Annotated in this window: 56 protein-coding genes and 2 pseudogenes (2 of these 58 running past the window's edge); 23 read left to right on the forward strand and 35 right to left on the reverse strand. The window is 69.2% G+C overall.

What is annotated here, in order from left to right; all coding sequences use genetic code 11:
* From QUE79_RS19540 to QUE79_RS19555, 4 genes are all read right to left on the reverse strand, one after another.
* Positions 1-449, reverse strand: partial view of an ABC transporter permease gene (locus QUE79_RS19540; protein WP_286344513.1) — the beginning only. 745 nt of this gene lie to the left of the window's left edge; the window shows 449 of its 1,194 coding nt (coding positions 1-449); its start codon is at positions 447-449; the stop codon falls past the left edge of the window.
* Complete coding sequence (locus tag QUE79_RS19545; RefSeq protein WP_286344514.1) at positions 446-1,135, reverse strand: ABC transporter ATP-binding protein; 690 nt, start codon at positions 1,133-1,135, stop codon at positions 446-448. The genes QUE79_RS19540 and QUE79_RS19545 overlap by 4 nt, the downstream gene beginning before the upstream one ends.
* Positions 1,136-1,205: 70 nt before the next feature.
* Positions 1,206-2,582 carry an efflux RND transporter periplasmic adaptor subunit gene (locus tag QUE79_RS19550; RefSeq protein ID WP_286344515.1) on the reverse strand — a complete coding sequence of 459 codons (1,377 nt, stop codon included), beginning with the start codon at positions 2,580-2,582 and terminating at the stop codon, positions 1,206-1,208.
* Positions 2,583-2,693: 111 nt separating this feature from the next.
* Complete coding sequence (locus QUE79_RS19555) at positions 2,694-4,094, reverse strand: glucose-6-phosphate dehydrogenase (protein WP_286344516.1); 1,401 nt, start codon at positions 4,092-4,094, stop codon at positions 2,694-2,696.
* A gap of 120 nt (positions 4,095-4,214) precedes the next feature.
* Here QUE79_RS19555 and QUE79_RS19560 point away from each other — a divergent pair, with 120 nt between their 5' ends.
* A complete protein-coding gene (locus QUE79_RS19560) occupies positions 4,215-5,654 on the forward strand; it encodes a purine-cytosine permease family protein (protein WP_286344517.1) in 1,440 nt (479 codons plus the stop codon).
* Positions 5,651-6,121: a nucleoside deaminase gene (locus QUE79_RS19565; RefSeq protein ID WP_286344518.1), complete on the forward strand. Its 471-nt coding sequence runs from the start codon at positions 5,651-5,653 to the stop codon at positions 6,119-6,121. The genes QUE79_RS19560 and QUE79_RS19565 overlap by 4 nt, the downstream gene beginning before the upstream one ends.
* On the opposite strand, the gene QUE79_RS19570 is transcribed toward QUE79_RS19565, so the two are convergent.
* The 10 genes and pseudogenes from QUE79_RS19570 to QUE79_RS19620 all read right to left on the reverse strand — a co-directional run bounded on the left by QUE79_RS19570 (position 6,118) and on the right by QUE79_RS19620 (position 16,607).
* The gene (locus tag QUE79_RS19570) at positions 6,118-6,843 is read right to left on the reverse strand and encodes a beta-galactosidase (protein WP_286344519.1); all 726 of its coding nucleotides are present in this window, start codon (positions 6,841-6,843) and stop codon (positions 6,118-6,120) included. The two genes, QUE79_RS19565 and QUE79_RS19570, sit on opposite strands and share 4 nt — an antisense overlap.
* Positions 6,840-8,053: pseudogene (locus QUE79_RS19575) on the reverse strand (beta-galactosidase). Before QUE79_RS19575 ends, QUE79_RS19570 begins: the two are co-directional and overlap by 4 nt.
* Before the next feature lie 89 nt (positions 8,054-8,142).
* On the reverse strand, positions 8,143-9,090 hold the full coding sequence (locus tag QUE79_RS19585; RefSeq protein WP_286344522.1) for a carbohydrate ABC transporter permease: 948 nt from the start codon (positions 9,088-9,090) through the stop codon (positions 8,143-8,145).
* Entirely contained in the window at positions 9,087-10,037 is a 951-nt protein-coding gene (locus QUE79_RS19590; protein ID WP_286344523.1) for a carbohydrate ABC transporter permease, read from the reverse strand. The genes QUE79_RS19585 and QUE79_RS19590 overlap by 4 nt, the downstream gene beginning before the upstream one ends.
* Positions 10,038-10,096: 59 nt before the next feature.
* A complete protein-coding gene (locus QUE79_RS19595) occupies positions 10,097-11,095 on the reverse strand; it encodes an ABC transporter substrate-binding protein (RefSeq protein WP_286344524.1) in 999 nt (332 codons plus the stop codon).
* A 61-nt stretch (positions 11,096-11,156) separates the two neighbouring features.
* Entirely contained in the window at positions 11,157-11,459 is a 303-nt protein-coding gene (locus QUE79_RS19600) for a hypothetical protein (protein ID WP_286344525.1), read from the reverse strand.
* Between the two features lie 49 nt (positions 11,460-11,508).
* Positions 11,509-13,728, reverse strand: coding sequence for a beta-galactosidase (locus tag QUE79_RS19605; protein ID WP_286344526.1), 2,220 nt, complete (start codon positions 13,726-13,728; stop codon positions 11,509-11,511).
* A gap of 128 nt (positions 13,729-13,856) precedes the next feature.
* The gene (locus QUE79_RS19610) at positions 13,857-14,945 is read right to left on the reverse strand and encodes a LacI family DNA-binding transcriptional regulator (RefSeq protein WP_286344527.1); all 1,089 of its coding nucleotides are present in this window, start codon (positions 14,943-14,945) and stop codon (positions 13,857-13,859) included.
* A 28-nt stretch (positions 14,946-14,973) separates the two neighbouring features.
* Entirely contained in the window at positions 14,974-16,377 is a 1,404-nt protein-coding gene (locus QUE79_RS19615) for a S53 family peptidase (protein ID WP_350271726.1), read from the reverse strand.
* Entirely contained in the window at positions 16,338-16,607 is a 270-nt protein-coding gene (locus QUE79_RS19620) for a hypothetical protein (RefSeq protein WP_286344528.1), read from the reverse strand. Before QUE79_RS19620 ends, QUE79_RS19615 begins: the two co-directional genes overlap by 40 nt.
* A gap of 126 nt (positions 16,608-16,733) precedes the next feature.
* On the opposite strand from QUE79_RS19620, the gene QUE79_RS19625 reads away from it, so the two are divergent.
* The 3 genes from QUE79_RS19625 (at position 16,734) to QUE79_RS19635 (ending at position 18,780) form a co-directional block, all read left to right on the forward strand.
* Positions 16,734-17,240 (forward strand): DUF805 domain-containing protein, encoded by a 507-nt coding sequence (locus QUE79_RS19625; protein ID WP_286344529.1) that lies wholly within the window; start codon positions 16,734-16,736, stop codon positions 17,238-17,240.
* Between the two features lie 413 nt (positions 17,241-17,653).
* Entirely contained in the window at positions 17,654-17,857 is a 204-nt protein-coding gene (locus QUE79_RS19630) for a hypothetical protein (protein WP_286344530.1), read from the forward strand.
* Positions 17,854-18,780: a hypothetical protein gene (locus QUE79_RS19635; RefSeq protein ID WP_286344531.1), complete on the forward strand. Its 927-nt coding sequence runs from the start codon at positions 17,854-17,856 to the stop codon at positions 18,778-18,780. The genes QUE79_RS19630 and QUE79_RS19635 overlap by 4 nt, the downstream gene beginning before the upstream one ends.
* Here QUE79_RS19635 and QUE79_RS19640 read toward each other — a convergent pair.
* Both QUE79_RS19640 and QUE79_RS19645 read right to left on the reverse strand, forming a co-directional pair.
* Positions 18,738-19,121, reverse strand: coding sequence for a hypothetical protein (locus tag QUE79_RS19640; protein WP_286344532.1), 384 nt, complete (start codon positions 19,119-19,121; stop codon positions 18,738-18,740). The two genes, QUE79_RS19635 and QUE79_RS19640, sit on opposite strands and share 43 nt — an antisense overlap.
* Positions 19,070-20,344, reverse strand: a complete 1,275-nt coding sequence (locus tag QUE79_RS19645; protein WP_286344533.1) for a hypothetical protein — start codon at positions 20,342-20,344, stop codon at positions 19,070-19,072. Before QUE79_RS19645 ends, QUE79_RS19640 begins: the two co-directional genes overlap by 52 nt.
* Positions 20,345-20,532: 188 nt before the next feature.
* Here QUE79_RS19645 and QUE79_RS19650 point away from each other — a divergent pair.
* The 3 genes and pseudogenes from QUE79_RS19650 (at position 20,533) to QUE79_RS19660 (ending at position 22,522) form a co-directional block, all read left to right on the forward strand.
* Positions 20,533-21,389, forward strand: a pseudogene (locus tag QUE79_RS19650) (HpcH/HpaI aldolase/citrate lyase family protein).
* 172 nt (positions 21,390-21,561) lie between these two features.
* The gene (locus tag QUE79_RS19655; protein WP_286344534.1) at positions 21,562-21,843 is read left to right on the forward strand and encodes a hypothetical protein; all 282 of its coding nucleotides are present in this window, start codon (positions 21,562-21,564) and stop codon (positions 21,841-21,843) included.
* 7 nt (positions 21,844-21,850) lie between these two features.
* On the forward strand, positions 21,851-22,522 hold the full coding sequence (locus tag QUE79_RS19660) for a hypothetical protein (protein WP_286344535.1): 672 nt from the start codon (positions 21,851-21,853) through the stop codon (positions 22,520-22,522).
* A gap of 175 nt (positions 22,523-22,697) precedes the next feature.
* Here the strand turns inward: QUE79_RS19660 and QUE79_RS19665 are convergent, their stop codons facing one another.
* Positions 22,698-23,678, reverse strand: a complete 981-nt coding sequence (locus QUE79_RS19665) for an alpha/beta fold hydrolase (protein WP_286344536.1) — start codon at positions 23,676-23,678, stop codon at positions 22,698-22,700.
* Positions 23,679-23,895: 217 nt separating this feature from the next.
* On the opposite strand from QUE79_RS19665, the gene QUE79_RS19670 reads away from it, so the two are divergent.
* Positions 23,896-24,564 (forward strand): PadR family transcriptional regulator, encoded by a 669-nt coding sequence (locus QUE79_RS19670; protein ID WP_286344537.1) that lies wholly within the window; start codon positions 23,896-23,898, stop codon positions 24,562-24,564.
* Between the two features lie 239 nt (positions 24,565-24,803).
* On the forward strand, positions 24,804-26,114 hold the full coding sequence (locus QUE79_RS19675; protein ID WP_350271593.1) for an MFS transporter: 1,311 nt from the start codon (positions 24,804-24,806) through the stop codon (positions 26,112-26,114).
* Between the two features lie 253 nt (positions 26,115-26,367).
* Here the strand turns inward: QUE79_RS19675 and QUE79_RS19680 are convergent, their stop codons facing one another.
* Complete coding sequence (locus QUE79_RS19680; protein ID WP_286344538.1) at positions 26,368-27,072, reverse strand: NAD(P)H-hydrate epimerase; 705 nt, start codon at positions 27,070-27,072, stop codon at positions 26,368-26,370.
* Between the two features lie 67 nt (positions 27,073-27,139).
* Between QUE79_RS19680 and QUE79_RS19685 the strand changes: the two genes are divergently transcribed.
* The 10 genes from QUE79_RS19685 (at position 27,140) to QUE79_RS19735 (ending at position 34,363) form a co-directional block, all read left to right on the forward strand.
* On the forward strand, positions 27,140-27,850 hold the full coding sequence (locus QUE79_RS19685) for an alpha/beta fold hydrolase (RefSeq protein ID WP_286344539.1): 711 nt from the start codon (positions 27,140-27,142) through the stop codon (positions 27,848-27,850).
* Positions 27,823-27,948, forward strand: coding sequence for a hypothetical protein (locus QUE79_RS19690; protein WP_286344540.1), 126 nt, complete (start codon positions 27,823-27,825; stop codon positions 27,946-27,948). Before QUE79_RS19685 ends, QUE79_RS19690 begins: the two co-directional genes overlap by 28 nt.
* A gap of 64 nt (positions 27,949-28,012) precedes the next feature.
* The gene (locus QUE79_RS19695; protein ID WP_286344541.1) at positions 28,013-28,312 is read left to right on the forward strand and encodes a hypothetical protein; all 300 of its coding nucleotides are present in this window, start codon (positions 28,013-28,015) and stop codon (positions 28,310-28,312) included.
* 29 nt (positions 28,313-28,341) lie between these two features.
* Positions 28,342-29,631: a M18 family aminopeptidase gene (locus QUE79_RS19700; protein ID WP_286344542.1), complete on the forward strand. Its 1,290-nt coding sequence runs from the start codon at positions 28,342-28,344 to the stop codon at positions 29,629-29,631.
* Positions 29,632-29,768: 137 nt separating this feature from the next.
* Positions 29,769-29,975 (forward strand): hypothetical protein, encoded by a 207-nt coding sequence (locus QUE79_RS19705; protein WP_286344543.1) that lies wholly within the window; start codon positions 29,769-29,771, stop codon positions 29,973-29,975.
* A gap of 129 nt (positions 29,976-30,104) precedes the next feature.
* A complete protein-coding gene (locus QUE79_RS19710) occupies positions 30,105-31,466 on the forward strand; it encodes a class I adenylate-forming enzyme family protein (RefSeq protein ID WP_350271594.1) in 1,362 nt (453 codons plus the stop codon).
* A complete protein-coding gene (locus QUE79_RS19720; protein ID WP_286346784.1) occupies positions 31,463-31,819 on the forward strand; it encodes an AMP-binding enzyme in 357 nt (118 codons plus the stop codon). Before QUE79_RS19710 ends, QUE79_RS19720 begins: the two co-directional genes overlap by 4 nt.
* A gap of 148 nt (positions 31,820-31,967) precedes the next feature.
* Complete coding sequence (locus tag QUE79_RS19725; protein ID WP_286344544.1) at positions 31,968-32,903, forward strand: ABC transporter ATP-binding protein; 936 nt, start codon at positions 31,968-31,970, stop codon at positions 32,901-32,903.
* A gap of 228 nt (positions 32,904-33,131) precedes the next feature.
* Positions 33,132-33,710, forward strand: coding sequence for an ABC-2 transporter permease (locus QUE79_RS19730; protein ID WP_286344545.1), 579 nt, complete (start codon positions 33,132-33,134; stop codon positions 33,708-33,710).
* A 155-nt stretch (positions 33,711-33,865) separates the two neighbouring features.
* Positions 33,866-34,363, forward strand: coding sequence for a glutathione peroxidase (locus QUE79_RS19735; protein WP_286344546.1), 498 nt, complete (start codon positions 33,866-33,868; stop codon positions 34,361-34,363).
* Positions 34,364-34,425: 62 nt separating this feature from the next.
* On the opposite strand, the gene QUE79_RS19740 is transcribed toward QUE79_RS19735, so the two are convergent.
* Positions 34,426-35,304 (reverse strand): helix-turn-helix transcriptional regulator, encoded by an 879-nt coding sequence (locus tag QUE79_RS19740; RefSeq protein WP_286344547.1) that lies wholly within the window; start codon positions 35,302-35,304, stop codon positions 34,426-34,428.
* A gap of 101 nt (positions 35,305-35,405) precedes the next feature.
* Between QUE79_RS19740 and QUE79_RS19745 the strand changes: the two genes are divergently transcribed.
* Both QUE79_RS19745 and QUE79_RS19750 read left to right on the forward strand, forming a co-directional pair.
* A complete protein-coding gene (locus QUE79_RS19745; RefSeq protein ID WP_286344548.1) occupies positions 35,406-36,098 on the forward strand; it encodes an SDR family NAD(P)-dependent oxidoreductase in 693 nt (230 codons plus the stop codon).
* 32 nt (positions 36,099-36,130) lie between these two features.
* The gene (locus QUE79_RS19750) at positions 36,131-36,754 is read left to right on the forward strand and encodes a Pr6Pr family membrane protein (RefSeq protein WP_286344549.1); all 624 of its coding nucleotides are present in this window, start codon (positions 36,131-36,133) and stop codon (positions 36,752-36,754) included.
* 6 nt (positions 36,755-36,760) lie between these two features.
* Here QUE79_RS19750 and QUE79_RS19755 read toward each other — a convergent pair whose 3' ends face one another.
* Genes QUE79_RS19755 through QUE79_RS19790 form a run of 8 tightly spaced genes read right to left on the reverse strand, consistent with a single transcriptional unit; the run spans position 36,761 to position 44,825 of the window.
* The gene (locus QUE79_RS19755; protein ID WP_286344550.1) at positions 36,761-37,411 is read right to left on the reverse strand and encodes an HAD family hydrolase; all 651 of its coding nucleotides are present in this window, start codon (positions 37,409-37,411) and stop codon (positions 36,761-36,763) included.
* A 5-nt stretch (positions 37,412-37,416) separates the two neighbouring features.
* The gene (locus QUE79_RS19760; protein ID WP_286344551.1) at positions 37,417-38,526 is read right to left on the reverse strand and encodes an ABC transporter ATP-binding protein; all 1,110 of its coding nucleotides are present in this window, start codon (positions 38,524-38,526) and stop codon (positions 37,417-37,419) included.
* Positions 38,527-38,530: 4 nt separating this feature from the next.
* Positions 38,531-39,259: a type 2 periplasmic-binding domain-containing protein gene (locus tag QUE79_RS19765; protein WP_286344552.1), complete on the reverse strand. Its 729-nt coding sequence runs from the start codon at positions 39,257-39,259 to the stop codon at positions 38,531-38,533.
* A complete protein-coding gene (locus tag QUE79_RS19770; RefSeq protein WP_286344553.1) occupies positions 39,256-39,846 on the reverse strand; it encodes an extracellular solute-binding protein in 591 nt (196 codons plus the stop codon). Before QUE79_RS19770 ends, QUE79_RS19765 begins: the two co-directional genes overlap by 4 nt.
* Positions 39,847-39,905: 59 nt before the next feature.
* The gene (locus QUE79_RS19775; protein ID WP_286344554.1) at positions 39,906-40,724 is read right to left on the reverse strand and encodes a carbohydrate ABC transporter permease; all 819 of its coding nucleotides are present in this window, start codon (positions 40,722-40,724) and stop codon (positions 39,906-39,908) included.
* A complete protein-coding gene (locus QUE79_RS19780) occupies positions 40,721-41,677 on the reverse strand; it encodes a carbohydrate ABC transporter permease (RefSeq protein WP_286344555.1) in 957 nt (318 codons plus the stop codon). Before QUE79_RS19780 ends, QUE79_RS19775 begins: the two co-directional genes overlap by 4 nt.
* The gene (locus tag QUE79_RS19785) at positions 41,674-43,890 is read right to left on the reverse strand and encodes an outer membrane protein assembly factor BamB family protein (RefSeq protein WP_286344556.1); all 2,217 of its coding nucleotides are present in this window, start codon (positions 43,888-43,890) and stop codon (positions 41,674-41,676) included. Before QUE79_RS19785 ends, QUE79_RS19780 begins: the two co-directional genes overlap by 4 nt.
* A 29-nt stretch (positions 43,891-43,919) precedes the next feature.
* The gene (locus QUE79_RS19790; RefSeq protein ID WP_286346785.1) at positions 43,920-44,825 is read right to left on the reverse strand and encodes a MurR/RpiR family transcriptional regulator; all 906 of its coding nucleotides are present in this window, start codon (positions 44,823-44,825) and stop codon (positions 43,920-43,922) included.
* Between the two features lie 159 nt (positions 44,826-44,984).
* On the opposite strand from QUE79_RS19790, the gene QUE79_RS19795 reads away from it, so the two are divergent.
* Complete coding sequence (locus QUE79_RS19795) at positions 44,985-45,284, forward strand: hypothetical protein (protein ID WP_286344557.1); 300 nt, start codon at positions 44,985-44,987, stop codon at positions 45,282-45,284.
* Positions 45,285-45,294: 10 nt separating this feature from the next.
* Here QUE79_RS19795 and QUE79_RS19800 read toward each other — a convergent pair whose 3' ends face one another.
* The 8 genes from QUE79_RS19800 to QUE79_RS19835 all read right to left on the reverse strand — a co-directional run.
* Positions 45,295-45,657 (reverse strand): hypothetical protein, encoded by a 363-nt coding sequence (locus tag QUE79_RS19800; RefSeq protein WP_286344558.1) that lies wholly within the window; start codon positions 45,655-45,657, stop codon positions 45,295-45,297.
* 73 nt (positions 45,658-45,730) lie between these two features.
* Positions 45,731-47,755, reverse strand: a complete 2,025-nt coding sequence (locus QUE79_RS19805; protein WP_350271727.1) for a S53 family peptidase — start codon at positions 47,753-47,755, stop codon at positions 45,731-45,733.
* Between the two features lie 838 nt (positions 47,756-48,593).
* Positions 48,594-49,868 carry an LAVTG motif-containing sortase-dependent surface protein gene (locus QUE79_RS19810; RefSeq protein WP_286344559.1) on the reverse strand — a complete coding sequence of 425 codons (1,275 nt, stop codon included), beginning with the start codon at positions 49,866-49,868 and terminating at the stop codon, positions 48,594-48,596.
* A 5-nt stretch (positions 49,869-49,873) separates the two neighbouring features.
* Positions 49,874-50,869: a carbohydrate ABC transporter permease gene (locus QUE79_RS19815; protein WP_286344560.1), complete on the reverse strand. Its 996-nt coding sequence runs from the start codon at positions 50,867-50,869 to the stop codon at positions 49,874-49,876.
* On the reverse strand, positions 50,869-51,819 hold the full coding sequence (locus QUE79_RS19820; protein WP_286344561.1) for a carbohydrate ABC transporter permease: 951 nt from the start codon (positions 51,817-51,819) through the stop codon (positions 50,869-50,871). Before QUE79_RS19820 ends, QUE79_RS19815 begins: the two co-directional genes overlap by 1 nt.
* A 4-nt stretch (positions 51,820-51,823) precedes the next feature.
* Positions 51,824-53,191, reverse strand: a complete 1,368-nt coding sequence (locus QUE79_RS19825) for an ABC transporter substrate-binding protein (protein WP_286344562.1) — start codon at positions 53,189-53,191, stop codon at positions 51,824-51,826.
* Between the two features lie 51 nt (positions 53,192-53,242).
* On the reverse strand, positions 53,243-54,889 hold the full coding sequence (locus QUE79_RS19830; protein WP_286346787.1) for a glycoside hydrolase family 13 protein: 1,647 nt from the start codon (positions 54,887-54,889) through the stop codon (positions 53,243-53,245).
* A 164-nt stretch (positions 54,890-55,053) separates the two neighbouring features.
* Positions 55,054-55,810, reverse strand: partial view of a LacI family DNA-binding transcriptional regulator gene (locus QUE79_RS19835; RefSeq protein ID WP_286344563.1) — the 3' portion only. It continues 260 nt past the right edge of the window; the window shows 757 of its 1,017 coding nt (coding positions 261-1,017); its start codon lies beyond the right edge, outside the window — the gene reads right to left on this strand; its stop codon occupies positions 55,054-55,056.

Genomic DNA, 55,810 nt, shown 5'->3' on the forward strand with positions numbered 1-55,810 from the left:
TCGCGCGCGCCGCTGGTCACGTCGCTCGTGGTGAATGCCGTCCCCTCGGCGACGGTGGCGGTGGTCACGGTGAAGTAGTCGGGCGTCGTGCCGATGATGCTGATGTCCGTCTCCGAGGCGTTCGTCGACGACACCGTCTGAGTCGTGGTCGCCTCGGGCACGACGCTCGAGACGTGCCCGAGGCCCGCGTTCGCGAGCTGAGAGCTCGTCTCGGTCGTGATCTGCTGCGACGTGCCGGAGCCCTGGCCTCCGGTCGCCCGGACCGTCAGCGTGTTCGTCCCGAGCGAGTCGATCGAGGCCGCGACCTGCTGAGCGGAGCCGTTGCCGACGGCGAGCAGCAGGATCACGGCGCCGACACCGATCAGGACCCCGAGCAGGGTCAGGATCGAGCGGAGTTTGTTCGACAGAACGCCCTGCAGCCCCGAGAGCAGCACCTCGCCGAACCTCACGAGCGCGCCCCCGCCGCCAGGCGACGGTCCGAGAGCGGCCGGTCGTGGATGATCCTGCCGTCGGCGATCGTCAGCACCCGGTGGCTGCGCTCGGCGACGTGCTCCTCGTGAGTGATGATGACGATGGTGCGGCCGTCTGCCGCGAGCGAGTCGAAGATGTCGAGGATCTCCCCGGTCGAGACGCTGTCGAGGTTGCCCGTCGGTTCATCGGCCAGGATCAGCGTCGGTGAGGTCACCAGGGCCCGCGCGATCGCGACCCGCTGCTGCTGCCCACCGGACAGGGCCTGCGGACGGTGGTCGGCGCGATCCGCCAGCCCCACTCCCGCGAGGGCGTCCAGGGCTCGTTCGCGTCGTTCGCGCCGGGACACGCCCGCGTAGACGAGCGGAAGCTCGACGTTCTGCTGCGCCGTCATGCGCGGCACGAGGTTGAACGACTGGAAGACGAACCCGAGCGCCCGGTTGCGCACCCGGGCCAGCTCGTTCTCGCCGAGGGTGCCGACGTCCGTCCCGTCGAGGAGGTAGCGCCCGGCCGAGGGGACGTCGAGGCAGCCGAGCACGTTCATCAGGGTCGATTTGCCGGATCCCGAGGGGCCCATGATCGCGACGTACTCTCCGACTCCCACGGCGAGGTCGACGCCGCGGAGGGCGAAGACCGCGCCCTCCCCGGCGCCGTAGACCTGGTGCACGTCGAGGAGTTCGATGGCCGGGGCCGCCGCGATGCCCGGGAGCGGGGGAGAGCCACCGTGGGGTCGGACATCAGCGGGTGCCTCCGCCGGTGCCGGTTCCGCCGCCGAGGCCGCCCGTCCCCGTGCCCGTCCCCGTACCGGTTCCGCCGCCGAAGCCGCCCGTCCCGGTGCCGGTGCCTGCGCCGCCCCCGAAGCCGCGGCGCCCCGTCCCCGTCGTGGTGCCGGTGCCGGTGCCGGTCCCCGTCGAGGCGCTGACGGTCCCGAGCACGATCGTTTCACCGGCCTTCAGCCCGGACGTGATCTCGGTGCCCTGGGTGCCGACGACCCCGGTCTTCACCGCGACCGCCGAGGTCTTCCCGTCGGCCACCACCTTCACAGTGGAGGTTCCGTTACTGGTCGTGATCGCCGCCGCCGGAATGTAGAGAGCGTCCGAGCCGGACGTCTTGGTCGTGATCGACACGTCGGCCGTCTGCCCGATGCGGAGACCCGTCGGTACGGTGTCGAGGGTGATCGTGGTCGAGTAGGTCACGATCGAGTTGCTCGTGGTGCCGGTGGGAGCGATGGCGGTCACCTTTGCCGCGGCGGTCGTGCCCGACAGCGCGGGGAACGTGACGGCGGCTGCCTGGCCGACGGCGACGTCGGCGATGTCGGCCTCGGCCACGGCCGTCGTGACGGTCATCTTCGAGGTGTTCGCGATGGTGACGAACCCGGTACCGGAGGTCGACGAAGACGAGGCGGCCGAGCTGCTCGTGCCGGTGCTCGTGCTCGCGGATCCTGCCGTCGAATCGTTCGAGCTCGACGATCCTCCGGACGAGCTGCCCGACCCGCTCGACTGGCCGACCGTACCGCCGATCGCAACGACGAGGCCTGCGGCCGGCGACGTCAGGGTGGTGTCGTCGACGTTCTGCTGGTCGGTGCTGACGGCGGCCTGGTCGGCGGCGACCTTCTGCTGGTCGCTCAGGACGGTCTGCTCGGCGCTGTCGACGGACTGCGCGCCCGAGGACGACGAGCCGGACTGCCCGGAGCCGCCGCCGGTCGCGGTCGTCGCCGTGCCATCCTGCGCCGTCGTCAACGCGGTCTCGGCATTCGCCAGGATCGTCTGGTCGTCGGCGAGCGCGGTCTGGGCCGTGGCGAGAGTCGCCTGGAGGGCGGCGGGATCGAGGGTTCCGAGCTTCTGGCCGACCTTGACCGTCTGCCCGAGCCTGACGTCGATCGTCTTGACCGTGCCGGACACGGCGAACGCCGGGTTCGACTCGCTGACCGGTGCGATGTTGCCGGTGGCGGTGACGGCGCTCGAGACGACGCCCTGCTGGACGGTGGAGGTGAGCTGGGTTCCGGAGGAGGCCGAGGTCGACTTCGGAGCGATGAGATACCAGGCACCGACTGCGAGCAGGACGATGACGACGGCCAGGGCGACGACGGCCCACGTCGTTCGGGAGCGTGACATGGTTCGACAGTCGAACCAGGCCCTGTGCGTCGCCTTGCCGCACCATATGAATCGGATAAGACTGTCGGTCTCCGCCGGCGTCGTCTCGTGCGCAGCGTGCCGGACTTCCTCTCAGCGCTTGGCGGGAGTCGCCTCCGCGGCGCCGGTCGGCCACGACTTCGGGCCGTTCGAGCCGGCGGGGTATTCGTCGAGGGGCACCGTGCCGCTCTTCCACGCCTTGAGCACCGGCGCGACGATCCGCCAGCCCTCGACCGCCGCGTCGCCGCGCACGGAGAGGGTCGCATCGCCGTCGAGGATGCCCTGGAGGACCTCGCCGTACGCGGGCAGGTCTCCCGGGTTGAAGTCGGCCTTGAGGGTTGCCCGATCGATCACGTAGGGATCGCCCGGACCGTTCACGTTGAGCTCGAGCGACATCTCGTCGGGGGCGATGCAGATGCGGAGGCGATCGGCCGTCTTGAGCGTCTTGAACTCCGGGGGCACGTGACTCGGCGCTTTGAAGGTGACGATGATCTCGCGCCGATGCGAGGCCAGGGCCTTGCCGGAGCGCATCAGGATCGGCACGCCCGCCCACCGCATGTTGCGCACTTCGACGACGACCTCGGCCAGCGTCTCGGTGCCGAGAGCAGGATCCACGCCGTCCTCGTTTTTGTACGCGGGAAGCTTCCTGCCGGCGACCGATCCTGCCGAGTAGCGAGCTCGGCGGCTGGTCGACGGGTCGTCGTTCCAGAGGTGCGTCGCGCGAAGCGCCAGCTGCTTCTGGTCGCGCACGTCTTCCGCGCGCAGGGTCGCCGGCGCCTCCATGACGAGGACCGCCATCACCTGCAGGAGGTGGCTCTGGATCATGTCGACGAGCGCCCCGGCGTGGTCGTAGTACCTGGCGCGGTTCTCGAGGGCGAGCTGTTCGTCGTAGACGATCTCGATGCTCTCCACGTCGCGGTTCGAGAGCATCGGCTCGATCAGGCGGTTGGCGAAACGGAGGCCGAGGAGGTTGAGCACCGTGGATCGGCCGAGGAAGTGGTCGACGCGGTGGATCCTGCTCTCCGGCACGATCGTGAGAAGCAGGGTGTTGAGGCGCTTCGCGCTGCGCTCGTCGGTGCCGAAGGGCTTCTCGAGCGCCAGCGAGGTCTTGTCGGGCAACTCGATCTTCGCGAGCTGGGCGCAGGCCTTCTCGGTGATCGCCGGCGGCAGGGCGAAGTAGAGAGCCGGCGGGTTGTCACACGCTGCGAGAAGCCCTTCGAGGTCGGCCTTGGCCGTCACATCGGCCTTGATGTACTTCGTGTTCTTGAGCGTGGCCGTCACGGCGGGGCCCTTGGCGCCCTCGCTGTCGAACGAGCTCTTCACGCGCTTCTTCCACTCGGCATCGGTGAGGTCTTCGACGCCCGACCCGATCAGCTGCACGCGCCGCTTCGGCTCGTGGGCGAGGAGCATGCCGAGCCCCGGCATGAGGAGCCGGGCGGCGAGGTCCCCCGAGGCACCGAGGATGAGCAGGGTCGAGGGGCGAGGATCAGGCATGCCCTGGATGCTAGGCCCGACGACCCGTCCGCGGCCAGGCTGTGTTTCGGCCAGGTAAAAGAACATTGCGTGAAGCGCAGGATTGCGTTTCGAGCACGGAACGCGCAATACCCTGACGGAATGGCCATCGTCGACGCCCCGCGCACCCGCCCCACCGCCATCGAATCCGGCGGTATCGAAGCGATTCCGGCAACGAGTCGACACGGCTCCCCGTGGCAGCTCTTCGCCACCTGGACGTCTCCGAACCTCGAGTTCGCGACGATCTTCGTCGGCGTCATCGCCGTCGCGTTCTTCGGGCTCGACTTCGGACGCGCCATGCTCGCGCTCGCCCTCGGCTGCGCTCTCGGCGCTCTCACGCAGGGCATCCTGTCGACCTGGGGGCCGCGCGAGGGCCTCGCGCAGCTCGTGCTGAGCCGGACGGCGTTCGGCTACCGGGGCAACATCCTCCCCGCCGCGCTCAACACGGTGATGGCCGGCCTCGGCTGGTTCGCCGTCAACTCGGTCAGCGGCGCCCTGGCGCTGTCGTCCCTGACCGGCATGCCCACCGTCCTCGCGCTGCTGATCATCGTCGTCATCGAGGTCGCGGTCGCATTCGTCGGACACAACTTCGTGCAGGTGTTCGAGCGTTACGCCGCCTACGTCCTCGGAATCATCTTCCTGGTCGCGACGATCACGATCTTCGTGCACGCGGACTTCGGCTACACCCCGAAAGGCGGCGGCTGGAGCTTCGGCGGTTTCACGCTGACCGCCGCCGCCGCGTTCGGTTACGCCGCCGGCTGGAACCCGTACGCCTCCGACTACAGCCGCTACCTGCCCGCCGCGACGCGCACCAGGATCATCGGCTGGGCGGCCGGGCTCGGCAACTTCGTCTCCTGCCTCGTCCTGATGGCGGCCGGCGCTGCGGCCGCGACCATCGCCGGCTTCAACCCCGACGACCCGACCACGTCGTTCGTCGCGTCGATGCCGACCGTGATCCGCGACTTCACCCTCGTGGCCATCGCCGTCGGGGCCATCGCCGCCAACGCGCTGAACATCTACTCGGGCGCCATGTCGTTCCTCGCCGCCGGCGTCAAGATCCCGTTCGCCCTGCGCCGCGCCATCGTCGCCCTCGGCTTCGGCATCATCGGCTTCTTCATCGCGTGGAGCGCCCTGCCGAACGCGGGCAGCACCTACGAGAACTTCCTCCTGGTCATCGCGTACTGGATCGCCCCGTGGCTCGGGATCGTCCTGATGGACCGGATCCTCCGCCGCGGCACCTCCATCGCGCAGCTCCTGTCGGATCGCGCCCGCTACAAGAATCCGGCGGGCATCATCGCGTTCGTCATCGGGGCCGCGCTCTCGATCTGGCTGTTCTCCAACCAGACGCAGTTCCACGGGCCGCTGTCCGGAGTCAGCGCGACGTCCGAGGGCCGCGACCTGACGCCCCTGGTCGGTTTCCTCCTCGCGGGCCTGGTCTACTGGGCCCTCTTCGCGGCGTTCAGACCGAAGCTCGGCGGGCCTCTCGGGGCGCCGGGCGCCGAGGTGCCGGTGGGGATCGACGCCGCCGACGACGTCGCGTGAACCGGACCCGCGAGAAGGTGTATCCGACCGACGCCGACAAACTGGCGGTGGCCCGAACCGAGGCCGAGCGCGGCCTCGCGACCGGCGGCATCCCTATCGGCGCGGCCCTGTTCGACGAGGACGGCCGACTCCTCGGCTCGGGTCACAATCGCCGGGTGCAGGACGGCAACCCCGCGCTGCACGGCGAGACGGCCGCGTTCCTGGCTGCCGGCCGACAGCGCAGCTACCGCCGGACCACGATGGTGACCACCCTCTCACCGTGCTGGTACTGCTCCGGCCTGGTTCGGCAGTTCGGCATCGGCCGCGTCGTGATCGGCGAGGCGCAGAACTTCTTCGGGGGCGAGGACTGGCTGCGCGAGAACGGCACGGACGTCACCACTCTCGCGGATCCTGCGCTCATCGCCCTGATGGGCGACTACATCGCCGCCCATCAGGACATCTGGTACGAGGACATCGGCGAGGACTAGCTTCGAACCGCACCCGCCTGGACTCGGGCGACGACGGCCACGCCCTGCGACTCGAGCACCAGACCCGAGGCGTCGGCACCCGTCAGGACGTCTGTCCCGGTCAGCTCGAGAGCGACGCGCTCGGGACCGTGGTTGATCGCCACGAGGTGAGAGCCGCGCCGCACGAACTCGACGCCGGGAACCCGGGGCAGGCGTTCCACCTCGAGAGTCGACAGCACCGTCTCGACGAAGCGGAGCAGGGTGTCGTCGTCGGGCTGGGTCGCCACGTACCACGCGGTTCCGGCACCTCTGTCGTTGCGGGTGATCGCCGGCTGCCCGTCGAGCACCCCGCCGTCGAACCACGCCGTGGCCTCCGCCGATTCGAGGCGCAGGTATTCGCCCCAGAGCACGGCGGCGCCGGTTCCGCCGATCGAGTCGCCGCGCAGTCCGAGCGGAGGGGGCGTGCGGCCGCCCGCTGCGGCCAGGTCGGGTGCCGCCGGTGGCGCGAACTCCTCCACCCACAGCCCGAGCGTCTCGCGAAGGGTGCCGAGGTAGCCTCCGAGCCGAACGTGCAGGTTCTCGTCGGTGATCGCCGTCTGGAACGTCGCGACCAGCGTGCCACCGAGCGCCACGTACGCGTCGAGGGCCTCGAGCTGCTCGTCGGAGGCCGCGATCAGCTCGGGAACGATCACGGCCCGATAGGGCGAGAGGTCGCTGGTCGGCGTCGTGAAGTCGACCGTCACCCCGGCCGAGGCGAGCGCCCGGTACCAGGCGAACACCCCTCGACGTACGAGAGACGAGCCGGCGCGGCCTCCTGCTCGAGTGCCCACCAGCTGTCCCAGTCGAAGACGATCGCGACGTCGGCCTCGACCCGTTCGCCGACGAGGCCCGCCGACGAGAGGGCCGCGAGTTCCGCGCCGAGGGACTCGACCTCGCGGAAGACCCGGGTGTCGGTTCCTCCGTGGGGCAGCATGCCGGCGTGGAACTTCTCGGCCCCGGCCTTCGCCTGGCGCCACTGGAAGAACAGGATTCCGTCCGCGCCTCGGCCGACGCACTGGTACGACCAGGCGCGCATCTGCCCGGGCGCCTTCGCGGCGTTCCGCTCGCGCCAGTTGACGGCCCCCGGCGACTGCTCCATGAGCAGCCACGGGCGCCCACTACCGACGGAGCGCAGGAGATCCCGCTGCATCGCCGCGTAGACCGGGGAGACCGGGTCGGCAGGATCCGGGTACGAGTCGTCCGACACCACGTCGACCTCCCGAGCCCAGGCCCAGTAGTCGGCGCCCTTGAAGAACCCCATGAAGTTGGTCGTGACCGGCACGTCGGAGGAGGCGCGGATGATCGCCACCTCGGCGCGATAGCACTCGAGCAGCTCGTTCGCGGAGAAGCGGTCGAAATCGAGGAGCTGCGTCGGATTCCGGAAGGTCGGTGCGGCCCGCGGAGGCAGGATCTCGTCGAACGAGTCGTATCGCTGCGACCAGAAGGCGGTTCCCCACGCCTCGTTGAGGGCCTCGACCGTCTCGTAGCGATCGGCGAGCCAGCGCCGGAACGCCGCCGCGGACGCGTCGCAGTAGCAGTGACTCACGTGGCAGCCGTACTCGTTGTTGACGTGCCACAGGTCGAGCGCCGGGTGGGCGGCGTACCGCGCGACGATCGCCGACACCAGACGCGCGGCGTAGCGGCGGTAGACGGGCGACGACGGGCAGTACGCCTGACGGCTTCCGGACGACAGGACGACGCCCTCGACCGTCACGGGCAGCATCTCGGGGTGCTTCAGGGCGAGCCAGGGCGGCGGCGACGCGGTCGCGGTCGCCAAATCGACCCGGACTCCCCGGCGTGCAGCAGGTCGAGCACCTCGTCGAGCCACGCGAAGTCGAACTCGCCGTCGCGCGGCTCGATCCTCGCCCAGGAGAAGATCCCCACCGAGACCAGATTGACCCCCGCGCGGTTCATGAGCGAGACGTCTTCCCGCCAGACTCCGGCAGACCACTGCTCGGGGTTGTAGTCGCCGCCGTAGGCGAACGACGACCCCAGCAGAGCGCTCACTCCTTCACGCTGCCCGAGGCGAGGCCGGTCTGCCAGTACCGCTGGAGGAAGAGGAATGCGACGATGAGCGGGACGATCGACACCAGCGAACCGGTGATGACCGTCGAGAACAGCGCCTGCGATCCGCCGCCGCCGGCGCTCGTCGCCTGCTGCTGCGCGAGCCCCACCGTCAGCGGGTAGAGGTTCGAGGAGTTGAGCATGATCAGCGGCAGGAAGTAGTTGTTCCACGTCGCGACCAGAGCGAAGAGGAACACCGTCACGATCCCGGGGCCCAGCAGGCGAAGACCGACCTGGAAGAAGATGCGGCCCTCGCTCGCGCCGTCGACCCTCGCTGCCTCGATCATGGAGTCGGGGATCGCATCGGCCGCGTAGACCCGCATCAGGAAGACCCCGAACGGACTCACCAGCGACGGCACGATGACGGCGATCGGCGTGTTCGTGATCCCGAAGTGGCTGAAGATCAGGTACGTCGGCAGCGCGAGCGCCGTCAACGGGATCATGATGGCACCCAGGACGACGCTGAACATGATCTTGGCGCCCGGGAAGCGGTACTTCGCGAACGCGTAACCGGCCATCGTGGCCAGGAACGAGGCCCCGACGGCACTGACCAGGGCATAGACGACCGTGTTGAGCGCCCAGTGCAGATAGATCCCGTTGCCCGTCGTGAAGACGTCCTTGAGGTTCTCCCAGAGGGAGAACTTCGCGCCGAACCAGTAGCCGAAGGTGGAGAAGAGGTCGGCATTGTCCTTGGTGGACGCGATCACCAGCCAGAGGATCGGCAGCACGAAGTAGAGGCCGCAGAGCCAGAGGAGGGCCGTCAGCAGTTTCGAGCGACGCTTCTCCGGGTTGTACGGCTTCACCTTCCTGACCTTCGCGAGGCCCTTCGCGTCGAGGGAGACCTGAGAGGCCGGCGCGACGGGCGCGCCCGATGTTGTCGTGGTCATGAGTTCTTGGTTTCCCTTCGCTGCGTCGACAGCTGGACGACGTAGGAGACGACGGCGATGACGATTCCGAGGAGGAAGGCGATGGCAGCCGCGTAGTTCACGTCCTGGTTCGTGAACGCGAGGTTGTAGGCGTAGTAGTTCGGCGTGTACGCGTTGTCGATGACGTTCGGGGCGAGACCGTGCAGCAGGCTCGGCTCGTTGAAGGTCTGGAAGGTGCCGATGATCGAGAAGATCACCGTCAGCATGATCGCGGGGCGGATGGCCGGGATCTTGATGCTCCACGCGATCCGGAACTGACCGGCGCCGTCGATCTCGGCCGCTTCGTACAGCTCCGTCGGGATCGAGCGGAGAGCCGCGTACATGATGATCATGTTGTAGCCGATGAACTCCCACGTGACGATGTTCATGATCGAACCGAGGATGGTACCGGCCGAGAGCAGGTCGGGCGGCGCGAAGCCGATGGCGCGGAAGACCTGCGAGATCGGACCGAAGTCGTTGCCGTAGATGTAGCCCCACATGAGCGTCGCCACGACGCCCGGAACCGCGTACGGGATGAAGATCAGGAGCCGGATGGCCCCCGCGCCCTTCACGCGCCCCGAGTCGATGGCGAGGGCGAAGAACAGGGCGAGGGCGAGCATGATCGGCACCTGGATGATGAGGAACAACCCCATGCGACCGACGCCGGACAGGAAGGCCGGGTCGGTGAAGGCGCGGATGTAGTTGGTGAGACCCGCGAACTGCGAGCCGCCGACGAGGCGGGTCGCGAAGAGGCTGAGATAGCCCGAGTAGAACAGCGGCACCAGGAGCATCAGCACGAACACGAGCAGGAACGGTGCGACGAAGATGTACGCCGCCCTGTTCTGCCGCCGCTGGTTCGCGTTGCGCTTCTTCGGCGGCTTCACGCTTGTGGGTCGCACCCGCGCGGGTGCGACGACGGACTGCGTCATGGAAACTCCTTCGTTCCGGGTGACGAGGCGGCGGGCCACTCGGCCCGCCGCCGGCGCCGCTACTTGTTGACCGAGAAACCCTGCTGGGTTCCGTAGGTGACGAGATCCTTCTGCCAGGCGTCGAGGCCGTCCGAGAGGCTCGTCTTGTTCGCCAGCGCCTTGCCGACGGTCTCGTTGTAGCTCGAGTAGGCGTAGTCCATGTAGGGCAGCCACTGGAACTTGGTGTCGACCGTCGCGGAGATCGCGGCGAACTGCTTGTTGACCTGCTGACCGCCGTAGAACGCCGCCTTCTCATCGGTGAAGGCGCTGCTCTCGAGCGTCTTGGTCGAGGTCGGGAACAGGAACTGCTTGTTCGCGAACTGCAGCGTCGACTCGGTGTCGTTGTTGATGAACTTCGCGAACTCGTAGGCCGCGATCGGGTTCTTCGACGTCTTCAGAACCGCGTCGCTCGACCCGCCCCAGTTGCCCGAGACTTTCGCCGACGTGGAGTACTGCGGCAGTGCGGCGGCATTCCAGAGACCGGAGGTCTTCGCCGCCGTGCCCTGCAGGAACGACGGACCCCACGCTGCGGTCAACCACCCGGCGTACTTGCCGTTGGCGAGTCCCTGGTACCAGTCGTCGGTGAAGTCCGGATCGGTCGAGATGCTGCCGTTGTCGATCAGCTTCTGCCAGTAGTCGGCGACTTTCTTCGCGTCGGCACTGTCGACCGCCACCTTCACGCCCTTGTCTCCGTCGTAGCCGAAGGGCTTGACGCCCGCCTGCCAGAGGAGACCGAGGAACTGACCGGCGTCGTTCGACGCCAGGTTGGACATGTACGCGCCGGTCTTCGACTTGACGGTCGCCGCTTCGGTCGCGTACTCGTCCCACGTCGCCGGGGGCGTCGTGATGCCCGCCTTCTTGAGGATGTCGGTGCGGAACAGGTTGCCCATGGGCCCGGCGTCCTGCGGGATCGCCCAGACGTTGGAACCCTGTTTGACCTGGTTCCACACCCACGGCGTGTACTCGTCGCTCAGCTTGGACGCCCCGTACGGCGCGATGTTCAGGAGGCTGTCGGTCACCGTGAACGAGGGGATGTACTGGTACTCGATCTGCGCGACGTCCGGAGCCCCTTGCCGGCCTTCAGCGCCGTGCGGATCTTCTGGTAGTGCGGGGCCCCTGGCCGACGTTCTCGAGCTTGACCTTCACCTTCGGGTACTTCTTCTCGAAGAGGGCCACCTCGTTCTTGATGTCGGGAACCCACGACCAGAAGGTCAGGGTCGTGGGTGTGTCCATCGCCTTGTCGATGTCGGCCTGGGAGACCGTCTTCGTCGTTCCGCCGGTACCGCCGGTGCCGCCGGAGGCGGAGCAGCCGGACAGGACCAGGGCCACAGCAAGGAGGCCGGTGCCCAGCGCCACTGCTGTTCTCGGTGCGTTCTTCCTCATTGGATTTTCCTTCATGTTCGGGTTCGTCGATCGGCTGTGACGGACGAACTCACCCGTCGACCAGGGCCAGGGAGGACCACGGTTCCAGGGAGATCAGGGTGCCGGCGGGGTGCCGGACGGGGTCTAGGGAGGTCAGGTCGCTCACGTCGAGCGGCACCGTCACCTCGGACGGAAGGGCCGACCAGTTCTGCACGAACCACGCCCGAGCGCCGCCGGGCAGCGAACCCGACGCGACCGTGACGGTCGCTCCGCGGGACCAGGCGCCGGCGATGGGCGACGGAACGGCGAAGCGCACGATGTCGGCGGCGAGGTCGGCGTTCGGGACCGTGCCCACGTAGGTGATGCGGCCGGATCCTGCGCTGGCCGTGGTGATCGCGGGGAACCGCCCGAAGGCGGGGTGCTCGTACCGGGCCAGGACGTCGGCAGTCCCGGTGTCTCCGGTGTCGCCGACCCCTTCGGCCCCTCCGGCGTCACCGGTCCCTGCGGCCCCGACGATCAGGCCGTCCGCCCAGTCGGTCGCGAGGGCCCCGGGGCTGAGGTCGAAGCCGTTCTCGGCCGTGAGCGCGAGGTCGGCGTCGAGGTTGGTGAACTCCTCGTACCAGACTCCCGCCGGAGCGTGCAGCTTGTCGGGGGCGACCGCCAGGCGGGCGCGGGCCTCCTCGTCGGCGTAGCCGGTCCGGATCCCGACGATCAGGTGGCCGCCGGCCTCGGCGTAGGCGGCCAGGAGGTCGAGCTCGGCGTCGGTCGCGATGTAGACCGCGGGAGCGATCAGCACCGGGAATCTTTCGGCGAGAGCCGCCGCGCCGAGGGCGGACGCCTGGTCGACGTGCAGGATCCTCGCCTGCGCGCCGGCTCCGACGACTCCGGCGTGGAACGCGTCGACGATGTGCTGGTAGCTGTCGCGGCGGCCGTTCTGACCGTCCGTGTTCAGCGGCGGTGTGAAATCGAAGGCGAATCGGCTCGAGGTCGACCATAGGATCGCCACGTCGGCGTCCGGCTCGTACCCGTCGAGTTCGGTGCCGATCTGCTTGAGCGCGGCTCCGATCTCGGCCACCTCCCGGTAGACACGGCCCGGCACCTGGCTGTGAGGCAGGACTCCGCCCCAGTACGTCTCGGTTCCGAAGTGCAGCGTGTGCCAGTGCCAGTACTCGATCTGGGCGGCGCCGCGCGCGATGAGCGCGAACGCCGACTGCATCAGCTGACCGGGGTAGGGCGGATAGTTCTGGGTCGCGCCGCCGATCGACCAGGCGTTCGTCTCCGTGACGAGGAAGCGCTGCTGATTCGAGGAGAAGAGACGGTCGGCCTGACGGAAGAGACCCGCGACGCCCGTGGAGGTCCAGGGAGTCGGCACCTCCTTCACGTGATCCAGGGAGAGGTGGTCCTGCATGCCGTAGTAGGGGTTGCCCGCGGTAATGTCGAGGCGAGAGACGAGCTTCTCGTCGTCGAGCGCGGGTCGGGGATACGCGATGCAGGTCGTGACGAACTGGTCGGGCCTGCTGTACTCGCGGACGATGTCGGCCTGCCAGCCGATGAACTCCGTCGTGACCTGCGCCTGGAACTGGCGCCAGGCGAGGTCGTACTGCGGCTGGGCGTTCCCGTCCGGCGTCCAGAGCTCGGACCAGTCGGCGATGCGATGGGACCAGTAGACCAGCCCCCACTGCGCGTTGAGTTCCTCGACCGTGCCGTACTTCGCCTTCAGGTGCCGTACGAATCGTCGGAACGTCGACGGGTTGTGGAACAGCAGCATGCCCGGCTCGTTGTCGACCTGGAAGCCGATGACGGCAGGATGCTCGGCGTAACGGGCGATGATCGCGCGAATCACGCGCTCGGCGTGGAACAGGAACGCCGGGTGGCTGTAGTCGACCTCCTGACGAGCTCCCCACGGCGTCGGCTGCCCGGTCTTCACCTCCGCGGCGATCTCGGGATGGCTCTGCTGCAGCCACGGTGGGACCGCGTATGTCGGAGTGCCGAGGATGACCGAGATGCCGCGCGCGTGGGCGCCGTCGAGCACCGGGCGCAGCCACTCGAGATCGAACTCGCCGTCTCGGGGTTCCCAGGTCGACCACACCGACTCGCCGACTCGGATCACCGTGAAGCCGGCCTCGACCATCAGGTCGAGATCGACGTCGAGTCGATCGCTGAGTTGGTACTCGGCGTAGTACGCGGCACCGAAGAGCACCCGCGAGGGCGCTGTGGAGAATGCGGGCTCGGAGGAGGGGAGGGCGGAAGAGGTCGCTGCCGGAGGAGTGGCGGCGGGTTGCGTGGGCATCGTGCGGGAACTCCATCGTTCGACCGTGTTAGCGGTAACATCTGTGTCGAGATGGACCATAGCCCGTTTTTGTTACCGGTCACAAGAGGCGATGCCGAACTGTTACCGGAGGCGAGCGCTCGGGTGCGTCAGCGCAGGGGTGGAGCCGTCGAGGCTCGCACGACCAGTTGCGGGCTGAACTGATACGGCAGCTTCGACGCCTGGGCGGTGGGACCCTCGATCAGTTCGAGGATCTGGAGGAAGGAGAGGCGCCCCTGGAGGTCGAAGTCGAGGCTGACCGTGGTGAGCGGCGGCTGGAAGTACGGCGCCTCGGGGATGTCGTCGAAGCCGACGACGCTCATGTCGCGGGGAATGGACAGCCCCCGCTCGGTGAGCGCGCGCATCGCCCCCAGCGCCATCTGATCGTTGGCGACGACGAGGGCCGTGGCCCCCTGATCGAGCGGCAGGTCGAGAGCCGCTCGATAACCGGATTCGGGCGACCAGTCGCCGAACCGCGTTGCGACCTCCCGGAGCCCGCGTGCCACCGTGGCGACGTCGAAGGCCAAGCGGCGGTTTCGCGCCGAGATCCACGCCTCCGGGCCCGCGATCTGAAGCAGCCGGACGTGCCCGAGGTCGGCGAGGTGATCGACCAGCATCCGGACGCCCTGACCGTTCCTGGTCACCTCGTGCTCGCCGATGCTGTCGTCGTCTTCTCCGGCGATGAACCACGGCACGGAGAAGCCCGCCCCGGAGAAGGCCTCGATCACCCCGTCCGTGGAGGCGAAGGCGATGATCCCGGCGAGGTCGCTCGAATCGGCGATCCGGAGAGCGCGCTGGATGTCGCTCTCGTTCAGGGGATCGAAGCTCACGATGTCGAGGAGGTACCCCGCCTCACGGGCGCCGCGGCTCGCGCCCTGCAGGATCTTGCCCGGGCCGACCTGCTCGATCTCGTGCGTGAGCGCTCCGATGCGGTGCGACCGTGAGGTGGCGAGAGAGCGCGCCGTGAGGTTGGGACGGTAGTCGAGCTCGCGAAGAGCCCGCTCGACCCGGTCTCGCGTCTCGGGCCGGATGCCCTGGTAGCCCTTCAAGAACCGGCTCACGGTCTGATGCGACACGCGCGCCACCTTGGCGACGTCGTAGATCGTCGCGGCACGCCGAAGCGGCGAAGCGGAAAACCTCGGCTGGGTGCCGGCAGACGGTTCGGGTTCGGTCGTCGCCGGAGAGGTGCCGTCGTCCATGGCCTCTCCGTTCTGTGTCCTGGTCAGGTTATCGGCCGGACCCGGTCACACCTGACAGCCGCCGCTGGACGAATGCCGCACGGCACCGCTCACCCGCGCAGGGCTGCCAGGAGCGACGTGCCGTTCGGCGAGCCGAGACCGGTGCAGGCGTCCCATCCGGGGCCCGCCCGAAAGGCGCCGTTGTCGCCGGAGGTGATGTCGCGAAACGCCGACCCGAGGGGTAGAGCCTCGGCCCGAGGAGTCCGACCGGGGCTCCCAGCGACTGCGACAGGCGTGCTGCGAGTGCGGCCCACAGGGGTGCGACCGCGCTCGTTCCGCCGATGACGGAACGCTTGCCGTCGACGAGTACCTCGTAGCCGGTCGCAGGATCCGCGTTGCCGGCCACGTCGGGAACGCCTCGGCCGCTCTGCTCGCCCGTCGGCGGAACCCCGGCCGACGTCTGCCAGGTCGGGGCCGCGAACGTGTCGCTGATCCCGCCGCCGGTGGCGCCGCGCCCCGCTCCGTTGTTCCAGACCGTCTCGCTCGAGATGGCTCCGGCGGTCGCCTGAATGCTCGTGCCGCCGCAGGCGAGCAGGTGCGGACTCGAGGCAGGGAAGTCGACGTGCTGTTTTCCGTCGGTCGCACCGTCGGTGCTGCCGTTGTCGCCCGAGGCCGCCGTGACGGTGACCCCGAGGGCCGCGGCGTCGACGAGGGCGTCGTCGAGGGCCGCCCGCGCCTGAGTCGTCCACTGGTCTTCGCTCTGACCCCAGCTGATGCTCATCGCGGTGGGGGTCGGCGTCGCGTGCGCCGCCGCGGCGATCGCATCGACGAACCCGGCGTCGGTGTTCGGGGCGAAGTAGACGACGATGTCGGCCTTCGGGGCGAGAGCGCCGATGACCTCGATGTCGAGGAGGACCTCGCCGTCGGCGCCGGACGGGTCGCCACCCGGCTGGTTGGCCGCCCCGTCGACCCCGACCGCGGTGACGCTCGGTGACCCCACGCCCAGCGGGCCGAAGTAGGCGTCGAGGTCGCTCTGGGCGAAACCGCCGCCGAGCTCGATGACGGCGACCGTCTGACCGGTGCCGTCCGTGCCCGCGGGGAACTCGTAGAGCTGCCCGAGCGCGACGGGGGTGAAGCTCACCGTGGTCGCCTCGGCCGGGGCGATGCGGAACTGCGCCCGAGCCTGGGGGCGGTCGTCGAGCCCGAGAACGGCGGTGACGACACCGTCGAGCGCCCGCGGAATGCTGAGGCCACCCGAGCGCTGCCGGTGCTCGACGCGCGATCCGGCGACGCCCGCGGGCGCCGGAGCCTCGCTGGACACCGCCTCGAGTTCGGTGCCGAAGACAGCGCCGACGACGCCGGCCGCGCCGGAGACCCGGACCCGGCGCGTCGCCGCGTCGCTCTCGACGATCGTCAGGCCGGCTCCCTCCAGCGTCTTCGTGACGAGGGCGATGTCTTCGGGGTCGGCGCCGTGGTCTCGGACGTACGCGGCGGCATCGACGGCGCCGGCGGTGACCGCGTCGAGATCGACGGGATTCTTGCGACGGAGGACGACCGTGGCCTCGATCGCCTGGTCGCTCGAGAGGGCGTCGCCGCCGGCTGGACCCCGGGCGCAGCGGGGCGTTCGCTGCCCGCCAGAGGGACGAGGTCGAGGTTGTCGTGGGGCTGGGTGGGATCGCTCATGGCACCGGTGTACTCCGCGCCACCGACATCCCGGGCGAAGTCACCGCTTTCCCCTAGGCTCGGACCGATCACAGGGACGTGGGCCACTCGGGCGTAGCGTCCTCCATCACCGTCAAGGAGTAACCGATGTCATCCTTTCCTCCCCCGCCCGCCTACCAGGAGCAACCGACGCAGCCCGCCGGAGAACCTCCGATCTGGGCCCCGTGGTACGGCATTTCGTTCGGCGGGGCACTCCGCCGATTCTTCAAGAAATACGCCGACTTCTCCGGTCGCGCGAGCCGCAGCGAGTACTGGTGGGTCGCCCTCGCCTACGGCATCCTCTCCGTCGTCCTGAACATCATCTCGTCGGTCTCCGGTGGCTATGGCTCCGTCATGGCGACGCAGTCGGGGAGCGTCTCGTCCACGTCGCCGAGCGCCGGCGCGGTCGTCGTCGGCATCATCTCCATCATCATCGGTCTGGCGATCATCGTTCCCGGCCTTGCCGTCACCTGGCGTCGCCTTCACGACGCGAACCTCGCGGGGCCGTTCTTCTTCCTGATCTTCATCCCGATCGTCGGCTGGATCATCGTCCTGATCATGACGATCCTCGGGTCGAACCCGGCCGGCCAGCGCTTCGACCGTCCGCGCGCCTGACCGCTCGTCGACACCCGCACCACCACAGCGGCGCGGACCCTCAGGGTCCGCGCCGCTTCTCGCATACCTGATCCGATTACGCGAGTTACTCTCGTTTTACTCCTCCGCGAGGTCGGAGGAACGGGTCGGAGACGAACATGCCCCCGATCTCTCCGGGCACGTGGCCGGGGAGAGGATCGGGGGCATGTCGACGCCGAGAGGATTCTCATCACTCGCCACTCGGATCAGGAGAAGGACGGTCGATTCGTCCTCATCGACGCAGAACGCCCGGTAACCAGCCGAGACGCACCTTCACAGTAGCGAAGAAAATCCCGGGCGCAGAGGATTCTTCCCGCCGGACGCCGATCGATCGTGCCGGAACGCGTGCTCGGAGGTCAGCGGGGCCGGAGCCGCGACCTGCGATAGTGGACGCCGTGAACTTCCTGATCGTCGCTCTGCTCGTGGCCGCCGTGATCCTGCTGATCGTGGTGCAGGGCGTCGCACGCCACCGTCGCCTCTCGAAGCGCGAGGCGTCGGGCCAGACGACCCTTCCGAAGTCCACCTGGATCGTGTTCGGAGCGGCCTGCGCGTTCTTCCTCTTCGCCGTCTTCGTCCTGCCGCACCTGCTTCGCCCATGACGCCGACCGAGAGCCACACGGCTCGCTGGCGCGAGCTCACCGTCGGCCTGCTGCTGCCCGACGTCGCCTTCGGCGCCGCGGTCGACATCGAGGGGCTGCTGGTCGAACCGGAACTCCACTTCGCCGCGACCCCCGTCTCGAGTCGCCTCCTGCTGATGCCCCGCGCCGGAACGTTCTCGCGCCTCCTGCTCGAATGGGAGAACCTCCCCGAGATCGGCGTCTTCACGGCGAGCACGATCACCGTCGCACCCCTGCTGCCCGATCAGATCGCGCGGCTCGAGACCTGGATGCGCGACGTGGCGGTCGTCTGCCACGCCAACCGCGACCGGATCCGCGAGGCCTCCGAGCGCGCCGTCCGAGACGCCGCGGCCGGTCTCGACACCAGCCTTCCGCCCAACGAGGCGGCGCGCGCCCACGTCGTGTCCGCCCACGTCGGCACCAGTGTCGTCGGCCCGCAGCCGGGCTCGACGTTCGGAGTCGTCGACGTGGTCGGGGTGGTCGACTCCCCCGACGAGATGTGGTTCGTCGAGCACGAGACGGGCTCCTGCTCGGGCGTCGGATCACGCGCCACCGCGGCGACGAGGCCGCGCTCACCCAGCTGGTTCCCGTCGCCGACGGCGTCGGCCGGGCCGAACTGGCCGCGTGGTACGACCAGCACATCGCCCGCGAGGTGCTGTTCGACGACGTCTGGCAGGTGTACGTGCACCTCATCGCCGGTCTCGACGCCCCGGCGAGCATTCAGTACTTCGGTTAGCGGCGGCCGACCCTCCGGCAACGCGTGCGGCCTGGGCGACCGGCCCGCCAGGGCCGCGGCACCGAGATCGCCGTTCGGCCCGCCCTCCGCGAAGGAGGACGGGCCGAACGGCGATCTCGGTGCGGGTCAGACGCTTTCGAGCCCGAAGCGGTCGATCTTCCGGTGGTAGCCGAGGCCGGCCAGACCGCCGACGAGGGCACCGCCCAGCGACAGGACTACGATCAGCCCCTCCGAGACGAGCGCTTCGACGCTTGTGAAATCGCTCAGCTTCAGACCGGCGCCGCTGCCCTGGAACACGGTCGCGGTGTGGTTCTGACTGGCGACGACGACGATCACGACCGCCGCGATGATCGACATGACGAGACCCCAGAGCCAGACCGCGAGGCCCTGCTTGAGCCCGGAGAACCGGGCCATCCGAGCCGCGACGAAACCGCCGACGAAGTACGACAGGAACAGGATCACGAGGAACACCACGAGCGCCGTGATCTGCAGCGTCTTGGTGTCGAACACCGAGCCGAGGAAGTGACCTTGGTGCTGGTTCCGTCCAGGACGGACGACTGCGCGAGTCCCGAGGCGACGGCGATGCCGCCGGCGATGACGTAGAGGAGCCCGGCGAGCCCGACGGCGGCGAGCCAGCCGAAGAAGCCCGACCCGAAGTTGATCCCGGCGAACTCCTGCTTCTGCCGGAAGGCCATCTCGTCGCGGAACGAGCGGCGCTGCGCGAGCTCCTCCGGCGTGAAGCCGTCGTCCCCGCCCGCGATCCCGTCCGTGAAGCCGAGGCTCTCGGCCGGAGAAGCCCCGAGATTCGTGAGCGGCGTCGTGCTGGTGATCGGCGTGGTGGCCGAGGTCGGCATCGCCTGGGTGGGCGGGGCGTACGGAGTCGGGGTCGCGCCGGTGACCGGCGGAGCGAATTCCGTGGGTGACGCGGGAGCGGGCGGCGGTGTCCAGGCGGACGTCGAGCGGCCTGCCGGGCCCTGAGTGATGCGGGTGTCGTCCAGGTCTCCCGTCTCGGAAGAAGTCGCGGCGGGCATCCGCTCGGTCGCAGGATCCAGGGGCTCACCCGCGCGGGCGGCCTCGGCTGCGCGCAGGGCGCTGTCGTCGTGGAGGGCCCCGGTCGACGCGGCCGCGGTCGCAGACCCGGCCGTCGTCGAGGGCTGGGAGAGAGGCGGCACGCCACTCGTCGCCGCGCCGTCCTGGCTGGCGTCGGGGGCAGCAGGCGACCCAGCGGCAGCGGGCTCGGCGGCAGCAGGCCCAGCGGCAGTCGGCTCGGCGGCAGCTGCGGGCTCAGTCGCAGCGGACTCGCGAGGGCTCGCCGGCGCGTCCGAGGAGGTCGGCCTGACGCTGGCACTCCACGCGGGAGCGGGGGACGAAGCCGCGGGAGCCTCGGTTCCGAGCGGTTCCTCGGCAGCGCCGGCCGGAGCATCCTGCGCGCCCTCGGTGGTCGACTCCCGGAACGTCTCCGTGGCCGCAGGCTCCGTGACGTCGGGCGTGGCGTCGACCGGCTCCGAATCGCCGAAGTCGGGCGGTGTCTCGCCCGTGCGATCGCTGCCGGCGGGCGACTCCTCGCCCTCGGAAGCCGTCGGCTCGCCGAACTCCGGCGCCTCACGAACGGCGTCTTCGGCCCCGGGATCGGCCGCTGACCCGGAGTCGTCGACGCCGCGGCCTCGGGCCGCCTCATCGATGCCGGGGTCGTTCGGCGACACGGGGTGTGCGGGCGTGTTCGGGTCCGTCATGATGGCTCCTCGTGATCGGTCTTCACGCGGACAGTACCCCCACAGGGGGCCGGAACCCGGCTCCCCCGCCGCCCGGTGACGAGCCCGTACCGCGACCCTCCGAAAACCACCGACGTCGCACGGACGTCACACGCGGCGTCGGCCACTAGCGTGGAGACACCGATCGACGACGACGAGCATGAGGTTCCATGAGCAACGCACCCAGCATCCCGGCAACCGACCGCCCGCGCCCCGACGCCGAGATCGCCCGCTCCTGGCTCCTGGTCCCCGGCACCCGCCCCGACTCCTTCGATGCGGCGGCCGGCTCCCGCGCCGACCAGATCGTCCTCGACATCGAGGACGCCGTCGATCCGGCTCGCAAACCCGCGGCTCGCGACGACGTCGTGACCTGGCTCTCCGGCGGCGGCCAGGCGTGGGTCCGTATCAACGACCGCTCGACCGACTTCTGGTCGGACGACGTGGACGCCCTCGTCGGCCTGCCCGGCCTTCTTGGCGTGATGCTCGCCAAGACCGAGGCAGGCGAGCACGTGACCGAGACCTTCGACCGCCTGCACGGCGCCAAGCCCGTCCTGGCCCTCGTCGAGTCGGCGCTCGGCATCGAGACCTCCCCCACCATCGCCAGCGCGCGCGGCGCCTTCCGCCTCGCGTTCGGCTCGGGCGACTACCGCCGTGACACCGGCACCTCGAGCGACGACATGGCCATGGCCTACCCGCGCTCCCGCCTCGTCGTCGCGTCGCGCATCGGCAACCTTCCCGGGCCCATCGACGGACCCACCGTCGGGTCCAGCCACGGCGTCCTGCGCGAGCAGTCCTCCGTCGCAGTGGCCCTCGGCCTCACCGGCAAGCTCTGCCTCGACATCGAGCAGTTGCCGGTCATCAACGAGGTCATCAGCCCGACGCCGTCCGACACGGCCTGGGCGCGCGACTTCCTCGCCGACTTCGAGAGCCGCGGCCGGATCATCCGTGACGGCAGCGACCTCCCCGCCTCGGTCGGGCGCAAAAGATCGAGCGCCTGGCGCGGGCCTTCGGCGTCACCCCCAACTGAGTCGCCTCGTCTCGGCCGGCGGGCCACCGGGCACCAAGCCCCCCTCCCGAAATCGAAGGGGATTCTCCGCCGACACCCCGTCCAGCCCCGTGCCGCCGTCGCCCAGCGCAGAATCCCCGTCGATTTCGGGCAGGGTGCGGCGGCGGCGAGCCCGTCGTGGCACGCTGAGAGCATGCCCCACCGCCCCCGCCGCAGCGTCGTCCGGATGACGCTGCCCGAGGCCGAACGCATCGTCGCACTCGATCACGACGGCAAGCTCGACCGCGACGACGCCGACGTGTCGAAGGTCGTCTTCGAAGCCCACACCGTCGTCCAGCGGGCAGCCATGTGGGGCGGCGAACCCGGTCATCCGACGCGACGCCGCACGTTCTGGATCATCCTCGCCTGCGGCGTCTTCGTGGCCGTCTGGATCGCCGGACTGCTCATCCCGCTCCTCCTCGGCGTCGATCGCTGACCCGGCCGTGACGATCCCCCCGCGCGGTTCAGCGCCCAGCTCGAAACGACCGAACACACGCTCCCGCGGGCCCCTGACGCCGGCGGTCCTCACGTCGCTGCTCCTCGCGATCCTGCTCGTCGTCGGGGCTCTCGCCGCGGGCTTCGTCGCCCACGAACGCGCGACCTCGACCTCCCTCGCCCACGGAGCAGCCGCCGACCCTCCGTGGCCGGCCCCCACCGGCGCCGAGCGGCACGCGCGTGCGGACGCGGCCCACCTGCCGAACGTGTACGGGGCCAAGCTCGCCGAGCACATCCACACGCACCTCGACATCACCGTCGACGGCCGCGCCGAAATCGTGCCCGGCCAGATCGGCCTCGACGAGAAGCACGGCTTCGCCACCGCGTTGCACACGCACAACACGTCCGGGATCATCCACATCGAGTCGCCCGTCGAGCGTGACTTCACCCTGGGGCAGTTCTTCACCGAGTGGAACGTGCGTCTCGACGCCCGCCACGTGGGCTCCCGGGGCGGCGACATCGGCGAGACGCTGACCGTGTACGTCGACGGCGTCCGCAGGGCCGGCGACCCCGCGTCGATCCGCCTGCGCGACCTCGACGACATCGACCTCGTCGTCGCTCCCGCCGGCGTGCCGACGCACCCGCAGCCCGCCTTCGCCTGGCCGTCGAACTACCACTAGCGCGCCTGCCCGCCCGGCGCCCCGCAGCCCGCCCCGCCCCGCCCGGTCCCGAAGCCCGCCCGCCCCTCCCGAAATCGAAGGGGATTTTCGACCAGCACCCCGTTCCGCCGCAGAACACCGTCGCCGCCAGGAGAATCCTCTTCGATTTCGGGAGGAGAGGAGGAGGAGAGGAGGGCTACTCGTCCTCGACGCGGTCGTGCGCCTCCTGCATCGCCTCGGCGTGCTCGGTCTTGCCGTCGGCGATGAGCCCGTCGTCGTGCCGCAGCATCCCGAGCGCCTCGGTCGCCCGCCCCTTCACCGCGGAGAAGAAGGTGGCCGGCGTCGGCTTGTAGTCTTCGCCCTCGCGCCCGTCGCCGGCGTGCCGGAAGCTTCGCAGCACCCCGCCCTCGTCGTACTCGAGGGGCTGTTCGGCGTGCTCGACGCAGAGCTTGGCGACCTCCTCGGCGTGCGCGTGCATGACCGAGTGCCCCGCCCCCGGGATCTCCCAGAGCCTCGACGACGGCAGCAGTTCGCCGACCTGTTTCACCCAGTCGCGCGGAGCGACCGCGTCGAACTCGCCCCGGATCACGAGCGTGTCGGCCTTCACGTGCGGAAGGGCTCGCTCGATCGGGAACCGCATCATCTTGGGCAGGATCCGCGAGAACCATTTCGGACCGCAGAACAGATACGCCGTGAGCGCCAGCAGCTTCACCCGCCCGGGCTCGTGGGCGGCCGCCTGCAGGAAGCGGACGGCTTGAAGCCCGATGCGCCGCTCGCGCGGGTTGATGACCGGCCCGATCAGCACCAGCGTGCTCAGCTCCTCGCGGCGGGCGACCAGGTCGACCACGACCTGCGTGCCCATGGAGTGGCCGACGACGACCGGATCGTCGAGTTCGAGCCGGTCGATCACGAGCCCGACGAGATCCGCGTACTGCCGGATCGTCATGGCGTCGTCCGGGTGCGGGACTCCCGCGAAGCCCGGCAGGTCGAGGGCGTGCACCGGACCGAACTCGTTCAGGTTGGGGGCGAGCCGTTCGAAGTAGTTGCTGGCGACGCCGATGCCAGGCACGAGCACGAAGGGCCGCGTGCCGCCCTGGCCGATCGTGCTCACCCGGACCGAGACCTCACCCGCGTCGATGCTGGTGACGGTCACTTCGGTGGAGGAGTTCGCGGCCATCACCCCAGTCTGACAGGCGGCGAAACGGCGAGCGCAGGATCTCGGCGAAAAGATTTGTGCGCGCAGGCTTGACATAGCGAACTATCACGATATATCTTTGAGCTATCGCCGAACGGAACATGCCGACACATCGACACGAACCATCGAACGGCGCGAGCGGCCCGGCCGATCGGCCCGCCGCCCCCACAATCCACAACTCCTACGAAAGGAGTACCCCATGGGTACCCACTACGACAACCACTTCTCAGAACGTCCTCAGCGCAACCACCACGACCAGCCGCAGCGCGGCGAATTCGGCCCCTTCGGCCGTGGCCGCGGCTTCGGCCCCGGCTTCGGCCCCGGCATGGGCCGCGGTGCGGGCCGCGGCGGCGCAGGCTTCGGCGGCGGCTTCGGTCCCGGCTTCGGCGCAGGCTTCGGCCCCGGCATGGGCCGCGGTGGCCGCGGCCGCGCTCGCAAGGGCGACGTCCGCCTCGCGATCCTGTCGCTCCTGGGCGAAGAGGCGGCCAACGGCTACGGCCTCATGAAGACCATCGCCGAGCGCACCGACGGCACCTGGCGTCCGAGCCCCGGCTCGGTCTACCCCACACTGCAGCAGCTCGTCGACGAAGGCCTCATCGCCGCCGCCGGCGAGGGCCGCCAGTCGACCTTCGAGCTCACCGAGGCGGGCACGACCTATGTTGCGGCTCACGCCGACGAGATCGCCAAGGCCTGGAGCGACGCCGAGGCGCCGATCGATCCCCGCCACGACGAGTTCATCGGCAGCGCCGTCAAGCTCGCCGGCGTGATCAAGCAGTTCGCCTTCGACGCAACCCCCGAGCAGCGCAAGCTGGCGACCGCCAAGGTCGACGAGCTGCGCCGCGCGCTCTACACCATCCTCGCCGACTAGCACTCGGTCTCAGAGGCATCACTGGAGGCCCCGCTCGACTTCGGTCGGCGGGGCCTTCGGTGCGCCCGGCGTCCTCTCGGTCCACCACCAACCGAGCGGCACCCGATCCGAGCCGCTGACCCGCCTCGCACTCCGACGGACATTCGAGCCCGCCTCGGGACTACCGTGCACGTCGCGCGACCTTGCACGATGTGAATCGTTGCCGGGCACGCCGTGAAAACTGCGGAGGGACGACCCGAATGACATCGACGACAGACAATCCCGGCAAGGTCATGAGCCTGGTTCCGGCCAGGATGGACCGCCTCCCCTGGACCAGGTTCCATTGGTCGATCATCGTCGGACTCGGGATCTCGTGGGTGCTCGACGGACTCGAGATCCAGATCGTCGCGTCGAACGGCTTCTCCGAAGAGTTCCACATGTCGTCGGGTCAGGTCGGGGCCCTGGGCACGACCTACCTCGTCGGGCAGGTGGTCGGTGCACTCGTCTTCGGACGGCTCTCCGACAAGTTGGGTCGGCGGAAGCTCTTCATCCTGACCCTGATCATCTACCTGGTCGGGTCGGGTCTCGCCGGTCTCTCCCCCGCCGTCTGGTTCCTGTTCGCGATGCGCTTCGTCGCCGGCCTCGGCATCGGCGGCGAGTACGCCGCCATCAACTCGGCGATCGACGAGCTGATCCCCGCCAAGTACCGCGGTCGCGTCGACATCGCGATCAACGGAACCTACTGGGGTGGAGCCGCCCTCGGTGCCGCCACCAACTTCTTCTTCCTGAACCACGACATCTTCGCGGTCAACGTCGGCTGGCGCCTCGCCTTCTTCATCGGCCCGGTCCTCGGTATCCTCATCATCTTCCTGCGCCGGAACATCCCCGAGAGTCCGCGGTGGCTGATGACGCACGGGCGCCAGAAAGAGGCAGAGGCCACCGTCGACGACATCGAGGGGCGCGTGACGCGCGAGGGAGGGGTCATCGAGCCCGTCGACGAGCGACTCGCCATGGAGGTCAAGGCGACCGACAGCATCCCGTTCCGCACGATCCTGCACGTGCTCTTCCGGCAGTATCCGAAGCGCACGTTGGTCGGCGCGACCATGATGATCACGCAGTCGTTCCTCTACAACGCGATCTTCTTCACCTACGCGCTGGTGCTGACGAACTTCTACCACCTGAACTCGAGCAACGTGCAGTTCTACTTCTTCCCCTTCGCCATCGGAAACCTGGTTGGCCCCCTGGTTCTCGGCCCCCTGTTCGACTCCATCGGGCGACGGAAGATGATCTTCAGCACCTACGTGATCGCCGGTGTGGTCCTCGCGGTCTCGGCCGCGCTGTTCAGCGCCGACCTGCTCACCGCGACGACGCAGACGATCTTCTGGTGCGTCGCCTTCTTCTTCGCCTCGGCCGGCGCCTCGAGCGCCTACCTGACGGTGTCCGAGATCTTCCCCTCGAGATCCGGAGCCAGGCGATCTCGTACTTCTTCGCTCTGGCCCAGATCTTCGGCTCGGTCGCACCGCTCATCTACGGCATCCTGGTCGGCGACGGCACCGACCGCGGCCCCCTGACCATCGGGTACTACCTCGGTGCCGGCATCATGATCCTCGGCGGGGTGATCGCCGCGATCTTCGGGGTGGACGCCGAGCGCAAAGGTCTGGAGTCGATCACGCAGCCCCTCTCCGTCGTGCGGAAGTAGCCCTCCCGAAATCGAAGGGGATTCTCGTCCAGCCGGGCCGCCCAAGCCGCTTATAGGGCCTCAGCGCGAAAATCCCCTTCGATTTCGGGGGGGGCAGGGGGCAGGGGCAGGCAGGCGCGGCAGGATCAGCCGTCGAGCCGGGCCAGCGGCTCGACGCCCTCGAGGTCGTCCGCGATGCCGATGTCGACGACGACCAGGCGGCCGACGAGGCCCGCGGCCGGTTGCAGCAGCAGGCCCGCCTTTGCGGCGCCGAACGTGACGGTCACGAGCGCGGGCAGCACGACCGGGTCGGGCACCGAGCCGTCGTCCGAACCGATGCCGGACGGCAGGTCGACCGCCACGACGGACGACGCACCCATCATCCGCATCAGCACGCGCGGGCGCACGGCCTCGACGACGCGCCTCGCGCGACCGCGCAGCGCCGGATCAGCCCCGGAACCGATCCCGAGGATCCCGTCGACGACGACGTCGACGCCCTCGAGAAGCTCGGCGAAGGCTTCCGACTCGGGCTCCGCGTCTCGCTCGGCGACGAAGGCCCCCGCGGCCTCGGCCGCAGCGAGCCCCTGCTCGTGCACGCGATCGCCGGTGGTGACCACACGCACGTTCACCCCCGTCGATGCCAGGGCGGCCGACGCGAAGAGGGCGTCACCACCGTTGTCGCCGGATCCGGCGAGCACCAGGATCGTGCCGGGCTCGGATCCGCGACCGGCCAGAACCGTTCGGATCTCGGCTGCCAGCCCGGCAGCGGCCCTCTCCATCAACGGCTCGCCCGCCTCCAGGTGGGGAGCCTCCGCCTGGCGGATCTGGTTTGCCGAATATCCCAGGATCATCCGCCCATGCTGGCACGCGGCACGGGGAGAGCGCCGATGTCCTCCCGGTGTTCGCCAGAATGGTGTCATGCGCTCGACCACCCGTAACCCCGACGACGGAACCGAGATCGCCTACGAGACGGGCGGCGACGGCGATCCGCTGCTCCTCGTTCACGGGTCAGGGCTGTCGAAGGGCACCTGGCGGGGGCTGGGCTACCTCCGCGACCTCGAGCGCGACTTCACGGTCATCGCCCTCGATCTGCGCGGCCACGGCCGGAGCGGCAAACCGCACGAGGCCGCCGCGTACCGACCCGAGTGTTTCATCGGCGACGTCGAGGCGGTCCTGGACGACGTCGGCAGCGGGCCCGTCCACTACGTCGGCTATTCGATCGGCGCCAGGATCGGCCTCCGCATGGCCTCCGCGACCCCGGAACGGCTCCTGACCCTCACCACGATCGGCGGCTCGTTCGAGGCCATGACCGACAAGATCGGTCTCACCTTCTTCCCGACCTGGCGCGAAGCCCTCGACTCCGGTGGCATGGACGCCTTCGTCACCGCCTGGGGCGAGTACCGGGGACGCGAGATCGATGCCGCCACGGCTCTGGCCTTCCGCCAGAACGACCCCGTCGCTCTGCGGGCGTACTTCGAGGGAATCGAAGCGGCATCCCCCTCGGCATCGACGGCGCCGCGACGATCGCGGTCCCGACGCTTCTCCTGGCCGGCACCGACGACCCCGACCGCTTCCGCCAGTCGCAGGAGGCCGCCAGGCGGATGGCCCACGCCAGCTTCTTCGAGCTGATCGGGCAGGATCACGGCTCCTCCCTCCTGCCCGTCGACGAGGTCACCGACCTGATCCGCACCTTCCTCGAGGTCCACTGCCCGTCCGCATCCGCCTGAAACACTCGGCGACGCGACAGGTCATGTTGGCCCGGTGTTAACGCGCGACGCCTACTCTGATCGCATGACGGCACAGCTGAGGCTCGTGGAACGGCCGGACGGGGTCCGGGGCCCGATCGCGTCCGAGTCGGACGTGCACTTCTTCTGCATCGGGCGCGACCGCTGGACGATCTACGACCGCCGCGTCGATCCTGCGGCTCCCGGCGCCTTCCTCGGCCGCCTTCGGCGCGTCGCGGGTCTCTTCGAAGTGAGCTTCGCCGATCCGGATCGACCCCGCGCCTACTGCGCGAGCCTCAACGACTCCCGCTCGCAGTTCGTCGGGCACCAGGCGCCGGCCCGTCGTCCCGCGCTCCGCCTCGTCTGACGCCGCCCCGGCGTGGCAGTCTTGACGGGATGACTCTCGACCAGAATCCCCACCTCGCCTCCTTCGCCTCGTTCGTCACGGCGTCTCCGACCTCGTACCACGCCGCCGCGGAGGCGGCCAGGCGGCTCGACGAGGCCGGGTTCACCGGCCTGGACGAGCGCGAGGCCTGGCCGAGCGGTCCGGGCCTCCGGTACGTCGTCCGAGACGGGGCGGTCATCGCCTGGGTGCAGCCCGAGTCGCAGTCGGCGCTCACGCCGTTCCGCATCGTCGGGGCACACACCGACTCCCCTTCGTTCAAGCTCAAGCCGAACCCCGACACGGGCAGCTTCGGGTGGCAGCAGGCGGGCGTCGAGGTCTACGGCGGCCCGCTGTTCAACTCGTGGCTCGATCGCGATCTCGAGTTCGCCGGCCGACTGGTCACGAGCGACGGCGCCGTGCACCTCGTGCGTACCGGCCCGGTGCTGCGTTTCCCGCAGCTCGCGGTGCACCTCGACCGCGGCGTCAACGCGGAGGGCCTCAAGCTCGATCCGCAGCGGCACCTGCACCCGATCGTCGGACTCGCCGGGCACTCGGGCCACGACATCCTGGCCTCGCTCGCGGCGTCGGCCGGGGTCGATCGACGGGACGTCCGAGGCCACGACGTCCTGGTGGCCGACACGGCGGCGCCCTCGCTGCTCGGCTTCGACGGCGAGCTGTTCGCGAGCGGCCGCATGGACAACCTCACCAGCGTCCACGCCGGCCTCACCGCCCTGATCGACGGCGCCGCCGCGCTGCTCGAGAGCTCCTCGATCGCCGTCTTCGCCGCCTTCGACCACGAAGAGGTCGGCTCGGCGACCGTGTCGGGCGCCAGCGGGCCGTTCCTGGCCGACGTCCTGCGCAGGATCAGCGCGGGTCACGACGCCGACGACTCCGATCGGATGCGCGCGTTCGCCGCGTCCTGGTGCCTCTCGTCGGACGCGGGCCACGCCGTCCACCCCAACTACCCGGAGCGTCACGACCCGGCCAACCACCCGGTGCCGAACGGTGGGCCGCTGCTCAAGATCAATGCTCAGCAGCGCTACGCCACCGATGGTCCAGGATCGGCCGAGTGGGCGCGATCCTGCGAACAGGCGGGTGTTCCGTTCCAGACCTTCGTCTCGAACAACGCGGTGCCGTGCGGCTCCACCATCGGCCCGCTCACGGCGACGCGACTCGGCATCCGCACCATCGACGTCGGCGTCCCGCTCCTTTCGATGCACTCGGCTCGCGAGCTCTGCGGCTCGGACGACCCGGGGTACCTCGCGTCTGCCGCAGGGGCGTTCCTCGCTCCGGCCGCCTGAGCGGTCAGGCCGACTCGATAGCGGGTGATCTTCTCCCGAGTCAACCCCTTCGCGAGACTTTGCAGGCACGCCCCGTTCTGACATTCTCATCTCATGGAACAGGTCCAGGCTCCTGAGGGGGAAGGTTCGGGCTCACGATGACCAGCAGGTACTCCCGCGATCCGCGCGTGCCACCGGCGCAGGTCGGGCACCTCGGCAAGCACGGGCGCGTCGCGGCTCACGGACCCGTCGGCCTCCCGCCGGCGGAGCGACCGAAGAAGCCGCCCGTCGATGCGGGGCCGACCTACGACGACTTCCTCGAGCACGACGAGGCCGACGATCGACTTCCCGGGAAGACGGGCTAGCCCTCTCGACGGATGCCCCCGAATACGGAAATGTGGGGGAAGCGATGACTGACGTAGTCTCCTGAGAGGTTCTCACGTCATCCGGGAGAGACGCCACGCTGGGTGCGCGCCTCGAAGAAGGGGCTTCACTTGACCACCACCACCGACCACGTGCCGACGTCCGGCGCCGCTCAGACCAACAGCGACTACGACCCCACCGTTCTCAAGGGCGTGTTCGAGCACCACTACACGTACGCGAACGGCATCGAGCGCAACATCCACCGCTACGCGAGCCGGACGGCCCTCACCGATTCCGAGACGGGCCGCAGTTGGACGTACCGCGAGCTCGGCGAGACCACGGGCCAGCTCGCGGCCGGGCTGCGGGCCCACGGCGTCGGCACCGGCGACGTCGTCTGCTACCAGCTCATGAACCGTCCCGAGTTCGCGTTCCTGTACGTCGCCACGCAGGGGCTCCGCGCCGTGGGGTCTCCGATGAACTTCCGGCTCGCACCGGGTGAGACCGCGTTCATCCTCGACGACTCGCGACCCGCGGTGTTCTTCTTCGAGGCGGCCGACGCCTCGCTCATCGCCGCAGCGCTCGAACTGTCCGACTTCCGCCCACCGGTGCTCGTCGCCGTCGGCGACGACGACCTGGCGGGCCTCGACGGCGTCCTGCGCTTCCCCGACCTCCTGGTCGAGGGTGCGCCGTCGTTCACGGCGCCGGAAGACGCCTCCACCTGGGACGAGACGACCCGTCTCTACACCTCGGGCACCACGGGGCGCCCCAAGGCCGTGCCGCTCACCAGCCTCAACGAGGTGCTGACGGCGCACGACGTGATCATCAACATGTCGCTCACGCCGAAAGACAAGACGATGAACATGTCGCCGTGGTTCCACCGGGGCGGCGCCTACTGCGCCGGCCCCAACACGGTCTTCTACGTCGGTGCCGAAGCCGTCACCCTGCCGCGCTTCGACGCGGGCCTCGTCATGGACCTCGTGGAGCAGCAGGGCGTCACCTACGTGATCGGCGCCCCGACCAACCTCGAGCGCCTCGCCGACGAGCAGGAGGCCAAACCCCGCGACCTCGCGACGCTCAAGGGCATCGTGACGATGGGCGCTCCGTTCGAGCGCACTGCCGCGCTGCGGTACCAGAAGGTGCTCACGCCCAACATCTCGAACGGCTACGGCACGACCGAGGCGTTCTGGAACACCTTCCTCCCCGGCGACGAGCTCACCACCTACGCGGGCGCCGCGGGGAGGGCTTCGATCGACGACGACGTGGTCGTCGTCGCCGTCCGAGCACCGGGCCCGGCGACCCGACCGACCAGGTCGCCACCGACGGCAAGGAGATCGGCGAGGTGGCCGTCCGCTCGATCAAGTCGGGCTACACCTACCGCGGCAATCCCGAAGAAGACGCCAAGAAGTTCCGGAACGGCTGGTTCTTCGCGGGCGACCTCGCCACCTGGAACGAGGACGAGGTCATCACCGTCGTCGGTCGCAAAGACGACATGATCATCTCCGGCGGCGAGAACGTGCATCCCGTGCAGGTCGAAGAGACCTTGGCGTCGCACCCCGGCGTCGCCGACTCGATCGTCTGCGGCCTCTCCGACACCGAGTGGGGCCAGGTCGTCGTCGCCTACGTCGTCAGGCGCCCTGGCCAGCTCGAGAACGAGCAGGCGGCGGCCGATGAGCTCGAGGCACACTGCCACGCGTCGGTCGATCTCGCCGACTTCAAGCGGCCCCGCTTCTACTCGTTCGTGCCGGAGCTGCCGTACACCGCCACCGGAAAGAAGCAGCACTTCGTGATGCAGGATCGCTCGCCCCGCGACTTCGCCGACGGCCACTTCGTGAGGCCCCAGCGCTGATCCTGCGCTCCCCGCGCGCGTGCGGTGGCGAGCCGGTCGGTTGAGGTCGACGGGCCGAATCACGAGACCTGGGAGCCCCCGGGTGGTACCTGGGGACGATGACCACCGGAGCGCGCCTTCGTAGGTTGGGGGTCATGGAGCGAACAGCATGATCCACGCAGAGAATCTCACGAAGCGCTACGGCGAGCGCACCGCCCTCGACAAGGTGTCCTTCGACGTCAAGCCCGGTCTCGTCACCGGCTTCCTCGGCCCGAACGGTGCCGGCAAGTCGACCACGATGCGACTCATCGTCGGCCTCGACCGCGCCACGTCCGGCGACGTCACGGTCAACGGCCGCCACTACTCCGAGCACGCAGCGCCCCTCCGCGAGGTCGGCGTCCTGCTCGACGCGAAGGCGGTTCACCGGGGCCGCAGCGCCTTCGACCACCTGCTCGCCATGGGCGCCACGCACGGCATCGGCAAGAAGCGCGTCGACGAGGTCATCGCGCTGACCGGCCTCGAGTCGGTCGCCAAGAAACGCGTCGGCGGCTTCTCGCTCGGAATGGGCCAGCGCCTCGGCATCGCCGCCGCCCTGCTCGGCGACCCGGCGACCCTCATCCTCGACGAGCCGGTCAACGGCCTCGACCCCGAGGGTGTCGTCTGGGTTCGCAACCTGGCGCGGCACCTGGCGCGCGAAGGCCGCACGGTCTTCCTCTCCTCGCACCTGATGAGCGAGATGGCGCAGACCGCCGACCACATCATCGTCCTGGGCCGAGGCCGGGTCATCGCCGACGAGTCGGTCGACACGATCATGGCTCGCGCGAAGGGCGACGGCGTTCGCGTCCGCACTCCACACGCCGCTCAGCTCACCCCGCTGCTCACCTCACCCGAGGTCAGCGTCACCGGTACCGCCGCCGACCTCCTCGAGGTCCACGGCCTGCCCTCCTCGCGCATCGGCGAGATCGCGGCCTCGGCCGGCGTCGTCCTGCACGAACTCACCCCGCTCGACGGTTCGCTCGAAGACGCCTACATGGCTCTGACGGCTGACGAGGTCGAGTACCGCGACACGGCGACCGCCGCCCCGACCCCGGAGGTCGTTCGATGACAACCGCAACCGCAACCGCCCCCGCGCGCAGCCACGCCCCCTGTCGCGCCTCACCTTCGTCGGCATCCTCCGCTCCGAGTGGATCAAACTCCGCAGCCTGCGCTCGACGTTCTGGTGCTACCTGTTGATCCTGGTGCTCAACGTCGGCTTCGCACTCCTCATCGCGAGCGCCGGTGTCGGCACCAGCACGACCCGGGGCCCGGGGCAGCCACGGCGGGTGAGGCGGGCATGAGCGCTGCCACGACCGTCGTGACGCTGGGCCTCAACTTCACCGTGCTCATCTCCGCCGTCCTCGGCGCTCTGATGATCACCGGCGAGTACGGCACGGGCATGATCAAGTCGACCTTCACGGCCGACCCGCGCCGTCTCGGCGCGATCTTCGGCAAGGGGCTCATCTTCGGCGTCGTGACCTTCGTGGTCGGCTTCGTCTCCTTGATCGTCTCGGCCCTCGTCGCCTCGCCGTTCCTCGACTCGTCGTCGAACATCTCGATCGACTGGTCGAACGGCACGTTCTGGCTCGCCCTCGTCGGCGGCGCGGGATTCCTCGCTCTCGCCGGGCTGCTCGCGATGTTCATCGGTGCGATCATCCGCACCAGCGCCGGTGGTATCGCGGCCGGCATCGGCCTGCTCTTCGTCGCCAACATCGGCATGAGCATCGTCGTCGGTATCACCAACGCCACCTGGGCCAAGAACGTGACGACCTTCCTCCCTCGAACGCCGGCGGGCAGATGTTCGCCTACGGGTCGGGCACGTCCAGCATCAAAGACGGCCTGGTCACCCTCGACCAGACCCAGGGGCTCCTCGTGATGATCGGCTGGGTCGTCCTCAGCGGCATCGTCGCGCTGGTCATGGTCAAGCGCCGCGACGCCTAGCGAACGGCGCCCCAGCAGCACCTGCGCGAACCCTGAGCCCGGCTCGGCGACACCTGTCGCCGGGTCGGGCTTCGTCGTACGCTTGAGCCCATGAGCCTCTACGACCTCCCCGTCGAAACCGCGTCCGGCGACATCACGAGCCTCGGCGCCTATGACGACAAGCTGCTGCTCGTCGTCAACGTCGCCAGCCGCTGCGGCCTCACGCCCCAGTACGGCGACCTCCAGCAGCTCCAGGAGAAGTACCGCGATCAGGGCCTCCAGGTCGTCGGCTTCCCGTGCAACCAGTTCAACGGGCAGGAGCCCGGCACGAATGACGAGATCCAGGCGTTCTGCGTGGCCACGTACGGCGTCGACTTCCCGGTGTTCGGCAAGATCGAGGTCAACGGTGAGAACCGCCACCCCGTCTACCAGGAGCTCACGCAGACGACCGACTCGCAGGGCGAGGCCGGAGACGTGGCCTGGAACTTCGAGAAGTACCTCGTCGCGCCCGGCGGCACGGTCGTCGCTCGGGTGCGTCCCCAGGAGAGCCCCGCCGCCGACGAGTTCGTCGCCCTGGTCGAGGCCAACCTGCCCGTCCGCGTCTCGTAGCCCGTCGGCGTCGGCGGGTTCGAGCAGGCCCGGGCGGGTCGGCGCCGACGCGCCGGCGCCGACTACACCCCGCCGCCGACGGCCGACGCGGTGGCAGCCACCGCTGAGACGCGCAGGAAGTCCAGCTTCTCGGCTTCCGGCGTTCCCGAGGCGACGGTGTAGGCGACGATGCGCAGGTCGGAACCGGCGACCGTGAAGACGTCGCAGTCGACCTCGAGGTCGCCGACGAGCGGATGCGACACCGTCTTGCGCTCGGAGACGTGCTCGGCGACGCACCCCACGGCCCAGAGCTCCCGGAAACGCCCGCTTCCGGCGAGCAGGTCGTCGACGAGTCGACGCACGGAGGCGTCGTCCGGGTAGCGTCCCGTCACCCGGCGGAGGTCGGCGGCGAGCGACTCCTCGAAGTGCTCGATTCCGCCCGTCTGACCGGGACGGCCGACGCGCGTGACGCCGCTGCCCGCGATGCCGAACGTCGAGCGCAGAAGATTGCGCTCCGGCCCGAAGACGTCGTCGGGCTCGCCGATCAGCGCGCCCCAGAGCGGGCTCCAGGCCAGGAGGTCCCAGGACGCCGTGAAGACGGCTATCGGCGACTCCCCCAGCCTCGCCACGAGCCGCTGCACGCCCGGGGGAATGTGCCGCGGAACCTCACCGGCCCCGGGCGGCAGGAGGCCCGCGACTCGGAAGAGGTGGTCGCGCTCCTCGTCGCCGAGCTGCAGGGCCCGCGCGAGTGACGCGACGACCTGGTCGGACGGGTTGCGCGCTCTGCCCTGCTCGAGTCGCACGACGTAGTCGACGGACAGTCCGGCGAGCTGGGCGAGTTCCTCTCGGCGGAGGCCGACTGCCCGCCGCTGCGGCCCGGACGGCAGCCCGACGTCGAGCGGCGAGAGCTGCGCCCGCCACGACTTCAGCAGGGTCGCGAGTTCTCCGTGTGTGGAAGGCATCTGTCCATTGTGAGCCGGGCGACGTGATCCTGCCTGGTACTGGGCGTCCTAGGGAGGAGGCGGGCCTTCTCGCGCCCAGGCCGCGAGCGCAGGATCGAGACATGACAACAACACTCATCACCGGCGCCAACAAGGGCCTCGGCTACGAAACCGCTCGCCGACTGCTCGAGGCCGGGCACACCGTCTGGATCGGAGCCCGCGACTCCGCCCGCGGCCAGAAGGCCGCCGACGAGCTCGGCGCTCGCTTCGTCCAGCTCGACGTGACCGACGACGCCTCGGTCGCCTCCGCCGCCGCCACCGTGTCCGCCCAGGGCGGCCTCGACGTCCTCATCAACAACGCCGGCATCACCGGGCCGCAGAAGGACGCCGCCGACCTCACCGGCGACGACGCCCTCGCCGTGTTCTCGACCAACGTGCTCGGCGTCGTTCGCACGATGAACGCGTTCCTGCCGATCCTGCGTTCCTCCGAGAATCCCACCGTGGTCAACGTCACGAGCGGTCTCGGCTCGTTCGAGGCCGTCCACGACCCCTCGCGCGTCGAGTCGCAGGTGATCGCGCCGCTGTACACCTCGTCGAAGTCGGCTGTCACGATGCTCACGGTGCAGTACGCCAAGGCGCTGCCCGACGTTCGGATCAACGCGGCCGACCCCGGCTACACGGCCACCGACCTGAACGGCAACTCGGGCCACCAGACGGTGACCGAGGGAACCGACGCGATCGTCGAGCTGGCGCTGCGTGGCGCGGACGGCCCGACCGGAACGTTCATCGATCGCTCGGGGGTCGCGCCCTACTGACCGGTCCGGCGGCGAGCCGGTAGATTCGTGCCATGACCCGGACCCCTCAGATCATGGCCGTCTACCGACTCGTGTTCGCCGCCTTCGGCCTGGTCGCCGTGATCAGCCAGTTCGGGGTGACCCTGTCGAAGCACTACAGCATCGTCAACTTCTTCTCGTACTTCACGAACCTCGGCAATCTCATCGCGATCGTCGTGCTCGTGATCGGCGCCGTCCGCCTCCTGCGAGGAACCCCGTCGACTCGCGGATGGGAGATCGTCCGCTTCTGCAACACCGTCGACATGGTGTTCGTCGGCCTCGTGTTCAACATCCTCCTCGCCGGAACGGACGTCGGCGACGTCATCCCCTGGGTGAACGTGGTCGTCCACATGCTGATGCCCGTCGTGGTCCTGGTCGACTGGATCATCCTTCCGCCGTCGGTGCGCTTCCGATTCGTCACGGCGCTCGTCGGGCTGGTGTTCCCCATCGCCTACAGCGTCTACTCGCTGGTGCGCGGCGCCATCACCGCCTTCTACCCGTATCCCTTCTACAACCCGAAGGCCGTCGGCGGCGCCTTCGGGGTGACGCTCTATCTCGTGGCGCTGATCATCGGGCTGGCGGTGCTGTCGTTCCTGGTGCTGCTCGTCGCCCGGGCCAGGACGAAGCAGCGAGCCTGAGGTGCGCTACCGGGCGCCCAGCACGATCTCCGCGACCTCGACGATCGAGTCGACCACGTGGATCGCACCGGCCTCTTCGAGCACCGTGACCGGCGCGTACCCGCCGCGGACGGCGATCGGCACGTAACCGGCCGCGACCGCCGAGCGCATGTCGTACGCGGTGTCGCCGACGTAGAACGCGCGTCGGCGTCGCCCGCGGTGGCCGGTCAGAGCGGCGACCTTGTCGGCGACCGGAGCTTCGACGGAGTCGAACAGCCGCGGCACTCCCAGCGACGAGAGGTCGAACTCGACGGCCGCCCGGGCCGCAGCCGAGACGACACCGAGCCAGACCCCCGCGGCAGACAGGGCCGAAAGGGCCGGTGCCGTGCCCGCTCGGAGGCTCGTCCGGTGGGCCGCCATGTAGCAGTTCCAGTCGTCCTCGGCCTGCCCGAGGAGAGGCGACGGTACACCGAGGTCTCGGAACATCTCCCCCATCGGCAGCCGGAACGTCGCCGGGAAGTCGGCCCTCGACACCTCCGGCAGGCCCTGTCGCACCAGCGCCGCACCGAGGGCCTCCCGGGCCCGGTCGTCGTCGGTCACGACGGTGCCGTTCCAGTCGAACAGCACCATCGCCTCCGAGCCCCCGACCTCGAGCGGATCGGGGCGTGTCCGGTCCACGACCGTCACGCGGCGACCACCGAGGTCGCCTGCACCGAGAGGCCGGACGACATCGCGTCGCCGAGCCGCAGGCCCGAACCTCGCGAGTAGACGTGCACGTCGCCGGCTGCGGCACCGACCGTCACCGTCTCGCCGATCCGCGGGGTGCGGTCGAGGCTGCTGCGGAACGCCACGGCCGCCCCGGACGGCGTCACCACCTGCACGACGCGGTCGGCTCCCGTCGGCTCGACGAGCGCGACTCGCCCCGACAGGCACCAGGCCGAAGGATCCGGGTCGAGTCGCAGGTGCTCCGGTCTGACCCCCACCGTGAGCTGCCCCGCGACCGAAGAGGCCGATCCGCGCACGCTGCCGAAGGCGCTGTGGCCACCGGCGTCGTCGACATCGAGCAGGTTCATCGGCGGAGTGCCGATGAAGGAGGCGACGAAGAGCGAGGCGGGTGCCGCATAGAGCTCGTCCGGCGTGCCGACCTGCTCGAGTCGCCCGTGGTTGATCACGGCGATGCGATCCGCCATCGCCATCGCGTCGAGCTGGTCGTGCGTGACGTTGATCCCGGTCGCTCCGATCGAGCGCAGCAGCGAGGCGATCTCCAGCCGGAGCACCGCGTGCAGTTGCGCGTCGAGGCCCGAGAGGGGCTCGTCCAGCAGCACGATGCCGCTCTTGCGCGCGAGCGCCCTGGCCAGCGCGATGCGCTGTCGCTGCCCGCCCGACATCTCCTTCGGCTTGCGCTCGAGCAGCGCCTCCACCTGCATCCGCCGCGCGATGTCGGTCGCGCGAGCGGCCGCCTCCTGCTTCGAGAGTCCGAGCCCGTGCCGCAGCCCCAAGGTGATGTTCTCGCGAGCCGTGAGGTGCGGGTAGAGCGCGAAGTGCTGGAACACGATGGCCGCATCGCGCTCGTGCGGCGCCACGCCGTCCTGGTCGACGCCGCTGAAGCGGACGCTGCCGGCGTCCTGGTCCTCGAGCCCCGCGACGATCCTGAGCAGGGTCGATTTTCCGGAACCCGACGGCCCCAGGATCGCGACGTTCTCGCCGTCGCCGACGGTCAGGTCGACGCCGTCCAACGCGATCACGCCCCCGGCGTAGCTCTTACGGATTCCGTGCAGTTCGACGGTTGCCACGGCGCTACTCCTTCCCGACGATGGCGTCGATCGACGTCACGGTCTGCTTGACGGTCTGAGCCGTGTCGGAGCCCGACTGCACTTTCTGCGCCATGGTCTTGATGAGGTCGTTCACCTGCGACGTGTCCTTCCCGTCGAATCCACCCCAGGGCGAGAGCTTCTTGTCGTAGCTCCACGCGTAGGTGAGCTGCTTCGTCGCGGAGGACGACGACAGGAGCTGCTTCCCGGCGGTTTGGTCGACCGGGATATAGCTGTACGACGTGCCACTGGCCGCCGCGGAACCGGCGGGCGAGAGGAGGTCGGCCACCAGAGCGTTCGAGAACGCCGCGGCGCACGACTTCTGGCTCAGGACGATCCAGCCGTTGCCGCCGGCGGGCAGCGCACCCCGGGCGGTGCCGGTGAGACTCGGCAGATCGACGGCGTCCCAATCGAACTTCGATCCGACCGCCTTCTGGATGGAGGCGATGACCGACGTCGTGTAGACGAGGAACGGCGTCTTGCCCGCCTCGAACGAGGCCATGGCGTCGAGGCTCCCGATGCCCTGCTCGAGGTTCTGCTTCTTGAGGTCCTGCCAGATGGAGAGCGCCTTGACTCCCGTCTTCGAGCCGAAGCCGGCGGAGCCGTCCTTGCTGACGAAGGTCCCGCCCGACCCCTGGACGAACGCCTGCGAGAACCAGTCCGAGAGGCTGTCGGTCGGAATGCTCACCGACGGCTTGCCGGTGCTCTTCGTCACGAGGGCCGCCGCTTCGACGAGATCCGCTTCCGATCTGATGTCGGACGCCTTGCCACCCCCGCAGCCGTCAACGCCTTCTGGTTGACGAGGAGCACGGGTGCCGAGATCTGCGACGGGGCCGCGTAGACGGTGCCGTCGACGGTTCCGGCGGTGAGGAACTGCTTCTGGTAGGTCGAGTCGAGCGCGTCGACGTCGATCGGGGCGGGCTTGTAGGTGTCGACCCAGAACTTGAGCTGTCCGAGGCCGGTCATGATGACGTCGGGGCGCTTGCCGACGGCGATGTCGCCGACGATGGTCTTGGTCAGGTCGCCGTAGTCGGCTGTCGACTGCGGGGTGGCGTTGACCGTCAGCCCGGGATACTTCTTCGTGAGGGCCGCGACGGCGACCTTCATCTGCTCGGAGGCCTGCAGACCGAACGTGACGTTCAACGTGGTCTTCGCCGGTGAGCAGCGTGCGATGTCGGCGGCCGAGGCGACCGTGGATCCGGAGCCCGGGCTGGCTGCGGAGGAGGCCGAGCAGCCGGTCAGGGCGAGGCTGCCGGCCGCGAGGACGCCTGCCGCGGCGACGATCTTCTTCGAAAAACGCATGGGGGTGTCTCCAAAAGGGGTGAGTGAGAGGTGGGGTGGAGGGGAGGAAGAAAGAGGACTCAGCCGGGGATCTCGGCGCCGCTCATGCCCTGCACGAACCGGCGTTGCGCGACGAGGAACAGGATCACGACGGGCGCCGTGACGATGACCGCTCCGGCGGCCAGCGCGGGGTAGTCGAACCCGGTGTCGCCCTGCTGGAAGATCGCCAGCGCGAGAGGCGGGGTGATGGTCGAGGGACTCCTCGCGATGAGGAGGGGCCACATGTAGTCGTTCCAGTGTGTGAAGACGGAGAACACGCTGAAGGCCGCGATTCCGGGGCCGGCCATCGGGACGACCACGCGGCGGAGCGTCTGGAAATGCCCCAGCCCGTCGGTGCGGGCCGCTTCCAGGAGGCCGTCGGGGATCGACATCATCTGCTGGCGCAGCAGGAAGATCCCGAACGCGCTCGTCATGAACGGCACCACCAGGCCGGGCAGGCTGTCGGCGAGGCCCGCGAGATTCACCCCGATGAAGAGCGGGATGAGCGTCACCTGCGTCGGCACCAGGAGGCAGCCGAGCACGACGCCGAGGGCGACGTTCCGACCGCGAAACGGCACCTTGGCCAGGACGTACGCGGCGGGGACGCAGGTGACGAGCTGGAGTAGCACGATCGAGAGGGTGACGATGATCCCCGTCGCCACCGACTGACCGAGGTCCGCCTTCGTCCAGGCCCGGGCGAAATTGCCGAAGTCGAAGCTGGAGAGCCAGAACCGGCCGCTCGCGACGTCCGCGGCGGGAGCGAGCGACGTGCGGACCATCCAGACGAACGGGAAGAGGGAGACGACCACGGCGACGGCGATCAGGATCCAGCGCGACGCGTGCAGAACACGGGCGTTCATCGCGCGCTCCCGGCCAGGACTCGGCGCTGGAGCAGACCGATGCCGACCAGCACGACGAGCAGGAGGAACGACAGCGCCGAGGCCGAACCGAGGTCGTAGTAGCTGAAGCCCAGCTTCCACGTCTCGGTGAGAATCGTCTCGCTGGACCCCTGCGGGCCGCCCTCGGTCATCACGTTGATGGTGTCGAACACCTGGACCGAGCCCAGGATCGTCACGACGCTGGCGAACACGACGGTCGGCTTCATGATCGGCAGGGTCAGTCGAGTGAGCTTGGCGAACCCGCGGATCCCCTCGGCGCGAGCGGCCTCGTTGATGGTGCCGGGCACCGTCGCGAAGCCGGCGAAGAAGATCATCATGGCGAAGGACGCCGCGCGCCAGACGCCCACCAGCGCCACCGTCACGAGCGAGGTGCTCGTGTCGCCGAGCCAGTTGACGCTGCCGACGCCCACGATGCCGAGCAGCTGATTCACGACGCCGCCCTGGAAAGCGAAGATGTAGTCGAAGACCACCGCCATGGCGACGAGGTTGGCGGTCAGCGGCAGGAACAGAGCGGTGCGGATCAGCGCCCGCCCCCGCGTCACGGACTCGGCCAGCAGCGCGAGACCCAGGCCGATCACGAGGCTGGGGATGATCGTGATCACGGAGTAGAACACCGTGTTGCCGATGGCCTGCTGAACCGTCGGATCGGTCAGGACGCGCGAGAAGTTCGCGAAGCCGACGAAGCCCCAGGAGCCTCCCGCGAGCGGGATCGAGAAGAAGCTGCCGATCAGCGACAGCACGGCCGGTGCCACGACGAAGACGGTGATGCAGAGGCCGGCGGGCAGGAGGAACAGGATCGGCACGAGGGGCGAGCGACCCCGGTTCCGGCGACGGACGGTCCGAACCGGCGGCTCCCCGAGCGAGGGTGCGGCAGCCCGCGGCGGTGCCGACAGCTCCGTCTCGGTGGCCGTCACGAGACGACCCCCTGCAGTGTCGCGCTCGGGGAGCGCACGGCTCCCCGGCGACCGCCGACGAGAGCGCGATGACGTTGCCGTCGACGCCCACGGCGAGCAGCCGCTCGACGCCCCGGGAGTCCGTGGTGTGCAGCAGCCCGGCCGCGATCGACGACGCCAGCTGCGTCGTCCCGAGCTCGGCCCCCTCCAGGGAGAACCGCCGGATCACGCCGTCCAGGCCGGGCAGGACGAGGCTCGTCGCCGACGAGGCTCGGCGGTGCGATCACGGGGTGCGGCGTCTTGGTGTACGACGCCATCGGGAACGGGGCGTCGCCGGTGATGTCCGCGTTCCAGAGCGTCTCTCCCGTCGTCCTGTCCAGCATCCTGATGCCCCTGCCGGTGACGGTGACCACATAGCCGAGATCGGTGACGAGCGGCGTCGCGGGGCTGAAGCCGCCTTCGTGCGGCTGGACCCAGCGGGTGCGACCCGTGGCGCGGTCGACGACGGTGGTGTGGCCGTGGGCCGGCATCAGGACGGCGTCCGTCGCCGGATCGAAGGCGGCGGTTCCCATGATCAGCAGGCGCTTGAGCTCGAAGAACGTGTCGGTCGCCTGCGGCTCGCGTTCCCAGACCGACTCGCCGGTGCGAGCGTCGAGGCCGATCGGACTGGCGGGTGTCGGCCAGAAGCCCATCACCAGCAGCTCGTCGACGATCAGCGGTGCCGCGTGGTTGACGAGGTTGTGGTGCGGGCTGAGGTCGGTCCGACGCCAGATCACCTCGCCGGTCGCGACGTCGACGGCGCGGAGGTCGGACTGGTCGCCGAGGTAGACCATGCCCGAGGCCACCGTCGGGGCGCCCCAGGCGAAACGGCGCAGCGGGTCGGACGACGGAAGACGCCAGACGACCTCGCCCGAGCGCGCATCGAGGGCGGTCAGGTCGCCCGAGACCTCGGCGGCGAGGACGACGTCGCCGGCCGGAGCGGGGGTCGTCTTGACGGCGCTGGAGGTCGGAGTGCGCCAGAGCAGCTCCCCGGTGGCCAGGTCGAACGCTTCGACGCTCCCGGCCGCTCGATCCTCGATCTGGCCGCCGGCGAAGACGACGTCTCCCTGAACACTGACGCGCTGCCGATGACCGGCTCCGGCGAGCCCGGCCTGCCAGAGGACATGCTCGTCGGTCGACGTCCCCGTCGACGCGGCGAAGGTCGAACGACTCACGTCGGTGAGGGCGCTCGGGGCCGGCACCGACAGCAGCGTCTGCGTCTTCATCGTGATCCTGCTGCCGTCCCAGGTGACCCGCCGGAATGCCGGCGGCGAGTAGTCGAGGCTGGCGAAGAAGCTCGTCGGGCTGTTGACGTGCAGGGTTCCGTCGACCTCGACGACGCGGCTGGTGTGCCAGTGCCCGGAGAACGCCGCGACCGGCCGCCACGGCAGCTCGTCGACGATGGAGAAGTTGGGTTGGTCGTGGAAGAGCAGGATGTACGGACTCCCGACCTCGAGTCGGGCCAGGTCGGCTTTCACCCAGGCGTTCTGCGTCTCGTGGTCGAGACCGAGCTCGTGCGTGTGCCAGTCGAGGGCGACGACGTGCAGGCCCGCGACGTCGAAGCTGTACCAGCGCGGACCGAGGTAACGCTCGTAGAGCTCCGGGGTGCCCGTGTTGGTCAGGTAGTCGTTGCGGCTGACGAGGCTGCCGTGGTGACCGTTCATGTGATCGTGGTTGCCGGGGATGACGTGCGTCGGCACCGGGCTCGACGCCAGCACCTCGACGTAGGCCTCGTACTCCTCGGCCAGGCCGTGGTCGACGAGATCACCGGTGATCATGATGCTCTGGGCTTCGGGGGCGAGCGCGTCCAGACGCGCGAGGAAGTCGGTGAGCTGCGCCGGCAGGCTGCCCTCGCGGTAGAGACCGAAGCCCTCGCCCTGACCGTCGAGGTAGCTCTGCACGGTCATGTGCGTGTCGGTGAGGTGCACGAACGTGTAGGGCAGCGACTGGGGCTCGGCGTCGAGGACGAAGACGATCTCGCCGTCGTCTTCGGGGGTGCGCTGCCACCACGGCGCCGCCGTGAAGCCGGTGGGACGGGTCAGGACGACGAAGGAGCCTTCGACGGCCTGGCGGAGGAGGGAGAACCGGCCGTCGTCGTCGGTGACCGTGTTCACGGCGCCGGTGGAGACGACGACGCGGGGCGCCGGGCTGCCGTCGCGGTACTCGACGCGACCGGTGAGGGTGTTTTCGGGCATGGGAATCCTTAGGAAGGGTGCGGAGGGGGTCAGATGCGGTGCTCGATGAGCACGTCTTCGGTGAGGGCGAGGTGGGCGGTGCTCGTGGCACTGCGGCGGGAGACGCTGACGAAGAGGGCGTCGAGCACGGAGAGGTGCACGATCCTGGAGGCCATCGCCTCCACGCGGTAGGCGGTCTCGGCGCTGCCGGCGACGACGCTGAGGTCGCTGAGCTCGGTGAGCGGCGAGCGGGAGAAGCTGGTCAGGGCGACGGTGGTCGCCCCGGCGGACTGGGCCGCGCGGGCCGTCGCCAAGGTCTCGAAGGTCGACCCGGTGTGGCTGATGGCGAAGAACACATCACCTGCGCCCATCATGCGCGCGGTGACGTGCTGCGTGTGGACGTCCGGGGCGAAGCTCGCGTCGATGCCCAGGGTGACCAGCCGGTAGGCGGTGTCGAGAGCGAGCGGCGCCGATGTGCCGACAGCGCCGAAGACGACGCGGCGGGCACCGATGAGGGCGTCGACGATGCGGTCGAGGGCTGCCGCGTCGAGGGTGCGCGACGCCTGCGACACGGCCCTGGCCGTCGCGTCCATGACCTTGTGCGCAACGTCGGACACGGTGTCGTCGGCTGTGATGTCGCCGAGAAGTCGCTGGTCGTTCGGGATGGACTCGCTCGCGAGCCGGATCTTGAGGTCTTGATAGCCGCGCAGTCCGACGCTGGCGCAGAGGCGCACGACGGTGGCCGGCGAGGTCTCGGCGAGGGCTGCCAGCTCGGAGACCGAGAGGTGGATCACGGCCATCGCATCGCGCAGGACGGCGTCGGCGACGCGCCGCTCGGCGGGCGAGAACGACGGCAGCGCGGCTCGGATCCGCTCCCGGATGCCGGTCGGAGCAGCGGGGGTGGACGACTCGGTCGATTCTGCCGGGACGAGCGTCGTTCCGGAACGATTTTTCATCACGCGACAGACGCTAGGCAGCCATCGTGAACGGGGCGCCGCGCGAAGGTTAACGACGGATGTTGGTTTCATGACGAGCGAAATCCTGAAACGAAATTCCAGGATCGCGACGGCTCGGGAGTGGTTTGCGATCCCGCTTTTTGCCGCCAGAATGAGGACGTGACGAAGAAAATCGATACCGCCCTGAAAGATCTGACGAAGGCTCTCGAAAAGCACGCGCAGATCGTCGGGCTGAAGCCCGTTCCCCTCAAGAAGGCCGGGCGGGCGGCTGCGGAGCTCCGCAGCGCGGCTTCGGCCTACGCCAACATCGTCGAGGCCAAGACCGGCCAGACGAACCCCTTCATCGACTTCCTCGACCAGGCGACCATCGAGTCCCTGGTCCACGAGCGCGACGCGATCGCGAAGCGCAAGGCGGCGGAAGCCGACGGCATCGCGAAGGCCGACGCCGCCACCGAGTAGGGCGGATCGGCTACGGTCGCTCGTCGACCATAGCGACGAAGCGGCTCCCGATTCCGTCGACCTCGTGGCGGGCGAATCCCGCGGTCGGCTCGGGGACCTGCTCCGGCGAGTGGTAGTCGCACGACAGGTAGGTCCAGTCGGGCCACCACTTCTTCGGCCTGGCGTCTTCCGCGAAGCCGCAGACGACGCACTCGAGGTGCACCCACACCTTCTTCTTTCCGGTGCGATTGGCCCGCGACTGGATCAGCCACGCGGGTGGATCCTGCTCGATCGCCTCGAGCTCGTGCTCGGTCATCCGCGACGGGAGTCCGTGCCTGGTCGCCATCTCGAGGGGGATGTCGAGCCGGAGGGCGGCGTCTCGTCGTGTGAGCATCGAACCAGCCTACGGGCAGACGAGAAGCGCGGCGCCCCGAGGGGACGCCGCGCTCCGTCGTGATCCGGTGGTGCTACTTCAGTTTCGCGATGGCCTTGAAGAACGCCGCTCCGCTCGGGGTTCCGACGCCGGTCTCGTCGTCGTAGCCCTTCTTCGAGTGGATCGTCGACGACTGGGTGTCGATCGTCTGAAGCTGGTACTTCAGGCCGTCCGTCTTGTCGAGGCCGTTCACGAAGTCGGTCCGCACCTGGTACACCGGCGACTTCGCGCTGGGAGCGACGATGTCGTGGAGTGCCGGGGTCGCGGCCAGCTGGTAGTACAGCGGGTTGGCGAAACCGAACTTCTTGTGAGCCGACTGCTCGGCCACGGCGAGGACGCCCGCCATCAGGGGCGACGAGAGGCTCGTGCCGCCGATGCGGTACTGGTCCCAGTAGGTGCCGTCCGGGAACTCCTGCGTCTGACCGACGACCATGCCGGTGTTGGGGTCACCCGCCATGGAGATGTCGGGCAGCGTCCTCATCGGGTCGGCCGTGCCGTACGCCTTCGAGATGGAGTCGGGGACGATCCCGCGCTGGTACCACGGCTGAGCGAACAGCTGGCTGGTACCACCGGTTCCGCCCGAGCTGTAGACGCCGGGGAGCGGCGACCAGGTGTTGCCGCTGAGCTGCGAGTAGGCGTTCTGCCAGCCGTATTCGCCGAGCCACTGGTCCTTGTTGCCGATCTGGACGCTCGTTCCGCCCACGCCGGTCACCAGGGGAAGGTCGGCGGGGAACCCGAGGGTCTTCGCCGCGAGGTCGGTGCCGCCGGCGGTTGCGTCGCCGTTGTCACCGGTGGAGAAGTTCACCGTGATGCCCGTGAGAGCCGCCTCGGTCGAGTACTGCGTGTAGAAGTCGATGTACGACTGGCCGAGGTCGGCGAGGTCGTCGACTCCGTCCGACCACGAGTTGGTGATGATGTCGCCATAGTGGTTGTCGATCGACGCCGCCCAGGCCTCGTCGAGACCGGTCACGCAGTCGGCACCGCCGACGTAGACGACCTTCGCGCCCGGAGCCATGGCGTGCACGGCTTCGACGTCGAGTGTCTCTTCGCCGTACCAGCCGGAAGCTCCGCACAGGTCGGTGTTCGAGTAGCCGCTCGACGAGGGCGTGATCTGGCTGAACTGGCCGTTCTTGAACTGCGGCTGCCCGTGAACCTTGCTGTACTTCTGGGCGTCCTGGAGGATCGTCGGCGACGCGTACGCGTCGGTGATGACCACGGTCACGCCCTTGCCGTCGATGCCCTTCTTGAGCTGCGACGAGACGCCGTAGGCGCCCTGCAGCTGCTGGGGGCCGTAGCCGCAGACCGCGTAGGGCTGCTTCTTGCCGCCCACGGCCGGCTGAGCGGTGGCCGTCTTCTGGCCGTAGTAGGCCGAGCAGGGCTGGACGCCCGTGCGCGAACCGACACCCGGTCCGGGTTCGGTGTCGGCCGGCTTCTTGAGCGTGCTCGCCTGGTCGAGGCCGACGACGCCGTTGACGGCGCCGACGATCTCGGCGGACGTGCCCGAGGGCAGCGACAGGTCGGTCGTGTTGGTCTGCACGGTCTTGCCCTGGTACGAGTACTTGGCGAGCGTCGTGCTGAAGGTCTTCTCGACCTGCGCCGTGGTACCGGAGGCCTTGACGTACTGACCGCTCGGCAGCGTCTGCCCGACGGCGAAGCCCTGCGACTTCAGCCAGCCCTGGACGGCCTTGACGTCAGACGCGGCGGGAGCGTAGCTCGCATTGAACTGCTTGTTCGTGAGGAACTTGCCGTACGACGCGCTGGACGGGTCGGAGACGGCCTGGACCTGCGCCTGGGCTGCTGCGGCGTTGCGCAGGTTCAGCAGGATCCCGAAGCTCACCTTGGTCGTGGACGCCTGGTTCGCGACCTTCTTCGCATGGCCCAGCCAATGGGGGCGCTGTTGGGTAACACGTGGTGCGCGGGAGCGGCGTTGGCCGGCGCGGACAAGCCGGTGAGACCGGCTAGGGCCGCGGCCGCCACTCCGGCGACGATGATGGGACGGGATCGGGATGTAGAACCACGCACGTATGCCTCCGATAAGGACTGGGTGGGAATCCGCTATGAATTACGGTGGTCGTATCGGATCACCCCCGAACGAGGCACGTCAAGTCGGCATTTGTGCATGGCGCGCATTTTTTGCGCGGACTGGCAGCATCACGAAGGGATTCGGCGGCCTGATGACGATTCCGTGCGCGCCGTGGCAAATATCTTCACCTCGGTGACCCGTTTCGCCACCCGTCTCACCCATCCGCGGCGCGGCGACGCTCGCCTTGCCGGCTCCTCGCTGGTACGGCGGCTGCAGCGTGGCCCTCGGAGCGCCTCGGGCTTCGGGCTACCCCTGCCTGTCCGCCGTCCTAGACCCGCGTGACTCCTTTGTCAGTATGATATTCAACATGTTTGGAAACGAGATTCTTCTTGCAGGAGCTATCGGTGTACTGGTGGTCGTGGCGGTCGCCGCGGGCGTGATCATGAATGCGCGGCGGTTGATCATTCGCCGGAGGACGAAGTCGCAGACACCGGCAAGCAAAAGGCGTCCTGCAAATCGACCTTCTAGTCAGGGTGAATCGACCAACAGTTATTAACCTTCGCAGTGCTACGTGCGCTAACGGTCTCGGATCGTGCAGTCTCCCCAATCCGAAAGGAATCGCCCGAGCGACTCAGAATTCCGGAGGCCCCGCGTGGGCCCGCCTGACCTACAAGGCGGTGGCAGGACCAGTACACGCCTCTGGCGAGTTCGGGATTCGCGTCAGCGGTACATCCGTCAGCGCGTACTAGCGCCTCGAAGCAGGATCACGACCGGCGATCTCCCGCGTGCTTCTGGGCCGGCGAGGGCGCGGCGCGGCGACACCGGGAACGCCGGCCGACACCGGACATCGCCGGTGTCGGCGGCGTTTGCGGTGTCAGGAGCGAACGCGAGCGCGACGACGTAGGAAGACGAGCGCGAAGCCGGCGAGGAGGAGCAGGACGCCGGCAGCGACGGGCAGGGCAGGCGACGACCCCGTGAACGCCAGCTCGCCGGACGTCGCCGTGCCGGTGGCGGTGGGGTCGGAAGGGGAAGCGGACGCCGAAGGGGTCGGCGTCGGCGCGGACGACGGCGGCACCGCCGCACCGGCGACGAGCGTGAACTGCCGAGCCGCAGAAGGCAGCGACAGGATCTGCGTCGTGGATGCGTGGGCGTCGGCGGCGGACAGCAGCTCGGCGTCGGCCGTCCAGACACCCGGCGCGAGCGGCGTGGTGGCCGTCCAGGCGCCGCCGGCCACGACGATGCCAGTGGCCTCGATGGAGCCGGGCTGCTGGTTCGCGTAGGCCTTCGCAGCCGCGTCGACCGGGAGGAAGAACACGGCGACCGCGGGGCCACCGGTGGCGGTCCCGCTGACCGAGACGTGCGATCCTGCCGGCGTGGCGACCGTGGCGCCCGCAGCGGGCGAGACGATGACCGGAGCCGGCGCCGCAGCCGGAAGCGCGACCGTGACCAAGCGAGGCACGAAGACGGTGCCGTCGGAGTCGGGGCCGCCGAAGGTCACCTCGGTCGACGTGAGCACGGCGTTCTGCGACAGCACCGGGAAGGTCGCCGTGAAAGACCACGTTCCGGCGGACCCGACGGCGATCTCGGCGACGGCGCCCAGCTCGTCACCCGACGGAAGCACTCGCGATCCTGCCGGAGCTGTGCCGGTGAACGTCACGGTGCGCGACGGAACGCGCGCGTGGTCCGCCGGCGACGTCACGACGAGGCGTTGCGACGTCGCGGTCGCCGACACGACGACGGCGACCTGGGTCGATTCCGCCGGCGTCCCCTCCGTCGTGGCAGTCAGAGTGTGCGGTCCGACCGCCGAAGCACGCACGAAGACGTTGGCATTCCAGGAGCCGTCGTCGTTCACGGTCGCGTAGCCGATCGGGCTCGCCGCACCGTCGAGCGTCACGTCGATGCTCTGCCCCGGCTGCCCCGTCCCGGCCACGGGCGACGAGCCGATCAGCACTGTGTCGCCAGCCCGCAGCGACGTGATCGCGAACGGCAGCGGCGCCGCCTGCGCCGCCGACACGAGACCACCTCCGAGAACGAGGATCCTAGCCGACAGGAGCAGGAGGCCGGCGCGTGCCAGCGAACGAAGGTGGGTCGCAGGAAGACCATAGGGCCAGAAGACGACGTTCGCTCGCGATCGCGGAGAGCGGGTCACCCGGGTCAGCCCTTGACCGCGCCACCGAGGCCGGCGGAGCGGAGGAAGACCCGCTGGAAGACGAGGAACAGCACCACGGGGATGAGCGTCGAGATGGCGAGGGCCGCCAGGAAGACGTCGAGCTCGGTGGTGGACTGGATGCTCGGCAGACGCACGGACAGCGGCTGGAGCGCAGGATTCGGCAGCACGAGCAGGGGCCAGAGGAAGTCCTTCCACGACGCGATGATGGCGAACACCGACACCACGCCGAGGATCGGCTTCGACATCGGCAGCACGATCGACCAGAACAGCCGGAAGGTCCCGGCGCCGTCGGTTCGCGCGGCCTCGAACACCTCGCGCGGCAGGCTGTCGAAGAACCGCTTGACCAGCAGGATGTTGAAGGCGTTCGCCCCCGCAGGCAGCCAGACGGCCCAGAACGTGTTGATCAGCGACGTGTGGAGGAGCGGCGGGTTCAGCACGGTCAGGTAGAGCGGCACCAGCAGCACGATCGCGGGGACGAACAGGGTCGACAGCACGAGCGCTTCGACGACCCACGCGTACTTCGGCCGCAGAACGCTCAGCGCGTAGCCACCCGTGGTCGCGACCAGCAGCTGGACGAACCAGGAGCCCGCCGCGATGATCACCGTGTTGCCGAAGTAGAGGTCGATGTGCACGGTCGACCAGGCCGTGGCCAGGTTCGCCCAGTCGATCCCGTGCGGAAACAGCGCCAGCGGCGTGCGCAGGGTGTCCTGCGTCGGGGTCACGGCCGACTTGGCGAGCCAGAGCATCGGGCCGAGACCCAGAACGACGAGTCCCGCGAGCAGCAGCCCGTGGAGGACCCGGAGCGGGCGGCGGATGCGGGCGCGGCGCCAGTCGGCGACGCTGACGATCCCGCGATCCTGCTGCTCTTCGGGCTTCGACCGGCGGCGGGGCCGCCGGCCACCGAGGGCGACAGGGGTCTCGGTGGCGACGAGGGCGGCAGGATCCTGTGTCTCGGGCAGGGTGGGAGAGGTGAGGGTCATCAGACGCTCCAGCGTTTCGTGAGGCGGAAGTACAGCACCGACAGGATCCCGAGTACGACGGCGAGCATGATGCTCAGGGCCGTCGCCGACCCGTAGTCACCGCCGGTCGAGTTCTGGAACGCGTACTGGTAGATCAGCAGCAGGACGGTAAGCGTGGCGTGGTTCGGGCCGCCGCCGGTGAACAGGTAGGGCTCGAGGAACACCTGGGCGGTGCCGATGATCTGCAGGATCAGCGTGACGAACAGGATGCCGCGCAGCTGCGGCAGCGTCACGTGCCAGATCTTGCCCCAGACGCTCGCGCCGTCGACCTCGGCCGCGTCGTAGAGCTCGGGCGGCACACTGAGCAGCGCCGCGAGGTAGATGATCACGGTGCCGCCGGCCGCCGCCCAGGTGGCTTCGAGCACCAGCGAGGGCATCGCCGTCCCGGCGTTCTGGAGCCACGGCTGGGGCGGGATCCCCACCCAGCCGAGAATGGTGTTGAACACACCGGTGGCGCTCCCGTCGTAGAAGAACTTCCAGAGCAGGACGCTGACCACCGGCGGGACGACGACCGGGAGGTAGGCGAGGGCCGAGTACAGGCCCTTGGCCTTGCGGACCTCGCTCATCAGGACGGCCATGATCAGCGGGAGCGGATAGCCGAAGATCAGCGCCAGGACGGCGAACCAGATGGTGTTGACGATCGCCGTCCCGAGCAGCGGGTCGTGCAGCACGTGGGAGAAGTTCGCCCAGCCGACGAAGACCGGTGCGGTCACCAGGTTCGTCGTCTGCACGCTCATGACGGCAGCGCGGATGATCGGCCACCACGAGAACAGGCCGAAGACCAGCAGCAGGGGCAGGAGGAACACGAGGTTGCCGAGGCCTCCGCCGCGCAGCCACGTCACGGGTGTCCTGCGCCTGGCGGCCGACCTGGTCGGCGTCGCCGTCGACGGCCTGTTCTCGAGGGTGGTCATGCGATCACTTGTCCAGGATCTGCTGGATCGACGTGTTCGCCTGCGACAGCAGCTGGTCGACGTTCGCGTTCTTGTCGGTCAGCACCGCCTGCACGACCGGGTCGAGAGCACCGTAGAGCGCCTGCGTCTGCGAGGCCGGCTCGGGGATGATCGCCTGGTCGAACTCCTGCGAGACGTACGGCTTCATCTGGTCGACGGGAACGTTGACGTAGCTCTTGATCCAGTCCTGCGTCTCCTTGTACGTCTTCTGGTCGAAGACGGGCACCTGCGGTGCGCCGACCGGCTGCTGCGAGGCGGCCTGGGTCTTTGCGTCGCGGACGGCGTCGCTCTTGGTGATCAGTGTCGACATGTAGTAGAAGTCGATCCACTTGACGCTGGCCTTCTTGGCCGCGTCGTCCGCCTTCGCGCTGACGACGGCGAGCGTGCCGCCGCCGAGAGCCCCGGCGTCCTTGCCCTCGAGGGGGACGACGGTCTCGCCGTAATCGGCCGGCTTGATGGCGTTCTGCGAGACGAGCGAGCCGTAGTTGCCGCCGCCCGAGATGTACATGCCGATCTTGCCCGCGGCGAAGTCCTGGTTGATGCCGTTCCAGTCGTAGAGGAAGTTGCCTCCCATCGAGTCGTCGGTCCAGCGCATCGTCTTGAGGTCGGTGAGGGCCTTCTTGAACGGTTTGGTGTCGACGGTGGCGGTGAACTTCTTGCCGCTCTTCGTCTCGGCCCGGCCGCCCAGCGCGTAGGCGGCGCTGGTGAGGATCCAGCCGCCGGTGTTCGACTGCGTCATCGTGGCGTAGCCGGCCTCACCGGTCTTGTCGGCGATGGCCTTGGCGTCGGAGCGGACCTCGGCCCAGGTGGTCGGCGGCTTGTCGGGGTCGAGACCCGCCTTGGTGAACAGGGTGCGGTTGTAGTGGAGCGCCTGGCCGTACGCGGCGATCGGGACGGCCTGAATGTTGCCGGAGGCGTCCTCGCCGTTCTTGACGACGGCGGGGTTGAACTTCGACGCGTAGGGAAGGGCCTTGACGAGCGACGAGATGTCGGCGACCTGCTTCTGCTCGATGAGCGAGCGACCGTCGGTGAACGGGATCGTGAACACGTCCGGAAGCGTGCCGCCGGCGAGCTCGGCCGAGAAGGTGGTGCCCGTCCAGGTGTACTCGCGGCTCTTCACCGTGATGGTGGGGTTGGCCTTCTCGAAGAGCTTGACCTGCGCGTTGAACGCGTCCTGCGCGGGCTTCTTCAGGCCCGCGTCGATCGCGACGACGATTGTCGTCTTGCCGTGGGCGGACGACCCGCTCGTGGACGACGACGCGCACCCGGAGAGGGTGCCGACCGCCGCGAACAGCACGGTGGCCGCTGCGATCGCTTTGAGGGATGACTTCATTGTCAGTGTCTTTCTGTGTGGTGGTCGGAACTGCAGGGTGATGGTGTCGGGTCAGGCCCGGGTTCGGAGCCAGACGGTGGTGTCGGACGGCAGGAGATCGCCGTCCAGCGGGGAGGACGAGAGCAGGATCGCGGAGTGCTCGGGCAGCGAGACCGCCTCCGCGCCGAGATTGGTCACCACGACGAGGTCGCCTCGGCGGAAGGCCACGACGTCGGTCGCCGCGGTCACCCAGGCGAACTCCTCGCCGATCAGGGACGACTCGGTCGCGCGCAGGTGCAGCGCCCGGCGGTAGAGCGAGAGCATGGACTCGGGATCCTGCTCCTGCTTCTCCACGGTCAGGCTCCGGAAGACCGCCGGCTGCGGCAGCCAGGGCTCGCTAGCCGCCCCCGCCGGGCTGAAGCCGAAGGGCGCCGTCGTGCCCGACCAGGGCAGCGGGACGCGGCAGCCGTCGCGCCCCGGGTCGACGCCGCCGGAGCGGAAGTGCATCGGGTCGTCGAGGCGCTCGAGCGGGATGTCCTCGACCTCGGGGAGGCCGAGCTCGTCGCCCTGGTAGAGGTAGAGCGAGCCGGGCAGGGCGGTGGTCAGCAGCGCGGCGGCGCGGGCGCGGCGCGTTCCGACGGCGAGGTCGGTGGGCGTGCCGAAGCGCTTCTTGGCGAAATCGAACGAGCTGTCCTCGCGGCCGTAGCGGGTCACGGGTCGCGTGATGTCGTGGTTGGACAGGACCCACGTCGAGGGGGCGCCGACCGGGGCGTGCGCGCCGAGGGTTCCCGTGATGGCCTCCCGCAGATCCTGCGCCCGCCACGGGCGGTTCATGAAGTCGAAGTTGAAGGCGGTGTGCAGTTCGTCGGGCCGGAGGTAGAGCGCGAACCGGTCGAGGTCGGCCAGCCAGATCTCGCCGACGAGCACCCGGGTGCCCTCGTAGGAGTCGGCGACCGCGCGCCAGGAGCGGTAGATGTCGTGGAGCTCGTCGCGATCCAGGTTGGGGTGCTCGCCGGACGCGTAGACGCGATCGGCGTCGATCTCCGGGAGGGCCGGGTCTTTGACCACCAGCGCGGCGGAGTCGATGCGCACGCCGCCGACGCCGCGGTCGAACCAGAATTTCAGGACGTCCTCGTGCTCGCGCCGGACGTCGGGGTGGTTCCAGTTGAGGTCGGGCTGCTCGGGAGTGAACAGGTGGAGGTACCACTGACCCGGGGTGCCGTCGGGGTCGGTTGTCCGCGTCCAGGTGTCGCCCGAGAAGCTGGACGGCCATTCGTTCGGCATCCGTTCGCCGTTCTCGCCGCGCCCGTCGCGGAACCAGAAGCGCTCGCGCTCGGGGCTGCCGGGGCCGGCGGTCAGTGCCTGCCGGAACCACTCGTGACGGTCGCTGACGTGGTTCGGAACCACGTCGATGATCGTGCGGATGCCGAGGTCGAGAGCCTCACGGATGAGCGCCTCCGCCTCCTCAACTTCGCCGAACTGCGGGTTGATGCGGCGGTAGTCGGCCACGTCGTAGCCGCCGTCCTTCAACGGCGAGTCGTACCAGGGCGTGAACCAGATGGCGTCGACGCCGAGGCGCTTCAGGTAGGGCAGGCGGTCGCGCACGCCGCGGAGGTCGCCGATGCCGTCGCCGTTCCCGTCGGCGAAGCTGCGCACGTAGATCTGGTAGATGGCGGCGTGACGCCACCAGGTGGGGTCGGTCAGAGGTGTGGGGGCCACGTCGAGTCGGGCGTCGGCCGAGGTGGTGTCGGCCTGACGGGCGGCGTGGTGCAGGTCGTCCTGCGTGTCGTCTTTGATCACGCTGTTGAACGTAAGGAAGTAAGACAAATGACGCAACGAGTAAGTTATTGCAAGCAACTTGCGCACATTTGCGCGTAATTTCGTTACAAAATTGTTGCGGGTTCTTTCAGTCGTCCCGTCGACGAGCGGACGACCAGTTCCGGCTCGAAGAGGAATTCATCGGCCGGGCGCTCGGTGCCGTTGATCTGCGCGAGAAGCAGCTCGACCGCCATGCGGCCCATCGGCTCGATCGGCTGGCGGGCCGTCGTGAGGGGCGGCTCGGTGCAGTTCATCAGCGCCGAATCGTCGAAGCCGATCACCGACACGTCGCCCGGGACGCTCAGCCCGGCCCTCCGCGCAGCGCGCACGGCGCCGAGGGCGAGGGGATCGCTGGCGCAGACGACGGCCGTGACGCCCTGTGCGAAGAGTCGGGTGGCCGCCGCCTGGCCGGCCTCGAGAGAGTAGCCCGACTCCGCGACGACCGCGGGGGCGGCTCCGGCCTCGGCGAGAACGCGCCGTGCCGCCGCGAGCTTGCGCCGGGACGGCACGTGGTCGCTGGGCCCCACGACGAAGCCGATGCTCGTGTGGCCGAGTTGCAGCAGGTGCCGCACGCTCAGTTCGGCCGCCACGGCGTCGTCGCAACTGACCGTGGCGAAGCCGAGACCGTCGACGGGGGCGTTGATGAAGACGGTCGGCAGGTGCAGGTCGGCGAGCCGCTCGTAGTGGTCGTGCGGGGTCTCGGCGCGCTGGTAGTCGCCTCCGGCGAAGATCACGCCGGACACCCGCTGCTGGAGGAGCAGCTCGATGTAGTCGGCCTCGGAGACCCCGCCCACGGTCTGGGTGCAGAGCACCGGCGTATAG

The organism is Frondihabitans sucicola (assembly GCF_030296615.1).
Taxonomy (GTDB): Bacteria; Actinomycetota; Actinomycetes; order Actinomycetales; family Microbacteriaceae; genus Frondihabitans; species Frondihabitans sucicola.

Excerpts from the sequence above, each read along its gene's own strand:
- QUE79_RS19560 (WP_286344517.1), top strand. The coding sequence starts at position 4,215 with ATGGCCATCGTCGACGCCCCGCGCACCCGCCCCACCGCCATCGAATCC.
- QUE79_RS19670 (WP_286344537.1), top strand. The coding sequence starts at position 23,896 with ATGGGTACCCACTACGACAACCACTTCTCAGAACGTCCTCAGCGCAAC.
- QUE79_RS19665 (WP_286344536.1), bottom strand. The coding sequence starts at position 23,678 with ATGGCCGCGAACTCCTCCACCGAAGTGACCGTCACCAGCATCGACGCG.
- QUE79_RS19690 (WP_286344540.1), top strand. The coding sequence starts at position 27,823 with ATGGCCCACGCCAGCTTCTTCGAGCTGATCGGGCAGGATCACGGCTCC.
- QUE79_RS19730 (WP_286344545.1), top strand. The coding sequence starts at position 33,132 with ATGAGCGCTGCCACGACCGTCGTGACGCTGGGCCTCAACTTCACCGTG.
- QUE79_RS19655 (WP_286344534.1), top strand. The coding sequence starts at position 21,562 with ATGCCCCACCGCCCCCGCCGCAGCGTCGTCCGGATGACGCTGCCCGAG.
- QUE79_RS19685 (WP_286344539.1), top strand. The coding sequence starts at position 27,140 with ATGCGCTCGACCACCCGTAACCCCGACGACGGAACCGAGATCGCCTAC.
- QUE79_RS19750 (WP_286344549.1), top strand. The coding sequence starts at position 36,131 with ATGACCCGGACCCCTCAGATCATGGCCGTCTACCGACTCGTGTTCGCC.
- QUE79_RS19720 (WP_286346784.1), top strand. The coding sequence starts at position 31,463 with ATGATCATCTCCGGCGGCGAGAACGTGCATCCCGTGCAGGTCGAAGAG.
- QUE79_RS19620 (WP_286344528.1), bottom strand. The coding sequence starts at position 16,607 with ATGAGCGATCCCACCCAGCCCCACGACAACCTCGACCTCGTCCCTCTG.
- QUE79_RS19590 (WP_286344523.1), bottom strand. The coding sequence starts at position 10,037 with ATGACGCAGTCCGTCGTCGCACCCGCGCGGGTGCGACCCACAAGCGTG.
- QUE79_RS19675 (WP_350271593.1), top strand. The coding sequence starts at position 24,804 with ATGACATCGACGACAGACAATCCCGGCAAGGTCATGAGCCTGGTTCCG.
- QUE79_RS19800 (WP_286344558.1), bottom strand. The coding sequence starts at position 45,657 with ATGCTCACACGACGAGACGCCGCCCTCCGGCTCGACATCCCCCTCGAG.
- QUE79_RS19625 (WP_286344529.1), top strand. The coding sequence starts at position 16,734 with ATGTCATCCTTTCCTCCCCCGCCCGCCTACCAGGAGCAACCGACGCAG.
- QUE79_RS19790 (WP_286346785.1), bottom strand. The coding sequence starts at position 44,825 with ATGAAAAATCGTTCCGGAACGACGCTCGTCCCGGCAGAATCGACCGAG.
- QUE79_RS19820 (WP_286344561.1), bottom strand. The coding sequence starts at position 51,819 with ATGACCACCCTCGAGAACAGGCCGTCGACGGCGACGCCGACCAGGTCG.
- QUE79_RS19605 (WP_286344526.1), bottom strand. The coding sequence starts at position 13,728 with ATGCCCACGCAACCCGCCGCCACTCCTCCGGCAGCGACCTCTTCCGCC.
- QUE79_RS19815 (WP_286344560.1), bottom strand. The coding sequence starts at position 50,869 with ATGACCCTCACCTCTCCCACCCTGCCCGAGACACAGGATCCTGCCGCC.
- QUE79_RS19585 (WP_286344522.1), bottom strand. The coding sequence starts at position 9,090 with ATGACCACGACAACATCGGGCGCGCCCGTCGCGCCGGCCTCTCAGGTC.
- QUE79_RS19635 (WP_286344531.1), top strand. The coding sequence starts at position 17,854 with ATGACGCCGACCGAGAGCCACACGGCTCGCTGGCGCGAGCTCACCGTC.
- QUE79_RS19735 (WP_286344546.1), top strand. The coding sequence starts at position 33,866 with ATGAGCCTCTACGACCTCCCCGTCGAAACCGCGTCCGGCGACATCACG.
- QUE79_RS19770 (WP_286344553.1), bottom strand. The coding sequence starts at position 39,846 with ATGCGTTTTTCGAAGAAGATCGTCGCCGCGGCAGGCGTCCTCGCGGCC.
- QUE79_RS19740 (WP_286344547.1), bottom strand. The coding sequence starts at position 35,304 with ATGCCTTCCACACACGGAGAACTCGCGACCCTGCTGAAGTCGTGGCGG.
- QUE79_RS19725 (WP_286344544.1), top strand. The coding sequence starts at position 31,968 with ATGATCCACGCAGAGAATCTCACGAAGCGCTACGGCGAGCGCACCGCC.
- QUE79_RS19550 (WP_286344515.1), bottom strand. The coding sequence starts at position 2,582 with ATGTCACGCTCCCGAACGACGTGGGCCGTCGTCGCCCTGGCCGTCGTC.
- QUE79_RS19645 (WP_286344533.1), bottom strand. The coding sequence starts at position 20,344 with ATGACGGACCCGAACACGCCCGCACACCCCGTGTCGCCGAACGACCCC.
- QUE79_RS19695 (WP_286344541.1), top strand. The coding sequence starts at position 28,013 with ATGACGGCACAGCTGAGGCTCGTGGAACGGCCGGACGGGGTCCGGGGC.
- QUE79_RS19745 (WP_286344548.1), top strand. The coding sequence starts at position 35,406 with ATGACAACAACACTCATCACCGGCGCCAACAAGGGCCTCGGCTACGAA.
- QUE79_RS19555 (WP_286344516.1), bottom strand. The coding sequence starts at position 4,094 with ATGCCTGATCCTCGCCCCTCGACCCTGCTCATCCTCGGTGCCTCGGGG.
- QUE79_RS19775 (WP_286344554.1), bottom strand. The coding sequence starts at position 40,724 with ATGAACGCCCGTGTTCTGCACGCGTCGCGCTGGATCCTGATCGCCGTC.
- QUE79_RS19785 (WP_286344556.1), bottom strand. The coding sequence starts at position 43,890 with ATGCCCGAAAACACCCTCACCGGTCGCGTCGAGTACCGCGACGGCAGC.
- QUE79_RS19600 (WP_286344525.1), bottom strand. The coding sequence starts at position 11,459 with ATGAGGAAGAACGCACCGAGAACAGCAGTGGCGCTGGGCACCGGCCTC.
- QUE79_RS19680 (WP_286344538.1), bottom strand. The coding sequence starts at position 27,072 with ATGATCCTGGGATATTCGGCAAACCAGATCCGCCAGGCGGAGGCTCCC.
- QUE79_RS19825 (WP_286344562.1), bottom strand. The coding sequence starts at position 53,191 with ATGAAGTCATCCCTCAAAGCGATCGCAGCGGCCACCGTGCTGTTCGCG.
- QUE79_RS19700 (WP_286344542.1), top strand. The coding sequence starts at position 28,342 with ATGACTCTCGACCAGAATCCCCACCTCGCCTCCTTCGCCTCGTTCGTC.
- QUE79_RS19610 (WP_286344527.1), bottom strand. The coding sequence starts at position 14,945 with ATGGACGACGGCACCTCTCCGGCGACGACCGAACCCGAACCGTCTGCC.
- QUE79_RS19705 (WP_286344543.1), top strand. The coding sequence starts at position 29,769 with ATGACCAGCAGGTACTCCCGCGATCCGCGCGTGCCACCGGCGCAGGTC.